The 57,671-nt window shown below is 60.9% G+C and carries 48 protein-coding genes and 1 riboswitch (1 of these 49 running past the window's edge); of the genes, 36 read left to right on the top strand and 12 right to left on the bottom strand.

Annotated features, from left to right (window positions below; all coding sequences use genetic code 11):
- From ABF859_RS10125 to ABF859_RS10110, 4 genes are all read left to right on the top strand, one after another.
- On the top strand, positions 1-205 hold the 3' portion of the coding sequence (locus ABF859_RS10125) for a hypothetical protein (protein ID WP_415527655.1). The gene continues 128 nt to the left of window position 1, outside the view; only the last 205 of its 333 coding nucleotides appear in the window; its start codon lies beyond the left edge, outside the window; it ends in the stop codon at positions 203-205.
- Positions 206-260: 55 nt separating this feature from the next.
- Positions 261-641: a VOC family protein gene (locus tag ABF859_RS10120; protein WP_415527654.1), complete on the top strand. Its 381-nt coding sequence runs from the start codon at positions 261-263 to the stop codon at positions 639-641.
- 91 nt (positions 642-732) lie between these two features.
- Positions 733-1,743, top strand: a complete 1,011-nt coding sequence (locus ABF859_RS10115; RefSeq protein WP_415527653.1) for an MYG1 family protein — start codon at positions 733-735, stop codon at positions 1,741-1,743.
- Positions 1,744-1,899: 156 nt separating this feature from the next.
- Entirely contained in the window at positions 1,900-3,495 is a 1,596-nt protein-coding gene (locus tag ABF859_RS10110) for a phospholipase C (RefSeq protein ID WP_415527729.1), read from the top strand.
- A gap of 54 nt (positions 3,496-3,549) precedes the next feature.
- On the opposite strand, the gene ABF859_RS10105 is transcribed toward ABF859_RS10110, so the two are convergent.
- Complete coding sequence (locus ABF859_RS10105; protein ID WP_415527652.1) at positions 3,550-4,416, bottom strand: DNA/RNA non-specific endonuclease; 867 nt, start codon at positions 4,414-4,416, stop codon at positions 3,550-3,552.
- A 295-nt stretch (positions 4,417-4,711) separates the two neighbouring features.
- Here ABF859_RS10105 and ABF859_RS10100 point away from each other — a divergent pair, with 295 nt between their 5' ends.
- The gene (locus ABF859_RS10100; protein WP_415527651.1) at positions 4,712-6,058 is read left to right on the top strand and encodes a superinfection immunity protein; all 1,347 of its coding nucleotides are present in this window, start codon (positions 4,712-4,714) and stop codon (positions 6,056-6,058) included.
- Between the two features lie 7 nt (positions 6,059-6,065).
- Here the strand turns inward: ABF859_RS10100 and ABF859_RS10095 are convergent, their stop codons facing one another.
- Positions 6,066-7,406, bottom strand: coding sequence for a voltage-gated chloride channel family protein (locus tag ABF859_RS10095; protein ID WP_415527650.1), 1,341 nt, complete (start codon positions 7,404-7,406; stop codon positions 6,066-6,068).
- Between the two features lie 34 nt (positions 7,407-7,440).
- Positions 7,441-7,519: riboswitch (Fluoride riboswitch) on the bottom strand.
- Between the two features lie 169 nt (positions 7,520-7,688).
- Between ABF859_RS10095 and ABF859_RS10090 the strand changes: the two genes are divergently transcribed.
- The 4 genes from ABF859_RS10090 (at position 7,689) to ABF859_RS10075 (ending at position 15,747) form a co-directional block, all read left to right on the top strand.
- Positions 7,689-10,325: a M1 family metallopeptidase gene (locus tag ABF859_RS10090; RefSeq protein ID WP_415527649.1), complete on the top strand. Its 2,637-nt coding sequence runs from the start codon at positions 7,689-7,691 to the stop codon at positions 10,323-10,325.
- 117 nt (positions 10,326-10,442) lie between these two features.
- Positions 10,443-12,083 (top strand): ABC-F family ATP-binding cassette domain-containing protein, encoded by a 1,641-nt coding sequence (locus ABF859_RS10085; protein WP_415527648.1) that lies wholly within the window; start codon positions 10,443-10,445, stop codon positions 12,081-12,083.
- Between the two features lie 343 nt (positions 12,084-12,426).
- A complete protein-coding gene (locus ABF859_RS10080) occupies positions 12,427-14,316 on the top strand; it encodes a hypothetical protein (RefSeq protein ID WP_415527646.1) in 1,890 nt (629 codons plus the stop codon).
- A gap of 138 nt (positions 14,317-14,454) precedes the next feature.
- Positions 14,455-15,747, top strand: coding sequence for an MFS transporter (locus ABF859_RS10075; protein WP_415527645.1), 1,293 nt, complete (start codon positions 14,455-14,457; stop codon positions 15,745-15,747).
- 91 nt (positions 15,748-15,838) lie between these two features.
- Here the strand turns inward: ABF859_RS10075 and ABF859_RS10070 are convergent, their stop codons facing one another.
- Together ABF859_RS10070 and ABF859_RS10065 are read right to left on the bottom strand one after the other, a co-directional pair.
- Positions 15,839-16,450, bottom strand: coding sequence for a YceI family protein (locus tag ABF859_RS10070; RefSeq protein WP_415527644.1), 612 nt, complete (start codon positions 16,448-16,450; stop codon positions 15,839-15,841).
- Between the two features lie 37 nt (positions 16,451-16,487).
- Positions 16,488-17,303: a DODA-type extradiol aromatic ring-opening family dioxygenase gene (locus tag ABF859_RS10065; protein WP_415527643.1), complete on the bottom strand. Its 816-nt coding sequence runs from the start codon at positions 17,301-17,303 to the stop codon at positions 16,488-16,490.
- 106 nt (positions 17,304-17,409) lie between these two features.
- Between ABF859_RS10065 and ABF859_RS10060 the strand changes: the two genes are divergently transcribed.
- The gene (locus tag ABF859_RS10060; RefSeq protein ID WP_415527642.1) at positions 17,410-18,321 is read left to right on the top strand and encodes a LysR substrate-binding domain-containing protein; all 912 of its coding nucleotides are present in this window, start codon (positions 17,410-17,412) and stop codon (positions 18,319-18,321) included.
- 28 nt (positions 18,322-18,349) lie between these two features.
- Here ABF859_RS10060 and ABF859_RS10055 read toward each other — a convergent pair whose 3' ends face one another.
- From ABF859_RS10055 to ABF859_RS10045, 3 genes are all read right to left on the bottom strand, one after another.
- The gene (locus ABF859_RS10055) at positions 18,350-19,978 is read right to left on the bottom strand and encodes a M28 family metallopeptidase (RefSeq protein ID WP_415527727.1); all 1,629 of its coding nucleotides are present in this window, start codon (positions 19,976-19,978) and stop codon (positions 18,350-18,352) included.
- Between the two features lie 47 nt (positions 19,979-20,025).
- Positions 20,026-21,594, bottom strand: a complete 1,569-nt coding sequence (locus ABF859_RS10050; RefSeq protein WP_415527641.1) for a hypothetical protein — start codon at positions 21,592-21,594, stop codon at positions 20,026-20,028.
- Positions 21,595-21,675: 81 nt separating this feature from the next.
- Complete coding sequence (locus ABF859_RS10045) at positions 21,676-23,802, bottom strand: M3 family metallopeptidase (protein WP_415527726.1); 2,127 nt, start codon at positions 23,800-23,802, stop codon at positions 21,676-21,678.
- A gap of 215 nt (positions 23,803-24,017) precedes the next feature.
- Here ABF859_RS10045 and ABF859_RS10040 point away from each other — a divergent pair, with 215 nt between their 5' ends.
- The 4 genes from ABF859_RS10040 (at position 24,018) to ABF859_RS10025 (ending at position 26,402) form a co-directional block, all read left to right on the top strand.
- A complete protein-coding gene (locus tag ABF859_RS10040; RefSeq protein WP_415527640.1) occupies positions 24,018-24,365 on the top strand; it encodes a hypothetical protein in 348 nt (115 codons plus the stop codon).
- A gap of 81 nt (positions 24,366-24,446) precedes the next feature.
- Positions 24,447-24,947, top strand: a complete 501-nt coding sequence (locus ABF859_RS10035; RefSeq protein ID WP_415527639.1) for a hypothetical protein — start codon at positions 24,447-24,449, stop codon at positions 24,945-24,947.
- A gap of 79 nt (positions 24,948-25,026) precedes the next feature.
- Positions 25,027-25,776, top strand: coding sequence for a hypothetical protein (locus ABF859_RS10030; RefSeq protein ID WP_415527638.1), 750 nt, complete (start codon positions 25,027-25,029; stop codon positions 25,774-25,776).
- The gene (locus tag ABF859_RS10025) at positions 25,773-26,402 is read left to right on the top strand and encodes a hypothetical protein (RefSeq protein WP_415527637.1); all 630 of its coding nucleotides are present in this window, start codon (positions 25,773-25,775) and stop codon (positions 26,400-26,402) included. Before ABF859_RS10030 ends, ABF859_RS10025 begins: the two co-directional genes overlap by 4 nt.
- Before the next feature lie 13 nt (positions 26,403-26,415).
- On the opposite strand, the gene ABF859_RS10020 is transcribed toward ABF859_RS10025, so the two are convergent.
- On the bottom strand, positions 26,416-27,600 hold the full coding sequence (locus ABF859_RS10020) for a serine hydrolase domain-containing protein (protein ID WP_415527636.1): 1,185 nt from the start codon (positions 27,598-27,600) through the stop codon (positions 26,416-26,418).
- Positions 27,601-27,768: 168 nt separating this feature from the next.
- Here ABF859_RS10020 and ABF859_RS10015 point away from each other — a divergent pair, with 168 nt between their 5' ends.
- Positions 27,769-29,859 carry a DUF6311 domain-containing protein gene (locus ABF859_RS10015; RefSeq protein ID WP_415527635.1) on the top strand — a complete coding sequence of 697 codons (2,091 nt, stop codon included), beginning with the start codon at positions 27,769-27,771 and terminating at the stop codon, positions 29,857-29,859.
- A gap of 44 nt (positions 29,860-29,903) precedes the next feature.
- On the opposite strand, the gene ABF859_RS10010 is transcribed toward ABF859_RS10015, so the two are convergent.
- On the bottom strand, positions 29,904-30,830 hold the full coding sequence (locus ABF859_RS10010; protein ID WP_415527633.1) for a glycosyltransferase family 2 protein: 927 nt from the start codon (positions 30,828-30,830) through the stop codon (positions 29,904-29,906).
- A gap of 299 nt (positions 30,831-31,129) precedes the next feature.
- Here ABF859_RS10010 and ABF859_RS10005 point away from each other — a divergent pair, with 299 nt between their 5' ends.
- The 12 genes from ABF859_RS10005 to ABF859_RS09950 all read left to right on the top strand — a co-directional run bounded on the left by ABF859_RS10005 (position 31,130) and on the right by ABF859_RS09950 (position 45,074).
- The gene (locus ABF859_RS10005) at positions 31,130-32,293 is read left to right on the top strand and encodes an MlaE family ABC transporter permease (RefSeq protein WP_415527632.1); all 1,164 of its coding nucleotides are present in this window, start codon (positions 31,130-31,132) and stop codon (positions 32,291-32,293) included.
- Between the two features lie 5 nt (positions 32,294-32,298).
- Entirely contained in the window at positions 32,299-33,066 is a 768-nt protein-coding gene (locus ABF859_RS10000) for an ABC transporter ATP-binding protein (RefSeq protein WP_415527631.1), read from the top strand.
- Positions 33,066-34,025 (top strand): MlaD family protein, encoded by a 960-nt coding sequence (locus tag ABF859_RS09995; RefSeq protein WP_415527630.1) that lies wholly within the window; start codon positions 33,066-33,068, stop codon positions 34,023-34,025. The genes ABF859_RS10000 and ABF859_RS09995 overlap by 1 nt, the downstream gene beginning before the upstream one ends.
- Complete coding sequence (locus tag ABF859_RS09990) at positions 34,022-34,660, top strand: membrane integrity-associated transporter subunit PqiC (protein ID WP_415527629.1); 639 nt, start codon at positions 34,022-34,024, stop codon at positions 34,658-34,660. The genes ABF859_RS09995 and ABF859_RS09990 overlap by 4 nt, the downstream gene beginning before the upstream one ends.
- Before the next feature lie 83 nt (positions 34,661-34,743).
- Positions 34,744-36,240 carry an ABC transporter substrate-binding protein gene (locus ABF859_RS09985; RefSeq protein ID WP_415527628.1) on the top strand — a complete coding sequence of 499 codons (1,497 nt, stop codon included), beginning with the start codon at positions 34,744-34,746 and terminating at the stop codon, positions 36,238-36,240.
- Positions 36,241-36,245: 5 nt separating this feature from the next.
- A complete protein-coding gene (locus ABF859_RS09980; protein WP_415527627.1) occupies positions 36,246-37,190 on the top strand; it encodes an ABC transporter permease in 945 nt (314 codons plus the stop codon).
- Complete coding sequence (locus ABF859_RS09975) at positions 37,187-37,996, top strand: ABC transporter permease (protein ID WP_415527626.1); 810 nt, start codon at positions 37,187-37,189, stop codon at positions 37,994-37,996. Before ABF859_RS09980 ends, ABF859_RS09975 begins: the two co-directional genes overlap by 4 nt.
- Positions 37,993-38,811, top strand: a complete 819-nt coding sequence (locus tag ABF859_RS09970) for an ATP-binding cassette domain-containing protein (RefSeq protein ID WP_415527625.1) — start codon at positions 37,993-37,995, stop codon at positions 38,809-38,811. Before ABF859_RS09975 ends, ABF859_RS09970 begins: the two co-directional genes overlap by 4 nt.
- A 77-nt stretch (positions 38,812-38,888) precedes the next feature.
- Positions 38,889-39,572 carry an ATP-binding cassette domain-containing protein gene (locus tag ABF859_RS09965; protein ID WP_415527624.1) on the top strand — a complete coding sequence of 228 codons (684 nt, stop codon included), beginning with the start codon at positions 38,889-38,891 and terminating at the stop codon, positions 39,570-39,572.
- Between the two features lie 13 nt (positions 39,573-39,585).
- A complete protein-coding gene (locus ABF859_RS09960) occupies positions 39,586-40,614 on the top strand; it encodes a P1 family peptidase (protein WP_415527725.1) in 1,029 nt (342 codons plus the stop codon).
- Between the two features lie 90 nt (positions 40,615-40,704).
- Positions 40,705-44,313, top strand: a complete 3,609-nt coding sequence (gene putA / locus ABF859_RS09955; protein ID WP_415527623.1) for a bifunctional proline dehydrogenase/L-glutamate gamma-semialdehyde dehydrogenase PutA — start codon at positions 40,705-40,707, stop codon at positions 44,311-44,313.
- A 68-nt stretch (positions 44,314-44,381) separates the two neighbouring features.
- Entirely contained in the window at positions 44,382-45,074 is a 693-nt protein-coding gene (locus ABF859_RS09950) for a GntR family transcriptional regulator (RefSeq protein ID WP_415527724.1), read from the top strand.
- Positions 45,075-45,077: 3 nt separating this feature from the next.
- On the opposite strand, the gene ABF859_RS09945 is transcribed toward ABF859_RS09950, so the two are convergent.
- Together ABF859_RS09945 and ABF859_RS09940 are read right to left on the bottom strand one after the other, a co-directional pair.
- Complete coding sequence (locus ABF859_RS09945; RefSeq protein WP_415527622.1) at positions 45,078-47,249, bottom strand: FUSC family protein; 2,172 nt, start codon at positions 47,247-47,249, stop codon at positions 45,078-45,080.
- Positions 47,250-47,264: 15 nt separating this feature from the next.
- Entirely contained in the window at positions 47,265-47,747 is a 483-nt protein-coding gene (locus ABF859_RS09940) for a MarR family winged helix-turn-helix transcriptional regulator (protein ID WP_415527621.1), read from the bottom strand.
- A gap of 232 nt (positions 47,748-47,979) precedes the next feature.
- On the opposite strand from ABF859_RS09940, the gene ABF859_RS09935 reads away from it, so the two are divergent.
- From ABF859_RS09935 to ABF859_RS09895, 9 genes are all read left to right on the top strand, one after another.
- A complete protein-coding gene (locus ABF859_RS09935; RefSeq protein WP_041111784.1) occupies positions 47,980-48,174 on the top strand; it encodes a DUF1656 domain-containing protein in 195 nt (64 codons plus the stop codon).
- Between the two features lie 12 nt (positions 48,175-48,186).
- Positions 48,187-49,098 (top strand): HlyD family secretion protein, encoded by a 912-nt coding sequence (locus tag ABF859_RS09930; protein ID WP_011253626.1) that lies wholly within the window; start codon positions 48,187-48,189, stop codon positions 49,096-49,098.
- A 1-nt stretch (position 49,099) separates the two neighbouring features.
- Entirely contained in the window at positions 49,100-50,617 is a 1,518-nt protein-coding gene (locus ABF859_RS09925) for an efflux transporter outer membrane subunit (RefSeq protein ID WP_415527620.1), read from the top strand.
- 36 nt (positions 50,618-50,653) lie between these two features.
- The gene (locus tag ABF859_RS09920) at positions 50,654-51,601 is read left to right on the top strand and encodes an alpha/beta hydrolase (RefSeq protein WP_415527619.1); all 948 of its coding nucleotides are present in this window, start codon (positions 50,654-50,656) and stop codon (positions 51,599-51,601) included.
- Between the two features lie 47 nt (positions 51,602-51,648).
- The gene (locus tag ABF859_RS09915; RefSeq protein ID WP_165919964.1) at positions 51,649-51,807 is read left to right on the top strand and encodes a hypothetical protein; all 159 of its coding nucleotides are present in this window, start codon (positions 51,649-51,651) and stop codon (positions 51,805-51,807) included.
- Positions 51,804-52,724, top strand: a complete 921-nt coding sequence (locus ABF859_RS09910) for a DnaJ C-terminal domain-containing protein (protein WP_415527618.1) — start codon at positions 51,804-51,806, stop codon at positions 52,722-52,724. The genes ABF859_RS09915 and ABF859_RS09910 overlap by 4 nt, the downstream gene beginning before the upstream one ends.
- Positions 52,725-52,728: 4 nt before the next feature.
- Positions 52,729-52,878 (top strand): hypothetical protein, encoded by a 150-nt coding sequence (locus ABF859_RS09905; protein WP_194260487.1) that lies wholly within the window; start codon positions 52,729-52,731, stop codon positions 52,876-52,878.
- A 36-nt stretch (positions 52,879-52,914) separates the two neighbouring features.
- A complete protein-coding gene (locus ABF859_RS09900; RefSeq protein ID WP_415527617.1) occupies positions 52,915-54,414 on the top strand; it encodes a peptide MFS transporter in 1,500 nt (499 codons plus the stop codon).
- Between the two features lie 216 nt (positions 54,415-54,630).
- Entirely contained in the window at positions 54,631-56,193 is a 1,563-nt protein-coding gene (locus tag ABF859_RS09895; protein WP_415527616.1) for a carbohydrate porin, read from the top strand.
- Positions 56,194-56,284: 91 nt separating this feature from the next.
- On the opposite strand, the gene ABF859_RS09890 is transcribed toward ABF859_RS09895, so the two are convergent.
- The coding region (locus tag ABF859_RS09890) for a carbohydrate porin (RefSeq protein ID WP_415527615.1) at positions 56,285-57,671 on the bottom strand (1,387 nt) is incomplete at its 5' end.

Raw genomic sequence — 57,671 nt, 5'->3', positions numbered from 1 at the left:
CCCCTTCGCGACCGCTGCCGGAATCTGTGCCGCCACCGCGCGCCGGGAGAATGGCGGCCATGACCGCCCGCTGGACGTACGCGATGACATGACCCTTCAGGCCATGGCGGAAAATCCGGATTACAACACGACACGGCTTCCGTTTGTGCCGCGGGATTCAAAGGCCCGCATCCCGGGCGGTATCCGCAATATCAATATCGACTGAAAACACAGGCCAGCGCGTCCGCTGCCTCCCATATTCCATGGAGAAATGACTTTTCGTGTTCAGCCATATCATGCTGGGTAGCAACGACATTGCCCGTTCCAAAACATTCTATGACGCCACACTCGGCGTCATCGGTTGTCCGCCTGCCAAACCCGACGCCAAGGGCCGCCTGCCCTATGTTCATTCGGGTGGCTGTCTGATCATCACGAAACCCCTCAACGGCGAGCCCGCCACGGCTGCCAATGGCGCGACGATCGGTTTTGCAATGAACAGCCCCGAACAGGTCAATGCCTGGCACAAAGCCGGTGTGGAGAACGGTGGCGAGGCGATCGAAAATCCGCCTGGTATCCGTCATACGTCGATGGGGGACCTGTATCTCGCCTATCTGCGCGACCCCGACGGCAACAAGCTCTGCGCGATGTACAAGGCCGCCTGAAATCCGCGCCGGCAACAAGGTTGTCTGCCGGCCAGCCCTGCGGCATGAAAGGGGCCAACATATGTCCCTCCTTCCTGTCACAGGTTCCCAGATGTCCGAACATACCCCCATTGGTCTCGAAAACGGCGCAGCGCCGGTCAGGGCGCTCACCCATTCGGGTAATTTCCATGTCGATGAGACCATGGGGTATGTCATTCTCCATTATGCGCTCGCCCCACAGGGTGACCTGCGCGCGCGTGTTCTCGAAGAAAAATCCGCTGACCGCCTGACCTTCATCCGGACCCGCAACCCGGACGTCATCAAGTCAGCCGATATCGTCTTCGATGTCGGTGGCCTCTACGATCCCCCGCAGGGCCGCTACGACCACCACATGAAGGACAAGCCCCTTCGTGAAGACGGTACTCCCTACAGCGCCGCCGGGCTTCTGTGGAAAGATTATGGCCGCGCCGCCATCCGCAACATCCTCTCCACGCCGGTTGACGACGCCACCGTGGACCTGATCTGGCAGAGTCTCGACAAGTCCCTGATCCTTCCGATCGATCAGGATGACAACGGGGTGGTCAAGATGGGCAAGCTCTCGCTGGCGGACATCGTTTCGGCCTGCAGCCCGCCATGGGATACCGCAGAACTCTACGGACGGCAGGAAGCCCGCGCCCGGGAATCCCTCGGCTTCGCAAACGCAGCAACAGCCGTAGCCTCACACCTGATCAATGTGGTGGACCGTGTCCGTGCCAGCCTCAAGGCCACGAACCGCGTTCTCGCGGCCTATGAAAGCGCCGCAGACAAGCGCATCCTCGTCATGGAAACGGGCATGCCCACCGAGAAGGTCATTTTCGAGCATGACCTGCCCGTCGTCTATGTCGTTTCTCCCGCAGGCCCGGAGCAGTGGAACGTCAAGGCTGTCCCGCCTGTCCGCGGCGATTTCGGGCAGCGCGTTTCCCTGCCGGAAGCCTGGGGCGGTCTGGAGCGGGAAAAGCTGGCGGTGGTTTCCGGCGTTTCCGACGCTGTTTTTGCTCATCCCGCCCGGTTCATCTGTGGCGCGGGCAGCCGTGGGGGCGCCCTCCGCATGGCTCAACTGGCTCTGGAAATTGCCGGGGTCTAAGGCTCGAGCCTGATTTTCAGACACGTTTCTTTACCGGAATGCAGGATTGCCGCTACAGCAAAGGCATTCCGGTTTTCAACTGCGGATCTGCTCGTCATGACGAACTTCCCCCTGCGTATTCCTGCCGTGGCCCTCGGTCTGTGTCTGCTTTGGCCGATGGCATCCCGGGCGGCAGATCAGACGGCAGCACCCCGGATCCCGACCAGAACACCCATCAAACATGTGGTCGTGATCTATCAGGAAAACGTCTCGTTCGATCATTACTTCGCAACCTATCCGAACGCCGCCAACATCTCCGGTGAGCCGGTCTTTCATCCGGCCTCCGACACGCCGCGTGTGGATACACTCGCGACAGCAGATCTTCTGCGCCACAACCCGAATACCATTCGCGCCAATGGCCGGGACGCCTCCCTGCCCTTCCGGCTCGACCGCACTCAGGCTGCCACCGCCGACCAGAACCACGGCTATACGGCCGAACAGCGCGCCTATGACCATGGCAGGGCGGATCTGTTTCCCCGCTATACCGGCCGCGCGCTGCCCGGCGGCGTCGGCGCTTTCGGGACCAGAGGGGAAGTCATGGGGTATTTCGACGGCAACACCGTCACCGCCCTGTGGCGCTATGCGCAGCGTTTCGCCATGAGCGATGCGACCTATACGGATACCTATGGACCGTCCACGCCCGGCGCGCTGGAAGTGGTGTCCGGACAGACCAACGGAATGCAGATCAGGACCACGACCCAGAAACCCGCGACCCTGAAGGCCACGTCGCCCTATGTCGGGGACGGACAGGGTGGCTGGACCATGATCAACGACATCGACCCCGCAGATGACGTGTGCTCCACGCCCAATAATCAGGTCCGGATGACCAGTCCGAATATCGGAGACCTGCTCAACCGGCACGGTGTAAGCTGGGGCGGATTCATGGGCGGCTTCGATCTTTCGGCGCACAACCCCGACGGCTCGACCGGCTGCCAGCGTCAGACCATGTCCGCAATCGTCGGTCAGACGGTGACGGATTACATCCCCCATCACAACTGGTTCCAGTACTACGCAAGCACCGCGAACCCGACCCATGCCCGCCCCTCTTCGACAGCCGCCATCGGGCACACCCTGCGCCCTGACAACGGCCAGCCCGATCCCGCCAATCACGAATACGACCTGCACGACTTCTACACCGCGGCAAAAGCCGGAAAGATGCCTGCCGTTTCCTTCGTGAAAATGCCGGCATTACAGGATGCTCATGCCGGCTATTCGGACCCACTGGACGAGCAGCGTGGCATCGTCACACTCGTGAACTTCATCCAGACCCGACCGGAATGGCGCGATACCGCCATTTTCATCGCCTATGACGACTCCGATGGCTGGTACGACCACGCTTTCACTCCGCCGCGTCACGGTTCCGCTGATCCGCAGGTCGATCAGCTTGATGGGCCAGGGCATTGCGGAACAGCGGCGCGGCCGGAGGGCGTTCAGGGTGGCCCCGTGAATGGCCGCTGCGGACCGGGCACGCGGATTCCCCTTCTGGTGCTCTCTCCCTGGGTCCGCACGAACTATGTCAGCCACGTCTTCCTGACCCAGTCGTCCATCCCCCGTTTCATCGAGGACAACTGGCTTCAGGGTGAGAGAATGGGCAAGGGCTCTTTCGACGCTGACGCCAGTTCCCTCGAAGACCTGTTCGATTTCACCCGCAAGCCCAGAATGCAGCCCCTGTTTCTGGATGCCGATACCGGCGAGACGCGCCCCGGCCCCTGACAGTTTCGGCCGGGACAGGACGATCCCTTTCCCCCCGGCCGCGACCCGCGCTTCTTACTGAACCAGCGCCTTCACCAGCGCCCGAAGCGCTTTCTGGGCTGCCTTCGATCCCCATTCCCGCAATAGTTCCCGCGCCTGGGGCTGTTTCGAAAGGGATGCAGGTGTCTCCCGGATCGGCGGCATGGCGCTGACATGATCCTTCAGGGAAGCGGGAACTGCGGGAAAGGGATCAATATTCACGAGCTGGGTCAGGAGCGCCACGCTGGTGATCTTGCAGGTCGGGCGTCGCGTATTCAGACAAACATACGCTCCCGTCCCGTTGGCTGCCGGATCATAGATCGCCTTCCAGGTCACCGCAGGAACCGGAATGCGCCCCCTGCCGATGGTCCGGATCTGATCCGGATCGTAGCCGGGTCCGGTCACGACAAAGATCTCGCCCTCCTGCCGGGCCCATCCCCTGACCGCGCTTTCAACGCCTTCCCAGGCCCCCCTGTTCAGCTCCGCCGTCTGCGGTACGATATTGGAGAGCAGGAACGACTGCTGCTGCGCCTGCACGCCCGGCTCATCACCGCTCGGCGTCATGTGTCCGCGATCGTAACCCGAGGTCCTGTAATCTTCGAGTGAGGCCTGCATGCTGGCGGGAAGACGCGTATCCGCAAGGAAACTCCCCTGACGACGTGTCCGGTCCGCAATTTCCAGATTTTCTTCCGTCAGATCCTCGGCTGACCACAGGGGCCCTTTGATGGCTTCCGAAGCGAGAACGGCATAATTTGCATTGCAGAGCTGGACCGTTCCGATCCGGGCTGTCTCCCGCAGGACCGCAGGCGGCACGCCCCCTGCAAACATGTCCGGACACGAGGCGGCCCGCACCGGCAGTGTGCAGACAAACAGGCAGACCGGAAGATACAGAAAATATTTCAACAACGCCTCGCATATCCGGTTCCGCAGGATCCCTCCACGGCTGATGCCGGTGTTAGTGGATCATGGCATCCCGCACAACCAACTGATTTTTCAAGTCCTTTCCTTCCAGACTCATCAGAGCCACGGCCTGTTCCTCTCCCTGCGCCTTCCTCCCGATATCGTGGAGGGCGTACCCGGTTTCACACATGAAAACCGCTCCTCCCTGATTGGCGTTAGTTCCGCAAAACAGGATATGAATGATCCTGGAAAACATATGATCCCGCATAACGGGAAGCGGAGGCCGGCCATCATTACGATGAAAGATCTGACAGGCGTGATGCTTCTGGCGATCACCGCCACATGCCTTGCAACGGGTTTCGCCACAGCCCGCCCTGTTGAGCCCATTGCCCATGTGGAAATAGGCAACCGCTCTCACGCCGTCCTCTCCGCACGGGGCATCGTCGCCGCACTGGATATCAGGCGCACGACGCAATGCCGTATCCCGATTGTCTGGACTGACGCCGATACGAGCCCCGCCTCGCCCTGCAGCATGGCTTTCCTGACGCTCCGCGCACCCGGCAATACACATTCCCATCCCGCTTCCTTTCCGCTGGCTCCCTATGGCACCGAAGACGACGGACTGGTGCAACTGAGAATGTCACTCCGTCACCTGGATGCATCGTCGAAATTTCCGCAGGTCATGGTTTCCGCTTACACAGGCGGCGCCCATTGCTGTTCGCTTACATCCATTTTCGATCTGCGCCCCGACGGGCAATGGGCGCATCTTGAACTGGGAGCGCTGGATGGAGATGGTGAACCGGATGTTGTGGACATTGCCCGGAATGGCCAGGAAGAAATCCTGACGGTTGATCAGTCCTTTCTCTATGCCTTTGCTTCTCACGCCGGATCGGAAGCACCCGTCGTAATCTCGCGATACCATGATGGCGTGCTTGAAAACGTTACCCGCGATCCGGCCTACCGGAACTATCTGAAGAACGATCTCGCTGACAGGCGGCGTAACTGGATCCATGCCGGACGCTTCGAACCTAACGGCTTCCTTGCTTATGAAGTCGCAACCAAGGCCAATCTGGGCGAGTTTGCCGAAGGCTGGCGCGACATGCTGGCGCATGCACAGTCCACGAAAGAGTCCGGGTTCGGCCTGTCTGCCTGTGACCTGAAACCCGCATCGGAAAAACAGAACGGTCATGGCTGTTCCGCACAGGAGAAGGCGTTACTACCTTTCCCAACGGCTCTTTCCGCCTTCCTCGTACAGAACGGCTACATAACCCCCGAACAGGCTGCGTCCGTCACGGATACACCTAAGCTGGCGTCAGCAGGACCGCAGTCCGCGCCACCGCCTTCCGTTCCCGAACCGGCGCACGGGAGCAACCCACCGCCCCCGTCAGCTTCCGCAACGGCCAGGCCGCCCCAGACGGACCAGGCTGTCTCGTCTTCGGGACTTCTCGCGAAATCCGGAGGGCTGTTTCCGGTTCTGGCAGGGCTTGGACTGGTGCTGTACCTCGTCCCGCTCCTGATCGCCTACCGGCGCAATACGCCCAATCAGCACAGGGTCGCGCTGATCACGATCCTTCTGGGCTGGACAGTCATCGGCTGGATCGCGGCACTCGTCATGGCACTTTCGCAGCCCTCGCGGAAAAGGTAACCGTCGGTCAGTTTCCTTTGCCAGTCTGCGGCATTCTGGCCTGACGCAGCGTCATGCCGCAGATCGCATCCCCGAGCCGGCTTTTGGGCATGCCGATCCGCTGGGACAGGTAAATACCGGTATGGCCGGAACAGACATAGGCCACGAAACAGCCAGTCGCGAAATAGACGAGATCCGCCCCGCCGAACAGTTCAACCCCCATCAGGCTACAGGCCAGCGGCGTATTCGCAGCGCCCGCAAAGACCGCCACGAACCCGACAGCCGCCAGAAGATCGACCGGCACATGGAGGACTGGCGCCAGTACGTTTCCAGTTGCTGCTCCAAGAAAAAACAGGGGCGTGACTTCTCCCCCCTTGAAGCCGGTCGCAAGCACCGTGACCGTAAAGACCAGCTTCCAGAACCAGGACCAGGGATAAATCACGGGGCCGAAGAAACTGACGATCGACGCCCCCCCCGGTTCCGGCGGAAAGACGCCCAGCCCCAGATAATCCCGGTTACCCACCAGCGCGACCAGCAGGATGGTCAGGATGCCGCCGATGGCCGGGCGCAACCACGACGTGCGGCAGATCCTTTTCATGATGGCGGCCAGACGATGCACGCCCTCGGCAAAAATCCGGCTCATCAGACCAAAGGCCACCGCGGCTACTGCAACCCGTACAACCAGTCCGGGCTCAACATGCGAGACCGAACCATCCGCGTTCAGGGTGCCCTGAAACACGAGCGGATAGGACGCATGATGAATCCCCCACGCACGACAGGACCAGTCCGCAATGATGGATGACAGGGCAGCCGGAACAAGGAACCGGTAGTCGATCCGCCCCAGCGTCAGAACTTCCAGCGCGAACACGGCCCCCGCGATGGGCGTTCCGAACACGGCGCCAAATCCGGCTGCGATACCACAGGTCAGCAGAACACGCGTGTCAGGAGCACGCAGCCTGAACAGCCGGGCCGTGGCACTTGCCAGACTGCCACCAATCTGGATGGCCGTTCCTTCCCGCCCGACAGAAGCCCCGAACAGATGGCTCACAACCGTTGCGATCAGGACGAATGGCGCCATCCGAAGCTGAACACCCGCCCCCGGCTCATGGATTTCATCCACGATCAGGTTCGCACCGGCCTCGATATCCCGTCCGAACCAGAAATAGCACAGCCCCACCGCCATTCCGGCGACCGGAAGGCCCAACAGCAGAGCCGGATGATCGATCCGGAAGGATGTTGCACGTTCCAGAAGCCAGAGGAACAGGGCACACGCACTGCCGATGCAGACTGACAGCAGGACAAGAATGCCACTCAGCCACAACAATTCGATAATACGGGAAAACATGGACTGATTCTGAACTTCACGCATGACTGACGCACCTCTCCTGTCTTGTCCCGATGGACATCTGACAGGAATCATCAGCTTCCGGATGAAGCGGTTCGACCGGGATCGGCCAGGCAGAATCCATTGCCCGTGAACCAGAAAAAAGCCCCGCCCTCGCCGATCTGTCAAGAGATGGCTCCAACAGAGATGACAAGGTTTTTAGGGACGGACACTTTCCCGCATGACAGGCCTATGCCACCGTCACTGTAACAGAAACGAACGGCCTGTTCCGTTCCTCCCTCCGACTGATTCAAGGAATTGCGTTTCATGCGCCGCCTTCTGGTTCTGACGACCCTGCTTGCAGGCCTGCCCCTCACGCTTCCCGCCCATGCCGAAGGAACTTTCTCCTTTGCCAATACGCCGGGTCAGCTTCCAAAAACCGTTGTGCCGACGGACTATATCATCGACCTGACAACGGACATGGAGCACCTGACGCTTCAGGGCGATGAAATCATCCGGGTTGAGGTCCAGAGCCCGACGGCGGACATCACGCTCAATCAGGCAGGCCTCAAACTCGCCAGCGCGCTTCTGGACAACTCCCAGAAGGCTGTCATCCGTCAGGATGACGCGGCAGAAACGGTCACCCTGCATTTTCCTGCACCTGTGTCCCCCGGCATGCACACACTGGCCATCAAGTATTCCGGCCCGATCCTGAAAACGCCGAACGGCATTTATGTTGACGACTACACGGACCCCAAGGGCAAGCCCCAGCGGATGCTGGTCACGCAGTTCGAAGTGGCGGATGCGCGCCGGATGTTCCCGGGCTGGGACGAACCGGCCTTCAAGGCAACGTATCAGCTGAACGTGACGCTGCCGTTCGAATACGCGGCTGTCAGCAACATGCCGATCATCGGCACGACGCAGCAGGACGAAAAGACAAAGCGCGTCTCCTTCAGCCCGACCCCGCGCATGTCGAGCTACCTGCTCGCGCTGGTGGCCGGTGACATGGCCTCTGTTGACGGCAAGGCGGACGGAACGCCAATCCGCGTCTTCGCGCCGAGCGGTCTCGAGAGCCAGGGGACCTATGCACTGGGCGCCGCGGAGAAGATCCTGCCCTATTACAACGACTATTTCGGCATCAAGTACCCGCTGCCGAAGATGGACATGCTGGCCATCCCCGGCAACTATCAGGCCGGCGCGATGGAGAACTGGGGCGCGCTGACCTATATCGACAACGTTCTGCTGTTCGATCCCAAGAACAGCACGCCGCGCACCCGCGAACTGATCTATGAAGTCGTCGCGCATGAAATGGCGCATCAGTGGTCCGGCGATCTGGTGACCATGGGCTGGTGGGACAATATCTGGCTGAACGAAGGCTTTGCTTCGTGGATGGAAATCAAGGCGACCGACAAGATGAATCCCGACTGGGACATCTGGCCGCGTCAGCACGAAACCCGCGAAGGCACGATGGCCACGGACGCCCTGTCCACGACCCATCCGATCCAGCAGGTCATCCACAATGTGAGCGAAGCCAATTCCGCGTTTGACGGGATCAGCTACGGCAAGGGCGAACTGGTGATCCGCATGATGGAAGGCTGGCTCGGCGAAGATCATTTCCGTGATGGTATGCGCGCCTACATGAAAGCCCATGCCTTCGGTAACGCGACCAGTCAGGATCTGTGGAATGCGCTGTCCGGCGCTTCTGGGCAGGATGTCGGCAAGGTCGCCCGCAGCTTCACCGAACAGCCCGGTATCCCGCAGGTCAATGTAGCGGCCGTCTGCAAAAATGGTCAGACAACCTACACCCTGACGCAGAGCCGCTTCACGATCCACGATCCGAACGCAAAATCCCTGACCTGGAACATTCCGGTTGTCGCGGGCGGCCCCGGACTTGAAACCAGGAAGCTGGTGCTTGGTACGGAACCCGCCACCTTCACCCTGCCGCGCTGCAATGCGCCCCTCAAGCTCGATCTGGGCGAGAGCGGATATTACCGCGTGCAATATGACGACGTAGCCTTCGCCCCGATCGCCGCATCGATCTCAAAATTTGCTCCCGTGGACCGCGCCAACCTCCTCGGCGACCAGTTCGCGCAGTTCCGGTCCGGGCATGGCGCGCTGTCCTCCTATTTCGACCTCGTGGACCGGCTGACCGCCGCACATGAGACCGACATTGCTACGCTCGAGGAAATCATCGGCAAGCTGGAAACGCTTGATTTCTACGAAATCGGCAGCCCGGATCGCCCTGCATTCCAGGCCTATGCCCGCAGCCGCCTTGCCCCGGTCCTGAAGCGTCTGGGCTGGGACCAGAAGCCGCATGAAAGCGTGCTGGACACAATGCTGCGTCCGTCCGTCATCTCAGCACTCGGGGACTTCAACGATCCGGCCGTACTGGCTGAAGCAAAGCGCCGTTTCGCGGCCTGGCTGAAAAACCCGGCGTCCCTGCGTCCCGATCTGGTCGGTACGGTCTCGGCCCTTGCGATGAAACATGCCGATGCCGCGACATACGACATCATGGCAAAGAAGGTCCGTGACACCCAGGCGACCGAACTCAAACTCCGCCTGTTCCAGGCCCTCGCCAACGCTTCCGACCCGGACCTGATCCGACGCAATGTGGAACTGGCCTATAGCGGCGCCATTCCGAACGGCCGTATTTCCATGGCACTGTCACAGGTCGCCTCTGCCAGCGAAAACCCGGACCTCGTCTGGAAGCTGGTCCGCCAGCATGAAGCGGAAATCCGTACGCATCTTGCTCCGTGGTCGCAGGACGGTTTCCTCCCCGCCATCGCAGGACATTCCAACAATCCGGATATTCTGGCCGAGTTGCAGAAGGATCCCTCTTCCAGCAAGACGACCGGTGCGAAGATTGCCACGGCCCATGCCCTCAACACTGTTGCCGCCCGTCAGGAAGCGGTGCAGGCGAGCCAGAGCCAGATCCACGACTGGCTTGCGGACCACGCCCACTGATACGCTCACACTAACACCCGCACGAGGCGGAAAAGATCCGCCTCGTCCCTGTCCGGGGCGGTCAAACTGTTATAGGGATGGCGCTCCCGTTTTACCGCCACCGGACCATCCTGCCCCATGCTTCAGATCGAAAACCTTGTCTTCAACGCCTGGGGACGACAGTTCTTCAATCGTGCAAGCGCCAATCTGCCCAACCCTTCCAAGGTGTCTCTGGTCGGCCGGAACGGCGTCGGGAAATCCACGCTCTTCAAACTGATCAAGGGCGAGCTTCAGCCGGATTCCGGTGAGATCTCCATCCCCCGCGGAGCCCGCGTGGCGACCGTGGATCAGGAGCATCCTGCTACTCCCATCAGCCTGATCGACACAATCCTTGCAGCCGACACCGAACGCGCTGCCCTCATGGCAGAGCTGGAAACGGCCGATCCGGAGCGGATGGGCGACATCTGGATGCGCCTGATCGAGATCGACGCCGACAGCGCCCCCTCCCGCGCGGCGGAAATCCTCAATGGTCTGGGCTTCTCCACAGCCGATCTCGATCGCCCGATGGCCGAGTTTTCCGGCGGCTGGCGGATGCGCGTAGCGCTCGCCGCGGCCCTGTTTGCCGAGCCCGACCTGCTGCTGCTCGATGAGCCGACGAACTATCTCGATCTTGAAGGCGCCCTGTGGCTGGAAGCACGCCTTGCCCGCTATCCGCATTCCGCGCTCATCATCAGCCATGACCGCGAACTGCTGAACAATTCCGTCGATTTCACGCTGCACGTCACGGAAGGGAAGCTGGAACTCTACACCGGCGGCTACGACGATTTCGAGCGCCAGCGCGCCGAGAAGATCCGCCTTCAGAGCGCCACCCGCGCCAAACAGGAAGCCGAGCGCGCCCATCTTCAGTCCTTCGTGGACCGCTTCAAGGCCTCTGCCGCCAAGGCCGCGCAGGCCCAAAGCCGCGTCAAGCGTCTGGCCAAGCTGGCCCCGATCGAGACCACGATCGAGGCTTCGGTCTCACCCTTCCTGCTCCCCTCACCCGCCCGTCCTCTTGCTCCCCCCCTGATCCGGCTGGAAAATGTCGAAGTCGGCTATGGCGACGATCCGGCGATCCTGCGCGATCTGAACCTCAGGCTGGATGTGGACGACCGTATCGGCCTGCTGGGCGTCAACGGCGCCGGCAAGTCCACCTTCGCGAAAATGATCGCAGGCGCTCTCGACGTCCGCTCTGGGGAAGTCTCGCGCTCCCCCCGCATCGAGGTCGGCTGGTTCCACCAGCACCAGATCGAGGCGCTCGACCCCGAACAGACCCCGCTCGACATCATGCGAGAAGCCCGTCCGACGGACAGCGACCAGTCCCACCGCTCCCGTCTGGCACAATTCGGCATTCATTTTGAAAAGCAGGGCACCAAGGTCGAAGCGCTCTCCGGCGGCGAGCGCGCTCGTCTGCTGCTGAACATAGTCGCCATGGCTGCCCCGCATCTGCTGATCCTCGACGAACCGACCAACCATCTGGACATCGACAGCCGCCGCGCCCTGCTGGACGCCCTGAACAGTTACGAAGGCGCCGTCATCCTCATCACCCATGACCGCTCGCTCATGGAACTGGTCGCAGACCGGCTGTGGCTCGCAGCAGACAACCAGATCGTCCCCTTCGATGGCGACATGGATGATTACGCCAGATACGTCATCGAGCGCGCCAAGGGTGGAACATCCGCCCCGTCCCAGAGCGCATCGAAGGAGAAGCGCTCGAAGAACAAGAAAAAGAAGTCCAAATAAGAAAATACCGGCATCATTATTGGATAAGTCTGTATTTGAATAACTGTATTGAGGCATCCTGTACCGGACGTAACCATCGTCGGTTATGAGAGACAGGATGCTGAATATACTTTTATCTGCCGTGAAAAGTTGTTATTCTGATCCATAAATAATGTGTAATTTTCGTTATTTTTGAGATAGATCAACTTTCAAACTTCCGTGAAGGCGTAAGCCTCTCCGAGTGCGGACGGGTTCCAGTGGCATATCGGCGTAGCCTTGCGGAAACTGGCAGAATTCCTTGTGCAGATTTTAGGAAGGGAAAAGTGTGTCTCCTCTCGGTAGCCTGAAAACCGCGGGAAATCCCTTGCCCAGACGCTACAGACTTCTCCTGGGGGCCGTATTCTTCATCGGCTCCCCGGTCACGGCCTTTGCCCAGAGCGCCGATGATCAGGAACTGGCCGCGATCAAGGCCGAGATGCGTCTGCTGGAAGGTCGCCTCCATGCGATCGAGCAGCGCCGACATGCTGTCCCGGCCTCACAAACAGCCCGTTCGACTGCTTCGAAAACGCCGGTTGCCCGCAGGCCTTCCCCGAGAGTCGAGACGGCGCGTACCGGAACCTCACCGCATCCCGCTGCCCGAAACGCCCCTATTTATCCGTCTGCCCCCTCCAGCAGCGGGATCATTCCCGTATCAACAGCGGGCTTCGCTCCTGCCGCTGTTACGGGAGGAGCCGCTGCCACGCCTTCAGTCCCGGCGGCTACAGCGACGCATCAGACACCGCCCCCGCTTTTTCAGTGGCTCGGCAATCAGCACAATGAAGCGCACCGGACTTCCATCGACCTGACATCATCCAGCCCGCTGGCGATTACCCAGACGGAAGTGGATCATCTGCCGCCTATTTTCCAGATCGGCAATCTGACGGTCCGGCTGGGTGGGTTCATTGACTTCTCCAATATCTGGAGAAGCTCGAACATGACCAGTGGGCCTGCGACGGCGTGGAACAATTTCCCCTATGCCAACAGCCCCAATCACGGGCTGAGTGAGGAACGCTTCTCCGCGCAGCTCTCGCGTTTTTCCACGCTTCTGGAAGCCAATCCGACCAGGGCCGTTCGCCTTCAGGCTTATGTCGAAAGCGATTTCGGTGGATCGGGCGGAACGACCAACAGCGTACAGATCAACGGCTATACGCCCCGCCTGCGGCAGGGATATTTCACGTTCACGCAGAAAGACTGGGGACTGCATGTCCTGGTAGGTCAGGCATGGAGCCTGACGACCAACTACGCCAAGGGCGTCATTCCCCGTCAGGAACAGTTGCCCGCCGTTACGGATAACAACCAGATCCCGGGCATCACCTTCACCCGCGTGCCGCAGATCCGTATCGCCAAGGACTGGGACAGGAAATACTGGATCGCACTGTCGATCGAAGATCCTCAGGCGACAGTCGGCTTCTCTGATGCGCTGAGTTCTGGAGGAACCCTGCCCGCCAGTTATGGCCGTCTGGCCGGGCCGCGTGTCTATTACGCCAATAGTGGTGGTGTGCTGCTGAACCCGAACACGCAGTACAGCTACAACCCGGCGCCTGATATCGTGCTCAAGACGGCGGTCGATACGTCCTTCGGCCATTATGAGGTCTTTGGCCTTGCCCGCTGGTTCCGTGGACTGGTTCAGCCAGCCGGAGAAAACCATACCCACAAGAGCACCCAGTTCGGCGGTGGCGTGGGCGCGGGCATGACCGTGCCACTCGGGACCGACAAGCTTCAGTTGACCGGGAACGTGCTCGCTGGGCAGGGTGTCGGGCGCTACGGGCCCAGCCTCATTCCCGATACGACCTTCGATCACAATGGAAATCCGAGCCCGGTTCCGGAAATCATGGGATCGCTCGGGCTGGTCGGGCATCCTGCCCGTTCCGTCCTGCTCTATACCTATGGCGGCGTGGAAAGCGCGGGCCGTCGCACCTATATGGGCGCCGATGGCTTCCAGCATGGCTATGGTGCCACGGATCTGAACCTGTCCGGCTGTGAATACGAATTCGGAACATGTTCCGCCCAGACAAGGACGCTCGCCTCCCTGACCACAGGCGGCTGGTGGCACTTTCTGGACGGCCATTACGGCAGTGTCATGGGAGGACTTCAGTATACCTATATCCGCAAGTTTGCCTTCAAGGGCAATGATGGCGCGGATCATGCCGTCGATCCCACGACGTATGGACATACAGTCTACGTGACCTTCCGTTATTATCCCTTCCAGCAATAAGATTTGGTGAAGTATTCACATTACCTGAAAAATCATTCCGTATTCCCGAAACGGGCAAGCCTCTTTTCAAGACTTTCGCGCCACTCACGGTCATGGCTCCCGGTCTGACAGACCGTCCATGACATACTGGAGAATTTCATGTCTGGCACAACAACGCAGGCGCCGCCCAGGCCCCTGAATCCCTCACCGGCGCAACCGCAGAAACTTCAGCCCCTTTATGTGCTGTCATGGTTCCTGTGTGCCCTGTTCTACTTCTATCAGTACGCCATCCGCTCCGCGCCCGGGATCATGCAGGATGAGCTGACGCAGGCCTGGGGCAACAGCCATCTGGGGCTGATGATTGCCTCCTATTACATCGTCTACGCCCTCATGGCCCTTGCCGTTGGTGTGCTGCTGGACCGGTATGGCGCACATGCCATCATGCCGATGTTCATTGCCATCACAGGCGTTGGATGTCTCATCTTTGGCCAGGGCAGTCTGGTTGCTGGGATTGGCGGCTACATCATTCAGGGCATCGGCGCGATCTGCGCGTTCGTGGGTGCGTCCTACGTGGCCGCACGGTATCTCCCGGCCCGGACGCTGGCGCTTTTCGTCGGTCTGACGCAGTGCATGGGCATGGCCGGGGCCGCTTTCGGTTCCAAGCCGACCCGCATTCTGATCGATCCGCACGGTTCGTTCCATATCCCCTGGCAGTCCGTCTGGCTGGGCTTTGGCGTTATCGGTCTTCTGCTGGCGGTCGCGGTCTTTTTCGTCATGCCGCGCGATACGGGTGACAGCTCTCAGCACCACGGTGATATGTCCGTGGCGAACCTGGTGCGGCCGTTCAAAATCATCTTCTCCAACCCGCAGAGCTGGATCGCCGGACTTGCCGGTGGGCTGCTGTTCGTTCCGACAACGATCGGTGCACTGGGCTGGGGTGCGCTGATGCTGAGCAAGGGCGAACACACGACGATGGGCTTTGCCGCCACGGATGTGTCGATGGTCCCCATCGGATGGGTTATCGGCTGCCCGCTTCTGGGCTGGATTTCCGACAAGATCGGACGCCGCAAGCCTGTCCTGATCGGTGGCGCACTGGTGCTGCTGGCAGCGTCACTCTGCGCGCTCTATGTCCCGGTCGGGGTTCTGCCGCATTACTTCGTGGCGCTGGTCATGGGCATCGCCTCGGGTGCGGCCATGATCCCATTCTCCTCGATGAAGGAGGTCAATCCTCCCGAGGTCAAGGGAACGGCTGCGGGCGTCATGAACTTCCTTGTTTTCGGAACAACGGGGATCATGTCTCCTCTCGTCTCCGCCCTGATGGGCAAGAGCGCACCGGAGACAATGGCACAATTCCATACAGCGTTCCTGCCGCTGGTTATTGGTATCGGGATTGCCATCCTGCTGGGATTCTGCCTCAAGGAAACCGGCTGGAAAGTCCGTAAGACGTCCTGATTTCCGGGCAGGCTGAAAACAGGAAACGGCCCGCTCTTGCGGGCCGTTTTTTTATGCGCCTTTTCAAACGGGCGGTATGAAAAGCAGCCTCTTACTTCGCGGCCGCCTTCTCAAATGCTCCCGCAATTGTCAGCGTCACGTCATCGCCAACATACGGAACATACTTTTTGACCCCGAAATCGCTGCGGTGGATCGTCGCTTCAGCCTGAAAACCGACCGTATAGGCCTTGTCCATCGGGTTGACGCCGGCGCCTACGAAATGGACATGCAGCACCTCCGGATGGGTCACGCCATGAAGCGTCAGATTGCCGGTGACCAGAGCCTCATCCGCGCCCGTGCGGCGGACCTGCGTCGAGACAAAAGTCGCGTCCGGATATTTTGCGACATCAAACCACTCGTTGTTCTTGAGTTCTTCCGTCAGGACCGTGCTGGTGGTCGAAACGCTTGAGACCGGAATGGTCACGTTCAGATGCGAGGCATCCGGATGTCTGGCATCAAGCTGAAGCGTACCGGTGACGCCGGAAAACTGACCGGAATAATAGGTGAAGCCAAAATGCAGCACGGAAAAGCCGATCTGCGTATGGCCGCTCTCGACCGTATAGGCGCCCGACTGCACATCCGCAGGTGCTGCGGCGTAGGCTGCGGAAGACAGGAGTGCGAGAGCGAACGCAGCGCCTGCGCCCTTGAGAAGACGTGTTTTCATTGTTTCATGATCCTTCATGAGATGTGAATTGAAGAAGTCAGCCGAACCGGAAACCGGACAGGGCCTTCCCCATAACGATATCGCTGTAATTGCGATGACCGGCGTCGGTTCCTGCGGCCCCGGCGGCGAACATCAACGGCAGGAGATGTTCCGGCTGCGGATGGCAGTCCCGCGCGAACGGTGCCTGCTCCCAGTCCAGAAGGCTCTTTGTGCGACGATCAGGCGGGGCCTCGACCGCGCCCTGAAGCCAGGTGTCGAAGGCGACTGATCTGGCATCCGACACAGCATCCGGCCGCATCAGATGGCGCATGTTGTGATAGGTCATTCCCGTACCCACCAGCAGGATATTCTGGCTCCGTAAAGGCTCCAGAACCTCCCCGAGTTTCATGACGCCGGCAGCATCCAGAGTTGTGGGCAGGGAAATTTCCACCACCGGGATATTCGCCTCCGGGAATGCAAGCATGAACGGAATGAACACCCCGTGATCCAGACCGCGTCTGGCATCTTCCGTGCTGGCAATCCCTGCATCACGCAGAAGATGAAGGATTTTCCCGGCAACATCAGGCGCCCCCGGAACGGGATACTCAAGCTGATAGGTATGGGGCGGAAAACCGTAATAATCATAGATCAGCGACGGATGGGCCGCCGATCCGATAACCATGTCCTGCGTCTCCCAGTGCCCGGACATGACCACAATGGCGTCTGGACGACGAGGCAGAGCCGTTCCGACAGAACGGAGATAGGCTGCCATATGATCCCACGTTTCCCCCCACTCCATGAAGAAGCACGGGCCACCGCCATGCGGCAGAAAAAGAACGGGTTGCCGCATCTTGTCCTGATCTTTCAGGGTCATCTTCACTGCTTCCCTCTCCGTTCGACAGGGCAGATGTTGCCACCCTCACCCAAAAAGAATAATTCCCTGATTTGGGATATGATCTGGCACTGGGAGTGTGAGATAAATGCTTGATCGCTTCACGGGGATGCAGGTTTTCGCAAGGGTCGTGGCCCAGGGCAGTTTTTCTGGAGCCGCCCGGTCGCTCGGCCTTTCGCAGACGATGGTCACAAAGCACATTGCCGCCCTGGAAAGCCGATTGGGGATCTCGCTGTTCCATCGCAGCACCCGCAGGCTGTCCCTGACTGAACCGGGTCGTCTTTTCCTCATCCGCGGTCAGAAGATTCTGGCGGATCTTGAAGACATGGAGCAGGAAGTCTCCGCTGAAAATCAGGAGCCCCGGGGTATTCTTCGCCTGAACGCCCCGGTTTCGTTCGCCATCAGGCATGTCGGGCCGATCCTCCCCCAATTCAGCCTTCGCCATCCTCTCGTCACGGTTGAACTGGGACTGGATGACCGCAGGATTGATCCGATTACGGAAGGATGGGATCTGACACTGCGCATCGGGCGCATGCCCTCGAGTGCGCTACGCTCCCGTCGACTGGCACAGGTCGATTTCGTGGTCTGCGCGGCACCCTCCTATCTGGAGGAATGTGGCACACCCCATACGGTTGCCGCTCTCCAGAACCATCGCTGTCTGGGCTATACGCTGGGGGATGAGATCAGCAGTGCGCGCTGGAGTTTCGGACTGAACGGCGAACGCACCGTCCCGGTCAGCGGCCCCATGCATGCCAATAACGGGGATGTCCTGCGCGAAGCCGCCATCGCGGGACAGGGCATCATCTATCAGCCGACCTTCATTGTCTCGGAAGAACTGAAATCCGGGAGACTGGTTGCGCTGTCACTGGACATGCCAACGATGACGGGGCCGGAGCTTCATGCCGTCTATGCGCCCACGCCTCATGTGCCGCTCAAGATCCGGGCGATGATCGACTTTCTGGTCGAGCAATACGGGCCGGTTCCGCCCTGGACGCTCTGAGGGAACCGGCACCGGACAAGAAACGTCCTTACTGGACCGTCTCTGGCGCGGTTTTCTGACGGATCGCGGCGAACTCCGAACCGGCATTCCATTGTGGCCAGTCATGTGAGAACGCCACGTCGTGCCCGACTTTCCACACAGCCCAGACGTCCTGTGCCGCGCCCCGGACGTCCCAGTTCGGGCTCCAGGCATCGCAGGCCTGATGGTAACATGCCATGTAAGCGGTCAGCCATTTGCCTCCGGCATCCGTTCCACCTTTCAGAAGATCGAACTTTCCAGCCATGTCCATAACCGCGAGCACCGGCACGCCTGCCCGCGCAAACGGCAGGTGATCCGCGCGGTAGAACGCGCCGCGCTCCGGCATCGCCTCTGGTTGCGTCGTGCGTCCCTGAAGGGCCGCGGCGGCGGCGAACTGCTCCTGAAGCGTGTCCTGCCCTGCCCCGATGATGAAGGCGTTATGGGCGGGGCCAGCCATCTGGAGCACATCCATCGTCAGGTTGGCAGCCGTTTTTTCCAGCGGAGCCAGCGGATGGGCGACGTACCAGCCTGATCCCAGCAGACCGCGCTCCTCGCCCGTCCAGGCGGCGAAACGGATGGTGCGGTCAGGCTTTGGTCCGGCCTTGAAGGCGCGGGCAATTTCGAACAGCGCTGCAATTCCCGAGCCGTCGTCGATCGCGCCACGCCGAATGACGGTGTTCCCCTGCGCGTCCGTGCTTTTGCCGTAAGCATCCCAGTGCGCGCCGAACATGACCGTCTCATCCGGATATTTTGCGCCCGTAATTTTGGCGAGCACGTTCTGGCTTTGCAGACGGCCAAACGTAACCGGAAGATCGGCTGAGAATGTCGTATGCTTCAGCGTGACGGGACGGAAGTCTTCGGAACGCGCCTTGATCCGGAGCGCCTGAAGATTCAGACCGGCCTGCCTGAACAGGGCTGCCGCAGCCTTCCCCTCGAGCCAGCCCTGAACGGGGACAGGATGGCTTTCGCTGGCATCATGTTCAACGTCATAGGCTTCGCCCCCCGGTGCAATGACCGTGCTCCACGGGTAGGACGCACCGGCCGTGTCATGCACGATCAGGGCTGCCACGGCGCCCCGACGGGCGGCTTCCTCGTATTTATAGGTCCAGCGGCCGTAATACGTCATGGTCTTGCCGCCGAAGCGACCGGCGACTGGCTCCTTCGGTGTTGCATCGAAGTCAGGATCGTTGACGAGGAAAATCGCGACCTTCCCTTTGAGATCGACGCCCTTGAAATCGTCCCAGTGCCGCTCCGGCGCATGGACGCCATATCCCACGAAGACCATCGGGGCATCCTTCACGCGCAGCCGGTCTTCGGGCAGCAGCGTCGAGAGATAGATGTCCTGAAGCTGGGTCAGAGGCAGCGACTTACTGCCGGTCCGGGCATTAATGGAGCCATCAGCGGCGGTTCTGGTCCGAAGCATGGGAACGGTCTGCGTCCACCCACCGTTTTCGCCGCCCGGTTCGAGACCCAGAGCCTTGAACTGCGCGATCAGCCAGGGGACCGTGACCTTCTCCCCTTCCGTTCCGGGAGCACGGCCCTCGAACGCATCGGATGCCAGAACCTTCATCGTGTCCGACATACGCGCCGGGTTGATATCCGCGGATGGTGCAGCATGTCCCGCGAGGGGCGCTGCCATCAGGGTCGTAGCGAGGAAAAGACCGCGCCGAAGCGATGTTTTATGTTTCATGGCAGGAGGCCACCTTCTGTTGAAGTTCCAGGGATAGAAGATCGGATTGCCGGCTTTTCAGTCGTGGGGTTCAGACGGTCCCGGCGGATATAAACGCTCTTTTCGATCGGATCGCGCTGATAATCCTGTGCGAGAACCCTGAGAACACAGGGCATGTAATCCGCTGCGCTCCACTGTCCCCAGACACGGTAATCATCGAAATATATGACGGGTGGAAGATCATGCGGCAGATCATGGCAGAGATCTCGCTCATATCCGTCCCAGGGGTGATGCGCATAGTCCGCTTCCCAAGGAAGGTATTCATGATATTTCTTCATGGAAAGACGCCCGGCGTAAATATAGACGTCCGGGTTATAGGGAATGACCAGAATACGCTCCCCGGGGCGGGAATGGCTCTGGATGGCCCGAACAAAACCGACATCCGTATTTTCACGAAGCGGATGGAACCCCGCCTCCTGCTGCTGTCTCCGGGTCATGTCATAGGGGGACGTCGTGGCATGACGCGCTCCCGTGACGTACACGCCGCAAAAGACAGCCGCGACAAGCGTCGCCAGGCGTTCATGAGACTGCATCATCCGCACCCCCATGAGAACGCAGAGCGTCATGGCGCCCATGACGAAGGTTCCGTCCTGAAAGCCGAATGCACCACGCACCTGCGTCATGAGCAGCGCACCTGCGAGCAACAGTACTGACAGTCGATGCCGGGACATTGCAAACAGGAGAAAACTGCCACAGCCGAAACAGATTACAGCCAAAGACTGAATGATGGTGTCAGGCCGGAACGATGGGATGAGACTCTGGAACAGCGGGCGGAGGCCCACGCCGATATAACGGGAATAATAGAACTGGTTTGCAACGAAATGATAGGCGATCATGCCGCCCAGATCGCCATAAAACAGCATCCAGAACAGACAGGCACCGAGCGCAGCCCCGGCTCCCGCCAGAGCCTGAAAGAGGCTGTTCCGGTAGCCCGATCGCCGCACGGTCACGATAGCCAGCCCCAGCAGGATGGCCGTAGGGGCAAAAGAATAGGCGGTCAGAGGCAGAAGGGCGATGCAGGCCCCTCCGCAGCACGCCTGCCAGCGTCCGACGTCATCTTCCAGCAGAACCGGCAGGATCAGAAGGGCCATTACGACCGTGAGGAGATCACCGCCAACCGTCCAGTAGCTGTCCATGTTGAAGGCCTGGACTGTCCACTGCGCAGCCATTGCAGCAAGCCAGACGCCCACTGCGAGCCACCGTGATGACCATTTCCGTAGTGCGGGAGACAGGAATACTGCCACGCCAGCCGCAAATGTGCAGGCGATCGGGACGAGACGCATGAGATAGGCGTGTCGGAAGCCGGAAAACAGGCCTGCGATCCAGGACAGGATAAAAATCAGTGGGCCATGGGCATCAATATAATCGCGATAGAGGACGTCCCCCCTCGCTATGGCCAGCCCACCTAGGATATGGCCGGATTCATCGCCGAAAGAAGGCGTCCCCAGGCCATAGAACGCTTTGACGGCGAAATACAGCACGCCCAGAACTGCAAGGAATGGCCCCGAAAAGGAAAGAAAGGTCATTCTACGCATGGATGTCGGTATTTCTGCCGCCCTGAAAGAAAGGTCTGGAGGGAAAGACCGGGTCTTTCCCTCCATCTGTGATTACTTGGACTGTTCTGAAACAAGACCGCGATGCACGAGCATCGGTGTGATGTCCGGATCCTTGCCGTAGAAGGCGCGGAACATCGGACCGTAATCCATGGTGTGTCCCTTCGAGAGGATCATGTCGCGGAAGCGCTGTCCGTTTTCACGCGTCAGGCCGCCATGATCCTGGAACCAGGAGAACACGTCCTGATCCAGCATTTCCGTCCACAGATAGGCGTAATAGCCGGCAGAATAACCATTGGACCAGATATGCAGGAAGTAGCTGGAACGATAGCGCGGCGGAACGGCTGCGACGTCCAGCCCGGTGCTGTTCAGCGCATCGGTTTCGAACTTGTCCACGTCCTGACGCGGGGCCGTCGCGGGCAGGCTGTGCCACTTCATGTCGAGTTCTGCTGCGGCGACAATCTCACCCAGCGCGTAACCCTGATTGAAGTGCGAGGCCTTGCGGATCTTCTCGACCAGGGCCTTGGGCATCGGAGCACCGGTCTTGTAGTGCCGGGCGTAATGCGACAGGACCTTCGGGTCCAGAGCCCAGTTCTCGTTGAACTGCGACGGAAACTCCACGAAATCGCGCGCAACACTTGTGCCGGACAGCGAGGGATAGGTCTGGTCCGCGAACAGGCCATGCAGGGCATGGCCGAATTCGTGGAACATGGTCGTCACGTCCTCTGACGTGATGAGTTGCGGCTGACCGGGAGCCGCCTTGGTAAAGTTGGCGACGTTGTAGATGACGGGCTTCGTACCAAGCAGTTTGGACTGTCCAACGAAGTTGGACATCCAGGCGCCACCGGACTTGTTGTCGCGCTTGAAGTAATCGAAATACATCAGGCCCAGCGGAGAGCCGTCCTTGTCGTGAACTTCAAAGACCATGACGTCCGGCTGGTAGACGGGGATATCCGTCCTCTGCTGGAAGGTGATCCCGTAAAGCTGGTTGGCGGCAAAAAATACGCCATCCGTCAGGACCGTTTTGAGCTCAAAATACGGCTTGATTTCATCCTGATCGAGATTGTACTTCGCGCGCCTCACCTGGTCGGAATAATGCTCCCAGTCCCAAGGCTTCAGATCGAACTTTCCGCCGTTTCTGCGAATGGCTTTCTGAAGGACCCCGGCTTCGCGCTTTTGTTCCGCAACCGTAGCCGGGACGAGCTGCTGCATGAAGTTTTCCGCAGCTTCCGGCGTCTTGGCCATCTGATCGTACAGCGTATAGGCGGCAAAATTCGGATAGCCGAAGAGCGCGGCCTTCTGCGCACGGAGTTCTGCCAGTTCGGCGATCGTGGCGCGGGTGTCGTTCTCGTCGCCCTTCTCGGCGCGGGTCCAGCTCTGCTCGAACAGGGCCTGGCGGGTTTCGCGGTCTGTCAGCGAGGAGAGAGCAGGCTGCTGCGTTGTGTTCTGAAGGGGGATGACCCACTTCCCAGCCAGTCCACGCTCCTGCGCGGCCTTGGCGGCTGAGGCAATCGCGTTGTCATCCAGACCGGCCAGCGCCTTTTGGCTATCGACGATCAGGGCGCCGTTCTTGGCGCTGGCAATCAGCTTCTGCTCGTACTGCGTTTCAAGATTGGAGAGACGCGTGTTGATCGCGCGCAGCTTCGTCTTGTCCGCTGCAGAGAGCTGTGCACCAGCATGGACGAACTGCTGGTAATAGATGTCGAGAAGCTGGGCCTGTTCGGGCGTCAGGTTGAGCTTCTCACGGCGGTCATAGAGGGACTTCACGCGGGCGAAGAGCTTCGCGTTCAGATAGACTTCATCTTCATGAGCCGTCAGGCGAGGCGCTTCCTGGCTCTGCACCTTGTCCAACACATCGTCCGTATTGGCCTGATAGACGCCATCAAACGTCATCTGAACGCGATTGAGGGTCTGGCCTGCGCGCTCCATGGCACCGATGGTGTTGTCGAAGGTCGGCGCTGCCCGGTTGTTGGCAATTGCCTTGATCTCACGCAGATGCTCGGCCATTCCACGCTCGAAAGCCGGGGCATAGTCGCTGTCCGTGATCTGGTCGAAGCGGGGCGCCTGATAAGGCAGCGTGCTGGCGGAAAAGAGAGGGTTCGTAGAAGCGGCGTGCGCTTCAGCGGAAAGGGAAAATGCTGAAACCGCAAGAACTGCGGCAAGCCTGAAATTGAAAGCCATGAAATCGCCTGTAACACTCATGATGATGGCGAACCGTATGGTGTTCGGGACGTATCGTCAAACGGGCTATTTCCCTTCCTGAAATGCCGGAAAACCAGCCAATTCCCGCTTGACGCCATTTTCTGCTTGGTGCGTGCGAATGCGCCTCCCTAGACCGGCAGGGTGTGTGGACACAGCCGCCTTCCGGGGCGGTTTTTTCATAGCCGGAGACGACAATGGACTGGACATCGCTGTTCCAGACAATCCTGCCCTATCTGCCTGCCCGATACGCAGGGGATATCGTTTCAATCATTACATTTCTGATCGCTGCAGCAGCACTGGCCCTCCGCTTCTGGAAGCCACCTGCCAGCACGTCGAAACTGCTGCCCCTCTTTCGCATCGTGAGTGCCCTGGCTCAGGCGAAAGGCTGGAATACAAGCGCCTATCAGCCTGGCGCAAAGGCCATCATGGTTCCTGTCGGTTCCTCACGCGCGGAAGACGCCGCGAAACTGGGTCTGGATATGGTTTCGACACATCCTAAAGCCGCTGAGGCTCCCCGGCGTACCGGATCGATACCCGGGTAACTGCATAGTCCTTACAAATACAACGTCCTTTTTCATGGCCGCCTTCAGGGCGGCCTTTTTTTATTTCCGGAGCATTCATTGATGCGTAACCGTCTTATTGCCCTCAGCCTTGGCGTCGTTCTTCTTGCCTCCACGAGCGCCTGCACCACCACCGGGAGCACAACCACCTTCAATACACAGGCTCTGAGCAACGACGCCGCAGCCATTGCCTATGCCGTTCAGGCCATCGAAAGCATCCCGGAACTGGAAAGCCACCTGTCGGCTGCCGACAAGGCGAAGTTCGACAGCCTGGTCGCCCAGATCAGGAGCGTCTCGGCACAGGTCGCCGCTAACTCGAACGGCTCCATCACCGTCTCCACCGGCAAGGACTGGGCCAAGTCTCTCGGGACGGATCTTCAGACCCTTCTGGCCATCGCAACGCCGATCGTGAAGGTCTACTCGCCGTCCGCCGCCACCTACATGAGCACCGTGCAGGCCATGATCCCGCTGATCGAAGCTCTCGCGGGCGTCACGGCTACCCCCTTCGCCGTCCAGACGCAGTCCCCGGACCTGATCCGCGCCCGGATCTATCAGGGCGTCTGACGCTCCCTCCCCTCTGTTGCCCAGCAGGAGCGGTTCGTCACGAGCCGCTCCTTTTTTTGTATTTCTGCCGGAGTTGTCCATGTCCCGATGCCTTGGCAAACGTGCGCCCAAGCATGATCTGCGAACCTACCGTCTGGCGCCCATGCTGGCCTCACGCCTTCCCGCTGTTCCCACGCAGAAGGACTGGTCACACGGAGTGCCCTATCAGATGTGGGGCAATGACCGGTATGGCTGCTGTGCGTTCGCGGCCCATGCGGCCCTGACGGCAACATGGACCCATGCCGCACAGGGGCTGGTCGTGCTGTCCACGGACATGGTGCTGAACAATTACGCCGCCGTCACGGGCTTCGATCCGCAGACAGGCGCGCGCGACAATGGAACGATCCTGCTGGACGAGTTGAACTTCTGGCTGCGCGAAGGACTGCACCGTCCGGGGCAGACGCTGGATTACCTGACGGCCTATGGTGCGATTGATCCGCAGGACTGCGACGGGATACGCCGCGGCATCTGTTACCTCGGAGGCGTTCTCGCCGGTGTCCAGGTTCCGCAGGGTTTCATGGATCTTCCGCTGGGTGCGACATGGGACTGGAACGCCATTTCCGACCGCACGCCCGTGGGCGGTCATGCCATCGCACTCGTGGGCTATAATCCCGAAGGACTTTTCTTCAATACCTGGGGCACGCGGACATTCATGCCGTGGGACACATTCACGAAGATTGCCGACGAAGCCTATGGTCTGCTCTCACGCCAGAACTGGATGGGCATTCCCGGAATATCGCCGAATGGTGAAGGATTTGACGCGCTTCTTGCGGAAGTGAGGGGCGTATGAACCTCAGGTTTTTCAGCCAGAGTTCAGGTCTTGCCGTGCTGGCTTTCGTTATTCTGGGTGGATGTTCTGCGGGATCGCCTTCTCCCGTCACGATCAGTGAAGCCATTGATGGCGTCCAGAGGGATCTGACGAGGGCGGGTGTTGTCAGCACCTCCCACGTTCAGGGCTGGACGGTAGAGCAGACGGCAGGGTTCGACACGAATGTCCGCGCCCTGCAATGCAGCCAGCATGTCCCGGACCCGGTCGTAGCCATAATTTCGGGACCGGTCACACTGGCACTCTCCGGAAGCTTCACGTCCTCAGGTAGCTTTTCAGTCGGCAATTCCGGCACGGTGCCTGTTTTCGGTCTACAGGCGGATGCAAGCCGCACCAAAGCCCAGACATTGAATCTGCCCGTCCAGTTCGTGCCCCTTTCTGCCCTGGCAGATGCGGAACTGGCACGGGAAGTCGGATATGCCGGCGCTCTTCTGGCCCAGAGCGATGCAGTCCGTCAGGCTGAAGGTCAGCGGATTACGGATAACCGCGATGCGCTGGCGCAGCATGTACAGAAGCTGATCGGCCAGTTTCCCGGTGGCTGCCCGAACGCCCCTGTCCATCCATTCGTGGGAACACGGCCTGTTCCCTGATACGCAGAGGTCTCTAGACGGGCGCGGAAAGGCCCAGCGCCCGTCCCGCAGCCGTCGCAACATCGTGCCTCAACCGCACGACACTGTTGCCGCCCGAAGGATGAACCCGGTTGGTCAGGATCAGCACATAGCTGTCGCTGTCCGGGTCAATCCACAGGGACGTTCCGGTAAAACCCGTATGACCAAAGGACCGGCGGGAAAATACGTCCCCTCTCGGGGAGGAATAATGGGTGTCGATATCCCAGCCCAGTCCGCGAAGTTCCGTTTTCCCCGCCGGCTGCTGCGGGGTGATCATGAGCATCAGGGTTTCCCGTCGCAGGGGGAAACGGCTGGGACGCCCCTGGAGACGATCCAGAAGCGCCTGGGCATAGACCGACATGTCCCGCGCATCCGAGAACAGCCCTGCATGACCGGCGACGCCCCCCATCCTGCGGGCCGTGGGATCATGAACAACTCCACGCAGCATGGTGCCGTGCTCGTCATACTGGGTCGGGGCAATGAGAGGCCACAGATCCGCTGATGGGCGATAGCCGGATTCAGTCATGCCCAACGGATCGAGAATATTGCGCTGAACATACTGATCGAGCGGCAGACCGCCCAGCTTTTCGACCAGAAGCCCCAGCATGACGTAATTGATGTCACTATAGACAAATTTCTCGCCAGGCGGATTGATGAGGGAGGACGTCATGGCGCGCCTGACACCCTCCGCCCTGCCGCTCCAGGGATCGTCCAGCGGGACATCCAGCGGCAGGCCGGAATAATGGGTCATCAGCAGGCGGACAGTAATGTCACCCTTCCCCTTGCAGGCAAACTCCGGAAAATACTGGCTGATCCGGTCATCGACCCCCAGTTTCCGCTGCTCGACCAATTGCATGACCGCCAGCGCCGTCATGGTCGGCTTGGTGAGGGAGGCCATGTCGAAGCGGGTGTCCCAGCCCAGAGGTTCGGGAGCCGGAACAAGAGCGCGTTTCCCATAGACAAAACGATGTACGATCCGCCCGTCATGGCCGATGGCGACAACCGCGCCTGGAGCCTCACCTTTTCTGACGGCCTGACGGACCAGAGCGTCCACCCCCTCGAACGACGAAGCTGATCGGGCACAGGCGGCAACCTGACTGACGCACATGGCCCCGCCACCGAGCAGGACATGACGCCGCGTGAAGAAACCACTTTCTTTCATGACGGGTATATCTGACATGTTTTCTGCATCTCCCCGCCTCTGATCCTGCAAGAAAAGATTAGCCGTTTTTTTCGAACACGCAACAGAACGCCCTTCGGCAGTCCATCGGTTATGGTTTCCCGGAAGGTTCTCATGTATGACGCCCCTCATCCCCATACCTATGTCCTTCGATGAGAGTGCTACCGTTTGTCTGAAAAACGCCTGACCCTGACACCATTCATGAACAGGCTCACGGCCTACACCCTCTCACTGGCATTCGGTCTTTTTCAGGCATTGCAATGCTTTCCGGTGGCATTGATCCGGGGAAAAATTCCTGCGTATGCCCAGTCCGGAAACGAAGATTTCTTTCAGCATATCATTGGCCAGATCTATTTTCTGCGGCAGGGGTGGCACTGGCCGCTCCTGATGGACCAGCGCCTGGATGCACCAGCGGGCACCAATATTGCCCTGACGGACAGCATTCCTCTGGAAGCACTGCTTCTGAAGATCGTTCATCCACTTTTCCCGGACATGTTGCAGGGAATAACGCTCTATCTGGCGCTGTGCTGGACTCTGCAACCGGTCTGTGCGGTCTTCGCCCTGCGTTCACTGGGCGAAAAACGGCTGCTTCCCGCGCTCGCAGTTGCGGTCTTCAGCGCCTGCTTTCCAACATTTCTCTTCAGACTGGGGCACGCGGCCCTGTGTGGACAATGGATCCTGCTCCTGGCGCTTGGGCTCTATTTCAGAGCCACACAACCCGGCGCAGGGCGCCAGCCGGTATGGATGCTGGCTATTCTGACAGCCCTGACCTTTCTGGTGCATCCCTATCTGATGGTGATGACAGGTGCCATTCTCGGAGCCGTTCCCCTGACGCTTTTCCTGCGGGACAGGAACTGGAAAACCTGTGGCCCAGCCATGATGGCTACCGCCATCTCGGGACTCAGCATCCTCATCCTCGGTTCCGTTCTGGGGTACTGGGGCGGAGCAAGCGGTGGTGGCTACGGGTTCTACTCCATGAACCTCGCCTCTCCGTTCTGGCCCGTACATTCCAGCCTTTTCCCCTCCGTTCCCGGAGCCCTGGCAGAAGCCACTGGAGGGCAGTATGAAGGATACCAGTACCTCGGGGCCGGTGTACTTCTGCTGCTTGGGATGGTTCTGCTCAGCCGCAGGGGCCTTGCGCTTCTGACGCAGCTTCCGAAGCAGCATGCCGGGCTTCTTCTTGCCTGTCTGGCGCTGACAGTCATCGCGGCGTCAAACCGGGTCTATTTCCTCCATGTCCCCGTGCTGTTGACGCATTTCAGAGTGCCGGGCGCCGAACAGATGCGTTCTTCGGGCCGGATGTTCTGGCCGGTCGCATATCTGATGATGCTTGGAGCGGTCTATGGTCTGTGCCGCGCCTGGCCGCGCGCCTGGCCCCTCATCATGCTTGCAGCCATGGCGCTTCAGTGGCGTGATACCGTGGATATCCGCCACGGCGATCACGATGCCGAAATGAATCTCCTCGCCCCGGCATCTCCTGCGGACCAAGCGCTTTTTGCGCTAATGCGGCCTTTCGACAAAATCGAGATCCATCCCCGGCTGGAATGCGACGGCGTTGATGCGCATTATGTCATGCCTTTTATTTACGCTGCGGCCCGGCAGAACGCCGTGGTCAATACGATGTATACGGCACGAACGCCCCCTGAAGCCGCCTGTCAGCCAGTGGCGGAGCAGCCTCATCCCCTGAACCCGCAGACCCTTGTCATCCTGACCGGTTCGGCGCGGCAAATTCACGCCGCTCACTGGACAAGCCTGCAACATGCGCAGTGCGGTGTCAGGGACAAAGCCATATTCTGCGTCCCGGCGGATACTCCGTTGCCAACCGGGCTCTCCCCTGTGCCGGAAGCCCCGACTATCCCGATGAACCAGGATATCATCACGGGCGGTTCGCAACTGAAGAATATGGAAATTCTGGAAAGCGGCTGGTCAGGGTTGGAAGATTGGGGCGTATGGAGTGAAACGCCTGATCCCTCGCTCTATTTTCATCTGCCGACGGATATTCATACGGCCCGCATCGTCCTGCGAATGCACTCCACACCCGGCACAGCCCAAGAGGTGGGAGTTTTCCTGAACGGAACACGGATCGCAGACTGGAATGTTCAGACTGCCGATGCTGATTACGTAGCAGATTTTGCCGTTCCAGCCGATACCAGAACTGCAAGCCTGCGGCTGAAGATCAGCAATCCGGTTCATATCGGACAGGATCCTCGCCTGCTTGGAATCGCACTCCTCAAGCTCAGGGTCCATAAACTGGACTGAGAAACGCGAAGCTGCGCCCTCCAGATGCGAGGGCGCAATCGTGCTCAGTAGGTACGGCGTAGCACGTAAATCGGACGCTGCTTCGTCTCCATGTAGATACGCCCGATATATTCACCCAGCATGCCGATACTGATGATCTGGACGCTGCTGAAAAAGATGATCGCGACGAACAGGGACGTATATCCCGGCACGGGGTTGCCCCAGACGACCGTGCGAAACACGATGAAAAGCGCATAGAGAATGGCGATCAGCGCGCCGACCGTTCCCAGATAGGTCCATAACCGGATTGGAACGGAGGAAAAACTGGTGAAGCCTTCAAGGGCAAAGTTCCACAGCGAATAACCGGAGAATTTCGTCATTCCCGCCGCCCTCGGCGCCCGGACATAATCGATGGTGACCGTCCGGAACCCGACCCATGCAAACAGGCCTTTCATGAACCGCTGACGTTCGGGCAGTCTTTTCAAAGCATTGACCACGCATCGGTCCATCAACCGGAAATCGCCGACATTTTCGGGAATCCGGATGTGCGCGAGTTGATTGTGAAGCGCATAGAACCAGGACGCCGTCTTGCGCTTAAGCATGCTGTCGCTGGAGCGGTCGATCCGTTTTCCCAGCACGACTTCGGCACCATCACGCCAGGACTGCACCATCTGCGGGATGACCTCGGGAGGGTCCTGAAGATCCGCGTCAATAATGATGACCGCATCCCCGCCCGCCGCATCGAGACCGGCTGTCAGCGCCGCTTCCTTGCCGAAATTGCGTGACAGTTCGAGCACTTTGAAACGTCTGTCGCTTTCCGAGAGTCCGATCAGTTCACGCAGAGTGGCATCGCTGCTGCCGTCATCCACACACACGATTTCCCACTCCGTCTCCGGGATACCGTCGAGAACAGGCAGGATGCTCTGTACGAAATGGCTGATAGCGGCTTCTTCGTTATAGAAAGGAACAATCAGGGAAAGCTGGCTGGCCATAAAAATTTTCGGGTTCCAAATCGTGACAGGGCAAGCATACCAGAAATATGTGGACAACGTGCAGCAGTCACTTCAGGAAAAAAACAGAAGCTGTCGAGCATCATGTCTCAGGATCCCCGCTGCCTGCGAGCATTGATCTTTTGCCGCCAGCCGATAAGGTGCCTCTTGCGGAGGGATCAGCAGATTTCCCTCCCGTTTTGCCCGCAACCTTCAGCCAGTTGTATTGAAGTGCCCTTTCCCGCCAGCCTTTCCGCGCTTTTGCAGCATCAGAGGATGTCAGGACCGGAAATGCAGAGTTCATGACAGACCAGACCGAGACCGGCAGGCCCGCCGCACAGCCGGGGAGCAGGACGCCCCAGTGGCATCTCCAGGGAGAACAGGACGCCCCTGTCATGGTTCTGAGCGGGACGTGGCAGGCGCGGACTGGCGATATTCCAGCCTTTCCCAAAGATGGACTGAAAAAGGCTCCGGGCGCTCATCTGTCCTTCCAGACGTCCGATGTTCAGGCCTGGGATACGGGACTGATTGCCTTTCTGTGGGATCTCAAACGTGTTGCCCATGACGCTGGCATCACTCTGGATATGCAGACGCTGCCCGGTCCGGTGCGCCAGCTTCTGGAACTTCTGCCCGAAGCGCCTGACGAGCCTGTCCATCATCAGGGGCACCGCACGCCTTTTCTGGAAGCGGTCGGAGGTCATGCCATCGCCTCCATGACGGAAGTCGGGGTGGTCTCTGAACTGGGGGCTCTTACGGCAAAAGGTGCTGTCCAGACCATTCTCGGCCGCAGCCGGATGCGCATGGTCGATCTTCTGGCCAATACCGCCGATGCTGGTCCCTATGCCCTGCTGATCGTGGGAATCGTCAACTTCCTGATCGGTGCGATCCTGGCATTCGTGGGGGCTGTCGAGCTTCAGAAATTCGCCGCCGGCATCTATGTCGCGAGTCTGGTCGGGATTGCGATGGTGCGCGAAATGGCCGCCGTCATGACCGCCATCATCATGGCCGGGCGAACGGGGGGCGCCTATGCCGCACGCATTTCCACCATGCAGGGCAACGAGGAAATCGACGCCCTGACCGTCTTCGGCATTCCCACTTCGACCTACCTGATCCTGCCGGCCGTCCTGTCGCTCATCATCACGATGCCGTTCCTGTATCTGTATGGATGTCTCATCGGCATGCTGGGCGGATTTGTCGTCGCCATCTCGATGCTCGACATCACGGCGGCGGGATATTTCCATCAGACCGTCACGGCTTTCGGGATCGGCCAGTTCATCTTCGGCTTCATCAAGAGCCTGGTGTTCGGCGCCTTCATCGGCCTGACGAGCTGCCGGATCGGCCTCAAGGCCGGACGCTCGGCCGCCGATGTGGGCATCGCCGCCACACGCGCCGTCGTCGTCGGCATCGTGGGCGTCATCGCGATCGATGCGATCTTTGCCGTCATCGCCGATGTTCTGGGGATCTGACCGCCATGTCTGAACAGACCGTCCTGTCCCTGCGCGATGTCACGCTCTCTTTCGGCCCCAAGGTCATCCAGAAAAACATCTCGCTCGACGTACGCAAGGGAAGCATCTTCGCCGTCATGGGCGGCTCGGGGTGTGGCAAGAGCACGCTTCTCAAGAGCATGATCGGCCTCCTGCGGCCTTCCGCGGGCGAATATCATGTCGGGGACGAGAACTACTGGGCCGGGAGCGAAGCACATCGGACGGATCTGAACCACCGCTTCGGTGTCCTGTTCCAGAGCGGGGCGCTGTGGAGTTCCATGACAATCGGCGAGAACGTCGCCCTACCCCTGCAGATGTTCACGGATCTCAAACCCGGAGTCATACGCAGGCTTGTGGAACTGAAGCTGGGTTTTGTCGGCATGTTGCAGGCGATCGACCTGTATCCTTCGGAAATCAGCGGTGGCATGCGCAAGCGTGCCGGACTGGCACGCGCGCTTGCGCTTGATCCGGACATCCTGTTTTTCGATGAACCGTCCGCCGGCCTCGATCCGATTACATCCGCACGCCTCGATGACCTGATCCTGAACCTGCGGGACGGGCTGGGTGCGACGATCGTCATCGTCAGCCATGAACTGTCGAGCCTGTTCCATATCGCCGATGACGGCATCTTCCTGGATGCCAGAACGAAAACCCCGATCGCTCATGGTTCGCCCCGCGATCTGCGGGACCACTGTACCGACCCACAGGTGCATGCCTTCATGCACCGTGAACGCGATGAAGAAGGAAACACGTGATGAACAGGCAGGCTCTTGTCGGTGCTTTCGTCCTTGGAGGGACGGGCCTGATTGTCGCAGCGTTCGTCCTGTTCGGCAATTTTCATCCCTTCACCCGGGCGGAAAAAGCCGTCCTCGTGTTCCACGGCGCCTCATCGGGTCTGGCAGTCGGCTCTCCCGTCACGTTCCGGGGCGTGCAGGTCGGCGCGGTAGACCGTGTCGTCATCGAATACGATCCGGCGACGAAGGATGCCTATATTCCGGTTTTCGTCACAATACGGCCCGACAACATCGTGCTGACAAACAGTGCTCACCACCATCCCAGCATGCAGGATCTCGTCCATCAGGGACTGCGCGGCGAGATGAACCTCAAGAGCTTCGTGACGGGCACATCCGAAATCGATCTGGATTTTGCGCCCAACACGCCTGCTGTCCTGCACCCCGAGATTGCCCGCATCACGGAAATCCCGACCAGACAGTCCACCATCGCCGCCATGACACAGACCCTTCAGGACCTGCCCCTGAAGCAGATCGGCGAGAACGCCGATGCCACCCTGGCGTCTGTCCGGCAGTTGTCCGACCAACTGGACCGGGAACTGCCGGCACTGGTGCAGAGCATCCGCGAAACCTCCGATCACAGCCGCGATATGGTTGACGCCACACGCAAGATGGTGACGGACCTCGAACCCACATTGACCCGCACGCTTGCGAGCGTGGACCGGCTGGCAAGCGCCGGGAGCAGCCAGCTCGATGCGCGGGGACGTGAGCTTCATGCAGTCCTGCTGAACAGCAATAACGCCGTCCAGCAGGCGGCAAAAAGTCTCGCAAACCTTGAAAACATGACATCTCCGCGTTCAGCCGACCGGGCCAATCTCGAAGCCAGCCTGAGGGACATCGCAGCCGCAGCCTCGGCCCTGCGCGGGTTCGCAACGGATGTGGAACGCAATCCGCAGCTCCTCCTGACGGGACGGCGGCCATGATGAACAGACATTTCCGCCTCCCCCTGATCCATCCGGAGACAGCCCCCGTGACACGGCTCATGACACGATCCGCGATCCCCTGCGCCCTGCTGGCCCTTGCCCTGCTGTCGGGTTGCGCGGCCCCGCCCATGCAATTCTACACGCTCGGGGCGCCGGCGATTGCGCAGGCCGGCGGAGCCCTCCCCGCCACGGCTCCGGTCCTGAATGTTTCGCACGTCACACTGCCGGACTATCTGGATAATCAGGACATTCTCACACGCCGCGGCGACCAGCTTGACCGCAGCCCCAACGGACGCTGGGGAAGCCGTCTGTCGCAGGGCGTGACGGATCTTCTTGCCGCCCATCTGGGGCAGGACTGGCCCGGCTATGTCGTGACGACCCAGCCACTGGCCGAAACACCCAGCCTGCGTCTTGCAGTCAATATCAGCCGGCTGGACCTCGACAGCAGCGGTCAGGGTGCTCTGGCGGCCGACTGGGCCCTGATTCCCGCTGACGAACACCAGCCAGTCCTGCGCAACCGGGGCTCATTCACCGCACAGGGGACGGTGGCCACGGATGGAGGCAAGGTCGCGCTGACCCGGACCCTCGTCGAACAGCTCGCCGCCCGGATCGCAGGCACGCCTCCACACTCCTGAAAAGCGGCCCCTTCCGCTCAGGCGACGAACGCCCTATTTTTCGTGATCCTGCGCCCTGGGGCTGCATGTTCGCGGAGCGCCTGATGAAAACCGTGTCTACCCTCATAACCGTCCTGACGGCCGGTTTTTCGGCATCTCTCTGCCCGGGGCTGTCTCAGGCTGCTGACGTGCGCGATACGCTCTCGATCGGTCTGGCGATCGAACCGCCGGGTCTGGATCCGACACGCGGCTCCAGCGAAGCCATCGGAATGGTGACCTACGGCAACATCTATGAAGGTCTGATGAGACTGGACGAACATGGCGCTCTCCAACCGCTCCTGGCGCGGGACTGGAGCATCACCGCGGACGGCCTGACCTACGACTTCACCCTGCGTGATGGGGTGCGTTTTCACGACGGGACGGCCCTGACCTGTGCGAGCGTGCAGTTTTCCCTGATCCGGGCAGGCGCGGCAGGCAGCACCAACCCCCACAGAACCGTCTTCAGCCGGATCGCCGATATCTCCTGCCCCGACAGCCTGCACGTCAGGATCCGGCTCCAGCATCCTTACGGCAGCTTTCTCTACCAGCTCGCATGGAACGACGCGGCCATTCTCTCGCCCGCTTCCGTGGACCAGAACATCAGCCACCCCGTCGGCACCGGCCCCTTCGTTTTTGGTGAGTGGCGCCGGGGCGATCACCTGACCCTGAACCGGAACCCCGATTACTGGGGTCACAGCCCTGCCCTGAGATCGGTAACGTTCCGCTTCATGCCCGACCCGCTCTCGGCCAGCAACGCCCTTCTGGCCGGAGAACTGGATGCCTACCCGTCCTTTCCGTCGCGGGAAATCCTGAGCCGCTTTGCCGGAAACACGAAGCTTGAAGTCGTCCGCGGCAGTTTTCCCTTCAAGGCCATCCTTGCGCTCAACAACGCACGACGCCCGTTCAACGATATCCGTGTCCGGCAGGCGATTGCCCAAGCCATTGACCGCAAGGCCCTGATCCAGGCCGTAGCGGAAGGAGACGCAACCCTTCTGCAATCCCATATGGCTCCCGATGACCCCGATTACGTTTCCCTGCCCGACCGATACCCTTACGATCCGGATCATGCGCGCGCCCTGCTGAAAGACGCGGGCATCGCCCCCGGCACGCATCTGACGCTGGCCTTTCCGCCGATCGGCTATGCCCGCGACAGCAGCGAACTGATTGCCGCCTATCTGGAGCAGGTCGGGTTGATCGTGACGCTCCAGCCTCTGGAATGGCCGGCATGGCTCGGTCAGGTTTACGGACAGGGCGCATTTGACATGACCGTCATTGCCCATACCGAGCCGCACGACATTGCGATCTATGACCGCACGCCCGTCTATTTCCATTATCACAGCCCGGTCTTTCACGAGCTTCTGGAACAGTATGAAGCAACGGCCGACACCGCCCGGCGGCATCGACTCTCCGGACAGATGCAGGAGCAGCTCGCAACGGATGAGCCGAATGTGTTCCTGTTCTCGATCCCCCGCGAGACCGTCATGAACCGGCACCTCAGGGGCCTGTGGACCAGCCAGCCCATTGCGGGCTGCCCGGTTGCCGGCGTGTTCTGGGACCAGTGAGGGGAATGGTTGTCCTGCGCATGCTCTTCGACCGGCTGGTGCTGCTAACTGTTGCAAGCCTTGTCATCTTCGCGGCCATGAACCTGCTGCCCGGCGATCCGGCATTGGTCATGCTCGGGCTGGATGCAAGCCCCGAAAGTCTTGCCGCCCTGCACCATCAACTGGGACTGGATACATCCCTGCCCGAACGATATGCACACTGGATCTGTGGATTTGTTCGTGGAGATCTGGGCAGGAGCTCCATCTATGATGTCCCGGTCAGCAGCCTGATCTCCGAGCGTCTGCAAAGCAGTCTTCCCCTGATCCTGCTGGCCATGCTGCTGTCCCTCGGCGCAGGCATCCCGATCGGAGCAATCGCAGCCGCAAATCGCAGAAAAGTGCTCGATACGGGCCTGATGGGGATGGTCCAGCTTTTCAAATCGGTTCCGGATTTCTGGCTGGCGATGATGATGACGTTCCTGTTCTCCCTGAGCCTGCACTGGCTGCCCTCCAGCGGTTTCCCCGGATGGCAGGAGGGCTTCTTCCCGGCCATCCGGGCTCTTGTCCTGCCCGCGACAGCCCTCGCGATCCCCCAGGCCGCCATTACCGCCCGTTTCATGCGTTCCTCCCTGATCGAGACACTGGCTCAGGATTTCATCCGCACGGCACGTGCGCAGGGCTACAGCAGACAGGCCATCCTGTGGCGCATTGCACTGCCGAACGCCCTGATCCCGGTCCTGACCCTGGCCGCAATCCAGTTTCCGGTTCTCGTGACGGGAACCATCATCGCCGAGAGCGTCTTCAGCCTTCCCGGTTGCGGAAAACTGCTGCTGGACGCCGTCAATCAGCGGGATATCCCCGTCGTGCAGAACCTCGTCATGCTGATCGTAACCACCGTGATGGTCCTTAATGCCCTCATGGCGGTGCTGGTCCAGTGGCTGGATCCGCGCCTGGGGGAAGAACGCTCGTGAAGACGCACCGGAACCTGTGGGCCGGGAGCGCTCTGCTCGGGATCGTACTGCTTCCCGCGACCATCATCGCGCTGCTCGACGGCGGTCGTGCCCCGGCCATCGACGTCATGCACCGTTATGCCATGCCCTCCCTGCTGCACCCGTTCGGAACCGATCCTTTCGGCCGGGATCTCATGATCCATGTGCTCACGGGAGCCTTCAACAGCGTGATGATCGCAGCGACGGCTGTGGGCCTCGCCACGGTTCTGGGAACGATACTGGGCCTGATCGCGGCAGGCCGCCCCGCCAGAATCATCATGGGGCTGGCCGATCTGGGACTGGCTTTCCCACCCGTTCTGATCGCCGCCATGCTCGTCACCGCCCTTGGCGCCTCCGCAACCGGGGAAATCCTCGCCATTGCCCTGTTTGGTCTCCCCGCCCAGATCAGGATCACCCGGCAGGCCGCCCGCTCCATCCTGATCCAGGACTATATCGCCGCGTCCCGACTGGCAGGGCGCGGCGCATTCAGCATCATGCGCCGGCATGTCCTGCCCAACATCCTGCCGCTCCTGACGGTACAGGCAACATCCTCGCTGGCCCTGGCGCTCCTCTCGGATGCGGGGCTCTCCTATCTCGGTCTGGGGGCCCCACCACCGCGACCGGATCTGGGACGGGCGCTGGCCTCCTACCAGATCCATGTTTTCGATCATCCCATGCTGGTCGCCGTTCCGGGACTGACGATCATGCTGCTCGTGCTGGGCTTCAACATGTTCGGTGATGGACTGCGGGATTTTCTGGATGCTCCGCACGAGGAGCCTGCTCCATGAGCGCCCTGCTCCATGTCAGGAATCTGGAAGTCCAAAGCCCCGCCCGGCCGATCCTCCATACCCTGTCTTTCACGCTTGAGCCGGGAAAGATCCTTGCGGTAACCGGTGAGTCCGGCTCGGGGAAATCCACGCTGGCCCTCGCCCTGATGGGGCTGCTGCCATCCGGATTTCAGGCGCATGGAAATATCCACCTTGAAGGTCAGGACCTTCTGGCACTCTCCGAAGCGGAATGGTGCCAGATCCGCGGAAAAAGACTGGGCATGGTGTTTCAGGAACCCATGACGGCCCTTAACCCGACCCGCCGTATCGGCGCGCAGATCGCCGATACATTCCACCTCCACACGACATGGTCCAGCCGCCGGATCCGTGCGGAAACGCGCACCCTCATGGAACAGGCCGACCTGTTGGACGCAGGCGTAAGCGAACGCGCCTATCCGCATCAGCTTTCTGGCGGACAGAGACAGCGCGTACTGCTGGCCATGGCGCTGGCCTGCCAGCCCACGCTCCTGATTGCGGATGAGTTCACCACCGCCCTCGACGCCCGCACCCAGGCCGCGATGATGGCGCTTGTCACCCGCCGATGCGAAGCGCAGGGCATGGCCGTCCTGCTGATCTCCCACGACCTCGGGCTGGTGCGCCATCACGCGGATCATGTCCTGGTCATGAAAGAAGGAACCTGTGTGGAACAGGGGCCGACCGCATCCGTGTTCGACGCTCCCGTCCATCCCTATACGCAGGCCCTTCTGGCGATGTCCCTGCACGGCGCGGCCCGCGTACCCCTCACGCCCCTTCCCGTCTTCACGGCTCCGGCATGACCCCGATCCTTCAGGCACGCAATGTGACTTACGGAGGATCCGGACGGCACGGTTTCCCGTTCAGGAAGCGCGAGAAAGTGCCAATCCTGAAAAACGTCAGCCTCGACCTGCCCGCAGGCCGGACGCTCGGGATTATCGGAGCTTCCGGAAGCGGAAAATCAACCCTGTGTCGTCTTCTGAGCGGGCTTGTCCCGCCCGATGACGGTCAGATCCTGTATCAGGGGCAGGATCTCGCAACGGCCCCCACGCAGGTCCGCAGGAAGATACGCCCCGCAATCCAGATGATCTTTCAGGATCCTTACGGCGCGCTTGATCCGCGGCAGACCGTTCGGGACATCGTGGGCGAACCCCTTGATGACGCCCCGGATCGCGACGCACGCATTCTGAAAGCGCTCGAAGACGTTGGTCTGTCCGCCGATATGGCCAACCGCTACCCGAAAGCCTTTTCCGGCGGTCAGAGACAGCGGATCGCCATCGCCCGCGCCCTGATCACGCGCCCTTCCGTCATCATCGCCGATGAAGCGGTTTCGGCCCTGGACGTCTCCACGCAGGCCATCGTCCTGAACCTCCTGCTGGATCTCCAGAAACGGCATGGGCTGGCATATGTTTTCGTCAGTCACGATCTGGCGGTTATCCGCCATCTGTCGCACCATATCGCCGTTCTGGATCAGGGCCGGATCGTGGAATCCGGTCCGGCGTCTGACCTTCTGGCCGCCCCGACCCAGCCCGCCACGAAGGCGCTGCTTGACAACACCTACTGACTGGCGAGACGTCATGACCTGTCTGAACCTTCTTACCGACATTCCCGGCATCCGCGTCGGCCATTGTCAGGACCTCACACTGCGGACGGGTGTGACAGCCATTCTGTTCGACCGGCCCGTCGTCGCCTCCGGCAGCTTTCCCGGCGGCGCACCGGCCCTGCGGGAAACCGCGCTGCTGGAGCCGGAAAACATGGTCGGGCACATCCATGCGGTCGTGCTGTCAGGCGGCTCGACCTATGGGCTCGACGCCACGACCGGGGTGCAGGCATTCCTGCGCGAACAGTTTGGCAATGCGCCTCTCCCGCCGGGCACCATCCGCGTGCCGATCGTCGTGCAGGCCAGTCTGTACGATCTGCCTGCAGGCGGTCAGACGACATGGGGACGATACTCTCCCTATGCGGAAATGGGGCATCAGGCCGCGACAGAGGCCCGGAATGCTGCCTTCGAACTGGGGACGGCTGGTGCCGGAACCGGGGCCACAACGGCAACCCTGCGCGGAGGACTGGGCTCCGCCAGCACCATGACACCGGCCGGGCATCGCGTGGCTGCACTGGTCGCCGTCAATGCGGTCGGAACGGCCACGATCGGCGACACCCCCCATTTCTGGAGCGCGCCTTTTGAACAGGATGACGAATTCGGTGGCCTGGGGATGCCCGCACATCTGACAGCGGAAGACCTGCGCCTGCGCTCCAAATGGGCGTCCGTTACGGGCACCACGATCGGCCTCGTCGCCACGGATGCAACCCTGACCAAGACGCAGGCCAGACGTCTTGCGATTCTGGCTCAGGATGGCGTGGCGCGGGGGGTGTTTCCCGCGCATCTTCCATTGGACGGGGACGCCATGATCGGCGTCTCGACCCATGCAAAACCTGCCCCAGCCGGTCAGGAATGGACGGAAATCCTGCATGCCGCCGCGCAGGTCACGGCCCGCGCCATCGCCCGGGGCGTGTACGAGGCGACCCCTCTTCCCGGTGGCACGCCTCTGCCCACCTGGCACGAGCGTTTCGGCAGGGCGAACGAGGCGGTTTCAGGAACGATATAAAAATAATCTGAAGCCCATTTTCATATATTTTATTCTGGATCGTATATGATTATAGGACTCAGACCGAGTGTCGCGTTCGAGGCTGAGTCCATGTCATTTTTTATGCCGTCCTATCCTGTCCGCTCTCCCCTCCGTCAGGCCATCGCCGCAAATCTGCGCCGACCCGAAGCGGAGTGTATCCTTCCCCTGATCGAACAGGCCACGCTGACGGAGCAGGAACAGCAGAACACGTTCGAGGTCGCACGCCATTTGACACGCGCCCTGCGCACCCAGCGCCGTCCGGGGGGTGTCGAGGCTCTGGTGCAGGAGTTTTCGCTCTCTTCCGCGGAAGGCGTGGCGTTGATGTGTCTGGCCGAGGCGCTGCTACGCATCCCCGATGCCGCGACACGGGATGCCCTGATCCGCGACCGGATCGGCACGGGGGACTGGCTCTCCCATATGGGCGGAAAGAAGTCCGTTTTCGTAAACGCGGCCTCCTGGGGACTGATGCTGACCGGCAGGCTGACCAACGACACGGATGAAGGACTGGCCGCCACGCTGTTCCGGCTTGTCGGACGTGGAGGGCAGCCGCTGGTCCGCCGGGCGCTCGACATCGCCATGCGCATGATGGGTGAGCAGTTCGTGATCGGCGAGACGATCGAGGAAGCCCGCAGGGTCAGTACGGAACCCGAAGACCGTGGCTTCAAGTATTCCTACGACATGCTCGGCGAAGCGGCGATGACGGCGGCCGATGCGATGCGCTATCGCCGGGACTACGAGCGCGCGATCGACGTGATCGGCCAGACCGCACCCGGCACGAATGTCTATGAAAAAGCCGGCATTTCCATCAAGCTCTCGGCGCTGCACCCGCGCTATGCCTTCGCCCAGCGCGAACGCGTCCTTGAGGAACTTGGCCAGACCCTGCGGGATCTCGTCATCCGGGCCCGTCGCTATGACATCGGCATCAATATCGACGCCGAAGAAAGCGAGCGTCTGGATCTGTCGCTCGACCTGATCGAAGCCCTGTGTCTCTGTCCGGAGCTTGATGGCTGGAACGGTATCGGGATCGTCGTGCAGGCTTATGGACGCCGGGCTCCAGAGGTTCTGGACTATCTGATCGACCTCGGGCGCCGCAGCGGACACCGCCTCATGATCCGCCTCGTCAAGGGCGCGTACTGGGACAGTGAAATCAAGAAGGCACAGGTCGATGCCCAGACGGATTTCCCGGTCTACACGCGCAAATGCTACACGGATGTCAGCTACATCGCCTGCGCGAAGAAGCTCCTTGCCGCCCGGGACGCCGTTTTCCCGCAGTTCGCCACCCATAACGCCCGCACGCTGGCCACGATCTATACGTTGGCGGGTCTGAACTTCCAGGTCGGCGACTACGAATTCCAGTGCCTGCACGGCATGGGTGAGACGCTCTACAACGAAGTCGTCGGTCCGCAGAAACTCAACCGCCCTTGCCGGGTCTACGCCCCGGTCGGCTCGCATGAAACGCTGCTGGCCTATCTGGTGCGCCGCCTGCTGGAAAACGGCGCCAACTCGTCCTTCGTCAACCAGATCGGCGATGAGAGCCTGCCCATCGAGACCCTGATCGCCGATCCGGTCGCGCTGGCAAAAGCCGTTCAGCCCCCGGGAGCCTCCCATCCGGCCATCGCGCTGCCGAAGGATCTGTTCGCGCCCGAACGCCTCAATTCACGCGGACTGGACCTGACGGACGAACATACCGTCACCGCTCTGGCCGAAGCCGTCTGCGTCTCTGCGGAACAGACTCTCGAAGACGTGTCCTGCTCCGGCGAAACGGCGGACATCCGCAATCCCTCCGATCATTCCGACCGGATCGGCAGCGTCTGTTTCGGAAGCACAGAAGATATCCGCAAGGCGATTGATGCCGCCGAAAGTGCGGCGCCTGCATGGGCCGCGCTGTCCGCCGACGAGCGGAGCGCAAAGCTCGACCGGGCAGCAGACCTGCTGGAAGAGCACCAGAAAGACCTGATGGCCCTGCTGGTCCGCGAAGCGGGCAAGTCCTACGCCAATGCGCTCTCCGAAGTCCGCGAGGCCGTGGATTTCCTGCGGTATTACGCCGTTCAGGCCCGGGAAACAACGCAGGCAGGCAGTAGCAGGCCACTGGGCGTCGTCGCCTGCATCAGCCCGTGGAACTTCCCGCTTGCCATTTTCCTGGGACAGGTCGCGGTCGCACTGGCGGCCGGCAACACGGTCGTTGCCAAACCAGCCGAGGAAACGCCGTTCATTGCCCTGCGCGCCGTCGCCCTGCTGCGCGAAGCGGGTGTTCCGGAAAATGCTCTCCGCCTCGTTCCCGGCGCAGGCGAAACCGGGGCGGCACTCGTGGCCGATCCGCGCATTGCTGGTGTGATGTTCACGGGTTCCACGGCAGTCGCGGGTCTGATTGCCAACACACTGGCAGGACGTACTGGAGCAGACGGACAGCCTGTTCCGTTCGTCGCGGAAACAGGTGGCCAGAACGCCATGATCGTGGACAGTTCCGCCCTGACCGAACAGGTGGTCGCGGATGTTCTGGTCTCGGCCTTCGACAGTGCCGGCCAGCGCTGCTCCGCCCTGCGCGTCCTGTGCGTACAGAAAGACTGTGCCGACCGCGTCCTGACCATGCTCCGTGGGGCTGTGGAAGAACTGCGCGTGGGCAATCCGGCGGAACTGCACACGGATGTTGGCCCGGTCATTTCCGCCGAAGCCCGGTCGGGTATCCAGGCCTATATTGACGAAGCCCGCGCGCAGAACAGATCCGTCTGGTCCCTCCCCCTGCCGGAAAGCGTTTCGAACGGAACATTCATCGCCCCGACGATCATCGAAATCGACAGTCTGGCGGATCTCAAGGGCGAAGTCTTCGGACCGGTCCTTCATGTCCTGAGCTTTGAATCCAGCAGATTCGAAGCCCTGATCAACGCGATCAACCAGTCCGGCTATGGCCTGACCTTCGGTCTGCACACCCGGATCGAGAGCCGCATGGCGCATGTCACCTCACGCATCGAAGCGGGAAATCTGTACGTCAACCGCAACATGGTCGGCGCTGTTGTGGGCAGTCAGCCCTTTGGTGGCGAAAAACTGTCCGGTACGGGGCCGAAAGCCGGTGGTCCGCTGATCCTGCGTCGCCTGATGAGCACGGCACCGGCCCATACGGGCTGGGAAAGCCAGGAACTGCCGGAGGCCGCCAGACTGTTCCTGTCCTGGCTGATGCGGACGAGCTTCCCGCTCTACCAGAAGGTCGTGGAGGGCATGCAGCACGGCATGTGCGGCACGACACGCGCATTGCCGGGCCCCGTTGGCGAGACCAATCTGTATCAGCTTCTCCCGCGTGGCGCCGTGCTGTGCGTGGCCAGCGACCGGGAGACCATGCTCCGCGCCGTGGGCCTCGCTTTGAGCGGCGGGAACACGGCGTTCATTCAGGGGCCGAACGTGGCCTCGGACTGGGTCTCCGACCTTCCCGATGCACTGGCGCTGCATATCCGCCGCACGCAGGGTGGGCGCGTTGCCGGATGCCGGACGATCCTGGCGTCTCCGGAAGAACGACAGATGGCGGAGCAGGCCCGCATCGCCCTGTCGCGTTCAGGCATGGTCGTGCAGCTTTACATGCTTGACGCGGAAAGTCCGATCCGGCCTGAATGGGTGCTTCAGGAGAAGGTTGTCAGCACGAACACGACAGCCGCGGGCGGCAATGCCAGCCTGATGACCATCGGATAAGCCGCTGTCCGGCGTGGCTGTCCGGACCTGTCATGATAAGAGGATCCCCCCAACTGACGGACCATGCCATGCACGATGCCGAACCGCTCTTCACTCCCGTTGATACGAAAAGCGGCTCGGCCTCGCTCGAAATCGCCGAATCCCTGCGCCATGCCATAACGAACGGCGTGCTGACCGACGGTCAGCCGATGCGGCAATCGGAGCTTGCCCGCAATTTCGGCGTTTCGACCATTCCGGTCCGCGAAGCACTCAAACAGCTTGAAGCAGAGGGCCTGATTGCCTTCCTGCCTCATCGCGGCGCCGTGGTCACGGGGCTGAGCGAGGCCGATATCCTGGAATATTCGGACATCCGCGCCTCGCTGGAAAGCATGGCGGCAGGGCTCGCCATGACCGCCCTGACTCGTGTCGATCTGGCACGGATCGAGGATGCCTATGACGCCTTTGTCAGCGGGACAGGCGGAACGCACGGCATGGAGCAGTCCGGCCGTCTGAACTGGGAGTTCCATGGCGCCATCTATGCTGCGGCACGGCGGCCAAGACTTTTCGGCATGATCCATGACCTTCACTCGCGTCTGGATCGCTATATCCGCGCCCATCTGGAACTGCCGGGCCGCAAGGCCGCGACGGACGCAGAGCATTTCCAGATCCTTCAGGCCTGCCGCGAACGCGATGGCGACGCGCTCGGACGACTGACAAGGCAGCATATTCTGGAAGCCGCCTCCCTGTCTCTGGACGTCATCCGCAGCCGCGCAGCATCCTGACCGTCATCGTGCCGGATTGACCGCAACAAGGGTCGCGGGTCCCGTTTCGTCGAACCACAGATGCAGCGGGCCATCTGCATGGAAAAATCCCGGAATGCTGTCGAGGATATGGGCAATCTGTTCCAGGCAGGACACCAGCCGGACACGGAACAGCCCTTCCTCGCCCGAACAGTCGCCCGCTCCGATCAGCCGGGCGGCATGGATGAGGGAGGCCGCTGTCCGGGTGGGATCGCGGGGGAGTTCCCTGAAAGACGCAAGGGCCGCATTCAGGGCCTCGGTCTGGGCCCGATCCAGACCGGCGGGCTCCACTGCTTTCCGGAGACGGATCAGCAGGCGCCCGAGCGACAGGGCGGCGAACGCACCATCAGCGTATCCCTGACGGTCGATCGGAGACGTCACGAGAGACAGCCGCATCAGCAGGCTGGATACCTTCTGGATCTGCGTCCCTTCCCACGCCATCCAGGACGGCACTTTCGCCGTCGGCTGGGCGGACAGGCTCTGGAGACTGCGGCTCAGGGAAATGACGAGCCGTGAGGCATACAGGCGCTGATCGGCCGGCATGATTACCCGGAACACCAGCACCAGCAGCGCGCAGCCCATTAGAATGGCCAGCCAGGTGTTGATGAGGGCGATATCGTTGGCAACCATCTCATTCGTCACCATCAACTGCATGGCCAGAAAGACCGTATAGCCAAAGGCCCCCACTCCGTAGCGCGGATGGAACTGGAGCCACACCCCCGGAAGCATGCAGGCACAGACTGACAGCCAGAGCATCGGGTAGCCATCAATGCGGGGAAGCGCCACAATATGGCACAGCCAGCAGGCCGGAACCGACAGTGCCGTCCCGATCGCCATCGGCAGACTGGCCCGGGCCGCCGATGGCGCCGTGGACAGCAGGCTCGACGCCGCGACCACATACATGATCATCATCGGCCCGGTCGGGAAATAGGTGATGTACCAGATCATGCAGGCCAGAAAGGCGATCAGCATCCCGCGCAGACCGTTATAGATTGCCGACATCCATTCCAGATAAGGCAGCACCCGAACCCGGACATGCGGCCCCTTCGGGCTGGACAGATCCCGGACCGTCTCGCGAAGCTGAAGGAGAATATCACGGACATTATCGACAGACGCCTGGACCGCCGGTGATGTCGCGTCGCGTTCCAGGAACTCCAGTCGCTCCAGCGCGTGGTCCAGACAGCCCAGAACGCTTTCGGGCCGGTCAATCCAGCCCGGAGCTTCCGTCAGGGCCAGAAGCTGGTTCAGTGTGTCACGGATTTCACGATGAACGGGTGCGGACAGGGGATTTGCCGCCCCCAGATTGCGCCAGTACGGATGATAGGACGCAACCAGCCCCGTCATGCGGCTGACAGCCAGCCGGTATCCCCGCACACCGGCATGAATGTCCGGATTGTCCGTCGCCGCGTATTCGATGGCCGGGCCCAGACGGCCGAGTTGCCCAAGAAGCCGCTGCCTTCCGTCATAAAGGGTCTGCGGCAGCGTCCGGAAGGCGCCCTCCACCGCAAGCGGTTCTGCCGTCAGGTTTTCCTGCGTCCCCGAGCGGTTCATCAGCCCTTCATGAAACACCAGCGCGTGTCGGAGGGTCTCGCGGAACGCGCTGGACAGGGCATCCACCGTGCCCTGCCGTCGCCGGGGGGACGTCACCATGAAAACCGCTGCCGTCACCACGATCCCGAGCGCCACATCCGACACGCGCATCATGGCGGACATGAAGATGTTCTCGGGATGGGTAAACGCCGGCACGGCCACGATGATGATCGTGTAACCGGCCAGAACCGCCGCATAGGCCCGGAAATACCGCAGGCAGGTGGCCGTCATGCAGGCCAGCCCCACGAAGGCCGAAAGCACCATGAAATAGAGGACGGCCGACTGCACGAACATGGCCATGACAGCCGTACTCAACGCCGCGCCAATCACCGTCCCGGTCATGCGCCATACACTTTTGGAGACCAGCGCGCCCACAGTCGGATTGGCCACGATCAGGACGGTCGTGACCGTACTCATCGGGGATTCCAACTGGATCATGAACGCCAGAAAGAGCGCAATGCCGATGGCAAGGAACACCCGTGCCGTAAAAGCCGCCGTCGAGACGAAATTGCGCCAGCGCACACTGTCGCGGTCAAAAGAAAACAACTGACGGAGAGGATTGCGCATGGCAGGTCCGAAAAATCAGGAGGAAGAAAAACCGGACAGGGAGAGCTTCCCTTCCATCATGCCAAGCTGACTCCGGAGCATGTCCGCCGCATCTGCGGGAAGCCCCTCGGTCAGCCTGGCCTCCATTTCGGCCGCGATCCGATGGAACTGACGGCACCGTTCACGTCCGGCGGTCGTCAGGACAAGAAGATTGGAACGCCGGTCCTGAGGGTCCGGCTCCCGTGAAATCAGACCCTCTGACTGCAGATGATCCAGAACGCGCACGAGAGCGGAACTGTCCACCCCCATGACGGAGGCCAGATTGCTCTGCTTCATCCCGTTTCCCATCACCATGAGGTAGGCCATGGGTCGCATGGTCGCGAGTGTCATGCTCTCGGGCCGCAGAAGTCGGTCCAGTTGCGCGCGCCACAGACTCGACAGACGCAGGACATGAAAGGTCAGCCCCATGTCATGAAAACTGCTGTCCCGAAGGATGGACGGATCGTACTGGACAGCCATTTTCCGGTGATACCTCATCTGTTGACATGGCAATAGGTTATATGACACCATTAAAAATGGAAACAGATCAAGTTGACATTTTCGTCAGGAAGTTCAGTTTTTGATCTATATCGCCCACGGACTTCTCTCTGTGACGAGGGAGTCGCGATGGACGAGCGAGGAGCGTTGTGGACGAATTGTCTTACAGTCTGGCGGTTTGCCGTCTGGTGGTTGACGGTGGGGTCGGTCCCTGATGCTGGCTGAAGTTGACCTGTTTGGCGTTTTCGTTGCTCCGCTTTCCATTTATGCTGTTGCGGCGGTCTTTGTGACGCTCCTGCTGCGAAGCATCCTGTGGCGCACGGGTGCGCTGGGATGGTTCTGGCACGTCGCCCTCTTTGAAATAGCGCTCTATGTCTGTGTTCTCTGTCTACTCATCCTTTACGTATAGGAGGGGTCGGCAATGAACTGGACCCGCAGCGTGATCCGTGTCCTGCTGACCCTCATCGTCCTGGCGCTGGCCATCGGGCTTGGGCGCACGATGTGGGACATCTATGTCCTCGCCCCCTGGACCCGTGACGGCCGTGTGCGCGTCTATGTCGTGGATGCAGCCCCCGAAGTCTCGGGCACGGTGGTGGCCGTGCCGGTGGTGGACAACCAGTTCGTTCACAAGGGCGATCCCCTCTTCGTGCTCGATCCGGTGCGCTTCCGCCTCGATATCGACGCCGCCCGCGCCCGGGTGGCCGGGGCCGAGGAAGACCTGAAGCTCCGCACATCCGACGCCAAGCGCCGCATGGGGCTGGGCGGCATCGTCTCGGCGGAAGAGCAGGAAGACTTCAACTCCAATGTCGAAACCCAGCGCGCCAAGGTCAACGCGGCCAAGGCCGAGTTGAACACCGCCCTGCTGAACCTGCAGCGCTCGACGGTCTATTCCCCGGTGGACGGCTACATCACCAACCTGAACCTGCGGGTGGGTGACTATGCCCATGCCGGCGTGTCGGGGCTCGCGGTGATCGATGCGCACAGCTACTGGATCAACGGCTACTTCGAAGAAACCAAGATGCACGGCGTGCATGTGGGGGACGAGGCCCGGATCAAGCTGATGGGCTACAAGCAGATCATCATGGCGCATGTCGTCAGCATCGGCCGCGGCATCAACGACCAGAACGGCGTGTCCGACAAGCTGGGCCTGCCGGACGTCAACCCGATCTTCACCTGGGTGCGTCTGGCGCAGCGTATTCCGGTGCGTCTGGAGTTTGACAACGTGCCGCCGGAAATCACGCTGGCGGCCGGCATGACGGCCACCGTGACGATCGGGCGTGAGACGCCGGGCGCGCGCGGACGTCTGACCACCTGGCTGCAGAACCACCTCTGACATGTCACGCACTTCTTTCACCCGGGCCATGGCCCTTGCTCTGGGCACCTGCCTGTCGTTGACGGCGTGCACGGTGGGGCCGAATTTCAAGCCGGACCGGATCAAGGTGCCCGACGCCTTCGTCGAGCAGCCCCGGCCCGCGACGGCCGATGCGCTGGCGCAGTCAGCCGAGGACATGAAGGAGTGGTGGGCGCAGTTCCACGACCCCATGCTCAACGAGCTGGTGGAGCAGGCGATCAAGGGCAATTACGACCTGCAGATCGCCTCGCAGCACATCATCGCCGAGCGCGCCGTCCGCCGTCAGGCGCAGTCGGCCTGGTATCCGCAGCTCGATGTGGCCGCCGGCGGTGGCGATGACCGCTACTCCATCAACGTGGACAACTGGCCCCTGCGTCCGGGCAATCCGGCCAACCGCCCCGAGGCCTCGGTCCTGACCTATGGCGCGCGGGCGAGCTGGGAAGTCGATCTGTTCGGGCATATTTCCCGGCAGGTGGAAGAGCGCAAGCGGATCGTCGAGGAATCGATCGAGAACCGCCGTGGCGTTCTGCTGGCACTGCTGGCCGAGATGGCGACGGATTATGTGACACTGCGCTCGGTGCAGGAACGTCTGACCGTCACCGAGCGTGCCATCGACGTGGCCATGCGCTCGCGCGAACTGACCGAAAAGCTCTACACCCATGGTCTGGGCAACACGCTGGCCGTGGCGCAGGCGCAGACGGAAGAGCATCTCGAACGCTCGCGTCTGGCGCCCCTGCACGAGCAGGAAGAGCGGCTGATGCATGCCATCGCCGTCCTCGTCGGCGACATGCCGGGCCAGCTTGAGGAAGAGCTGGAAAAGCGCCGTCCGATCCCGGATCTGCCGCGCTTCCCGGACAGCCTGCCGTCGATCGTTCTCGCCAACCGGCCCGACATCCGCGTGGCCGAGGCCGAATACGCCGCCGATACGGCGCGCGTGGGCATTGCGGTCTCGAACCTCTATCCGAAATTCATGATCCCGCTGACATTCAATCCGAACGCCTCGGCCGCCTATCAGGCCTTCCAGGCGGGCGGCATGGCGTGGAGCTTCATGATGATGGCGACGCTGCCGGTCATCCATGGTGGTCGCTACACCGCCGCGATCGCGCAGGCCCGGGCCGAGGCCGAGGGCAGCCGCCTGAACTACCGCAAGACGGTGCTCAAGGCGTTTGCGGATGTCGAGGACGCGATGGGCGACTGGCGGCACAATGCCGAACTGGTCGAGGAGTTGAACCAGGCTGCGGTCGATGCCGGCCTCGCCCGCGACCGGGCGCAGAAGCTGTTCGTGGCCGGTCTGACCGGGTACCTGAACGTGCTGACGACCGAACAGACCGCCCTGTCCGCCGAGGACCAGGCCGTCGTCGGCCGCCTCGCCCGCGTCCGCAACGCCGTCGCGCTGTACATCGCCCTCGGCGCCGGATGGCAGGGCAAAGCCCTCACCGACACCAGACTCCCCGTCGAAGTCAAACAGCAGAACGCCTTCGTCAGAGCATTTACAAGGTAAGGCTGTGACGTTGGACACCTGAACAGGAGACGCAGAATGAAGCCGGCAGTGTTTCGGTTCCTTTTGCTCCTGTTGGGGGGCTGCGGACTGTCGTCTCATGCCTTTGCGGCTGAGAGCGTCGCCATTGAAGCGCCCGGCCCTCTGGGGCCGCTGGCAGGAACCTTCGTGAATGCGGGGACCGGTACGCCCGTCGTCCTGATGATTCCGGGCTCCGGGCCGACGGACCGGGATGGAAATTCGGCTTTGGGGCCGAAGCCTGCGACGTTGCGGCAGATTGCGGATGGCCTTGCTTCTCATGGCATTTCTTCTGTCCGGATCGACAAGCGTGGCATGTTCGGCAGCAGGAAAGCAGTAGCGGACGGTAACCACGTCACAATTGCGGATTATGCTGCGGATGTGCGGAACTGGATTGCGGTCATCCGCGCCAGAACCAGTGCGCGCTGTGTGTGGCTTGCAGGACATAGCGAGGGTGGGCTGGTCGCTCTGGCTTCTGCGCAGGGGCAGGCCGGTATCTGTGGACTGATTCTTCTGTCCACCGCAGGTCGACCTCTGGTTGAAGTGCTGCGTGGCCAGCTTCATGCCCTGCCTTCGGCGCAGACGGTATTGCCGCAGATCGACGGGGCGATCGATGCGCTCGAAGCCGGGCATCATGTGGATGTCCAGACACTTCATCCGGGATTGCGCCAGCTGTTTCATCCAGCCGTTCAGGACTACATGATCGATCTTTTCCATCATGACCCTGTGGCTCTGCTCAAGGCTTATCATGGGCCGGTTCTGATCGTTCAGGGGGCGGCGGATCGTCAGGTCAGCGCAACTGAAGACCTGCCCCTGCTGAAGGCGGCTGATCCGAAGGCGCAGGTTGTCCTGATGCCGAATGCAGCCCATCCGCTGGCGGATCTGGACGCGGTTCCGGCTACGGATGGATCGCTTCCGCTGGATGGTGCAGTAGTGTCTGATATTGCAGAGTTTGTTCTGAAACATTGACCCCAGCCCCGTGCGATCACACATCTGGCAATAACGGAGGATCAGAAATGGCAGACGACGGACATCCCGCAGAGGATTATCTTCGCCCGAAGCTGCAGGCCCTGATCTCAGACGGTGTGCGGGCCGGGTTCCCGCAGGATGAAGTCATTGCGGTCCTGATTTCCCTGCTGGATGAGGGACCTGAAGAAGACGGGGAGATGACATGAGCGACCCATATTCGGTACTGGGCGTTTCGAAAACGGCAACGGACAAGGAAATCCGGAGCGCGTATCGGAAGCTGGCCAAGCAGTACCATCCGGATCACAATCCGGACGACAAGAAGGCCGAAGAGCGCTTCAAGTCGGTCGGGCAGGCGTATAATATCATTGGCGACAAGGAAAAGCGCGCGCGCTTTGACCGTGGCGAGATTGATGCCGAAGGTCAGGAGCGCGGGCCGTTCGGCGGTGGCTTTGGGGGTGGTGGATATGGTCCTGGCGGTCCACGGCCGGGCGCGCAGGGTTTTCAGGGCGGTTTCAATCAGGAAGATCTCGGATCTTTCTTTTCGGACATGTTCGGTGGTGGCTTCAGTGGCGATTTTCAGCCGGGTGGCGCAGCCGGGCGACGTGCGTCCAAGGGGTCTGATCGCCGTTATGCGGTGACGATCTCCTTCCAGCAGGCTGTCCTCGGGACGTCTCTTGATCTGACACTGGGCGAGGGAGGGCATACCGAGGTCCGTATCCCGCCAGGGGTGGAAGATGGCCAGACCCTGCGCGTGCGCGGCAAGGGAGCCCCCGGTCGTCCGGGAATGGATGGTCAGCCGGGCGTGCCGGGTGACGCGCTTCTGACAATTACCGTAACGCCCGACAGCCGTTATGTCCGCGAGGGCCGTAATCTGCGGATCACGCAGAATCTGGACCTGAAAACGGCCATTCTGGGCGGCAAGATTGCTGTTCCGACCCCGAAAGGCGATGTTTCGGTCAAGATTCCGAAGCATTCCGACAGCGGCAAGGTCCTGCGTCTGTCCGGGCGGGGGATCGGTGCGGATAAAAAGCATCCGGCCGGCGATCTGCTGGTGACGTTGCAGGTTCATATCGGTACTGTCTCCCCCGAGCTGGAGGCCTTCTTCAGCCAGCAGGAGAGCTGAAGACATGGGGATGGTGCGTCGCGTCCGGTCGAGACTGCCGGAATGGCCGTGGAGTGACATCATCGGCGGGATCGTGGCGCTGATCTTCGTGCTTGTCCTCTGCCTCATCAGCACCCACGCACTGATCCTCGCCGGGGAGTGGCATTTGCCGTAAGGTGCGGCCCGTCTTCTGGTATCTGACGGGTTCTGCATGACCGCTTCTTCTTTTTCTCCCGACGGGGCGTCCGCTCCGGGATTGCGCCGTAAGGCGTTTACTGTCGTTCTGGCGATCGAACTGTGGGAGCGGTTCGGATATTACGGCATGCAGGCCGTCCTGACGCTGTTTATGGTCGAGCAGCTCCGGATGGCTGATGCCGCGGCCAATCTCATGATGGGGGCTTTCGGTGCCCTGACCTATATCACGCCCGTCATTGGTGGCGTCGTCGGTGACCGTGTTCTGGGCGCGCGGCGAACCATGGTCATGGGTGCCCTGTCGCTGACCTGCGGATATGCCTTTCTCGCGGCGGCTCTTCAGTCCCATACGCTGCTTCTGGTGGCGATGGCGCTGATTTCTACCGGGAATGGTCTGTTCAAGCCCAATGCCGGCAATCTGGTCCGCCGGATCTACAAGGGTGATGATGCCGCGCTCGATGCGGCCTTCACGCTGTACTACATGGCCGTCAATGTTGGCTCGACCGTCTCCATGCTGCTTACGCCGTGGCTTCAGATCCATTATGGCGCACCCGTTGCTTTCGCGACCTGTGCTGTCGGGCTCGGGATCGGACTGCTCTATTATGTGCTGCGCTCCAGCTGGCTTGAGCCCACAACGCCGGTTGCGGAAAAGCAGCCAGTGCCACTGTCCCGGTTCGGGCTTGTAGCGGGCGCTCTTGCTGTTCTGACCGTTTTCAATGCCTGGGTTCTGGGCAGCGACACGCTGGCGCGTCTGTGCGTGATTGCGGCGGGCGTGGGTCTGGCAGCGATCTGGGCTGCGCTCTATGTGCGGGCTCCCCGGACCGAGCGTGCGGGGCTGCGTCTGACCTATCTGCTATGTCTGCAGGGGACGATCTATCTCGTTTTCTATCAGCAGATGATGACATCTCTGACGCTTTTCGCCCTGCGCGGTGTTTCCGGTGACTACCGGGTTGCTGGCGTGACACTCTTTCATATGTCGGCGGGTCAGTTTCAGGTTCTCAATTCCGTCTGGATCATGATCCTCAGTCCGGTTCTGGCGTTTCTGTACAACCGGATGGGGCAGCAGCGGAAGCAGACCTCCCATGCCCGCAAGATGCTCGTCGGTTATGCCATGGTGTCGGTCGGTTTTGCGGTGTGGTGGGCTGCGGCGGCGCATGCGAGCGGATTGGTTTCGCCCTGGATCATGGTGGTGGGATACGGATTCCTGTCCCTGGCCGAGCTTCTGACGAACGGGCTGGGGCTGGCGATCGTTGCGCGCTACTCGCCCGCGCGGCTGAGCGGCTTCATGATGGGTGCCCTGTATCTGCTCTGGGGGATTGCCATGTATGTGGGCAGCCTTATTGCCAATCAGGCGGCATTGCCGCCGGAGGTCGTCGCGGGAGGGGCAGGGGCGTCGCTGTATGCGGGTCTCTTCCGGACCCTGTGTGAAGTGGCGGCCGGGGTGGTGGTCATTCTGGCGCTTCTGGAGCCTTTGACTCGACGGTGGGACCGGGAACACACAACTGTGATCGGCGAATAGCCTGAAAAAACTGTAGCGTTAAACTTTTGTAATCCGGGAGAAATCTCCCGATAAAAACTGTCGCCGGTTTTGCTCGGGTGTGGTGCCGAAGACATATTACGAAAACTGACAACTTCATCCCTCTATTCTGGACCGATTCCGGTCTGTATGACATTGGGCCGCCGCCTGACTGAAGATCAGCGGTTGCTACGGTGCCATGGGGAGACAGTTTGGAAGATGGGGACGTTCGGACAGGATTGGACGAAAGCGTTGTTGACGGCCTGTGCCATGACAGCGGTACTTCCCGGCGTCGCATCGGTGGGCCATGCGCAGACGACGCCCGCGGAGATCGTGGACGGACACCAGAAAGCGGCGGCCGCAACCAGTACCGCGACCATGGGCACGCCGCAGATCCGGACGAAGTCCATCACGCCCATACCGCTGCTCGTGAAACCGGCCCCTACGAAAACTGGTGTGAAGACAGCCGCGAATACATCTGATTCGACTGAAAACCGTTTCTTTCCGGCATCCTTTCACGACTGGCTGACCCAGAGCACCATGACCGGTGACTGGGGTGGGTGGCGCACCTGGCTGACGGACAAGGGCATCAACATCGGCGGGCACTATCTTGAGGACAGTGCGGGTAATCCGATGGGTGGCAGGACCAAGGCCGTGCGCTATGCGGACGAATTCGGCATCAATGTCGACTTCAACCTCAAGAAACTGACGGGCCTGAATCTCGGCATGTTCCATACGCTGATCACGGCGCGTCAGGGTCTGGGCATTGGGGCCACCCTGCCGGCAATGGACAGCCCGCAGCAGATTTTCGGCTCGGGTGAAACGGTGCGTCTGACGCGTCTGTCCTGGGAAATGCCCTGGAACAAATACGTCACGACCGAGGTCGGTGAGATCAACACCGAAAACGATTTCGAGCAGTCCTCGGTCTACTGGGGCATGAGCCAGTACTGTCAGTTCGAATCTAACGCGATCTGCGGTATGCCGCAGTCCATCGCCATGAACTCGGGTTATGGCTGGTATCCGACGGCCCATCCGGGGGCATGGGTGAAGTTCTATCCGGCTGGTAACGACCACTATCTGGTTCAGTTCGGCGCGTATTCGGTCGATCCGGTGATCTCGAATACCCATAACGGCTGGAAGCTGAACCTCCATGATGCGACCGGCACCTATCTGCCGTTCCAGCTTGGCTGGCATCAGGGCGGCAAGGATGATTACAGCGGTCCGCTCCAGACCAACATCAAGATCGGTGGCTACTGGGATACGTCCGAAGTCAGCGACGTCTATTCCAAGCTCGGAAGTTTTGGTGTGCCGGCGCAGTATCTGATTTCGGCCCCGAGCGAAAAGGTGCGGGGACGGTTCGGTGGCTGGTTCCAGTTTGACCGGATGCTCCAGCGTGATCAGGGCGATCCGAACCGTGGTACGACGCTGTTCACGTCCTTTACCTGGGGTGATCCGCGGACGTCGGTCGCACCGTATTTCATCACCTGGGGTGTGACCCGCAAGGGCACGTTCCGTGATCGTCCGAACGATACGATCAGCATTGGCATGAAGATGCTGTGGGTGAACCCGAAACTGACGATCTGGGCCCGTCAGATGCAGGCTGGTGGCGCACAGGGCATCAACAAGCCCTCCGGCGAACATGCACTTGAGCTGAACTATGGCTGGCGTCCGACGCCGTGGCTCGTGATCCGGCCGGGTGCGCAGTATATCTGGAGCACGGGTGGCACGAACCGCTACAAGAATCCGCTGCTTCTGGATTTCGAGACGGGTATCACCTTCTGATTTTTCCTGATCGGAAAACCGGGCATGAAAAACGCGCCGCTCCTGCAAGGGAGGGCGCGTTTTTCATATGGGCCAAAGGTGTTCTGAAGCTTCAGAGAACCACGGTGAACTGAACGCCCAGAACTGCTGCGTCGTGGAAGGTCGTCGTGGCACTCGGGCGCTGGATGTACTGGAAGTCGGGCTGGATCGCCATCGCCCGGGCGATATGGGCAGAATAGAACAGTTCGTACACGTTCTCATGGCTCTGCGGACCATAGACCGCGCCCCACTGGTTGTCCTGATAGGGCAGGCCAAGGGCCAGGGACGATTCCTGCTGCAGGGCTGCCGTGTGGCTCATGTTGAAATGCTGGTACATCGCGCCCACCGTATCGAGCGGACGGCCCCATGCGGACCCGGTATCGACCAGACCAGCCCATTCGTGATCGCGCATCGCGACGGTCTTGCCATCGCTGTACATTGCGCCTGCCATGGCGATCAGACCATTCGTGTTGCCGGGGCCATTGCGCATCAGCATCTGGTCGATGATGAGCCAGGCGCTGTTGCGGCCTGCTTCGTAGCGACGCGGCTGACCCGTGGCCTGCCAGGAGTTGCCGTGAATGTCCTCGTACAGGTTCACATAACGTGAATTGTCGTAGGAATAGCCGACAACGTAATGGCCCTGAAGCTGATTGTGGCCGAAGCGCGGGGTCCAGCCGATTTCAACAGGGGTGGAGAACTTGCCGAGGCCCGACTGTGCCCAGGACCAGCCCGAGATGCCGCCATTATAGGCGTGTGGACTGACGGCGAAGAGGCCTGCCATGACATAGGTGTCCATGGTTGGCATTACACGCACCACTGCACCCAGATTGCCCGACGGCCAGTCACGATTGCCTTCGGTATACTTGTTTGGTGCCGGATTGCCGCACATGGCGACGTTCATGAAGTCACAGAACAGCGGGGAGGCAGCGAAGAAGCTTCCGACCGGAATCCAGCCTGCGCTGACGTCGATGCGATTATGGACGAAGGACGCTTCGCCATACATCGCGACCATATGCGCCACCACGTTGCCTCGGGCGCCGTAGATCTGCTGCACGCCAGCAATGGAGTCGCCAAAATTGCGGGAGACGCTCTGGCCGTGACCATTGACGATCAGGGTATGCGTCCAGAAGTTCCGGATGCCAGCCAGTTTGTCCCAGTCAACGTCCAGTTCGATTCCGACCTGTCCGGCGTCGGAGTAAGCACGCTGTTTGCCGCCGGTGAAGTTGCCGGCAAACTCCTCATTGATGGCGGCCATCAGATGGATGCCATGCTTGAGCAGCCAGGGCTGCACGCCACCCCAGTCACCGAGGAAATGCTGGGTGCCCATGGGAGCGGAAAAATAAGGCCCCGGATCACCGGCCGTCTGGCCGAAGCCGGAAACGGTGTTCTGCATGATCGGCGTGTTGCTGCCACCATTGGCCGGCGTTTCGCTGTTCTGAGGGGCAGGGGCAGGGGCAGGG

Source organism: Gluconobacter sp. (assembly GCF_047722525.1).
GTDB lineage: Bacteria > Pseudomonadota > Alphaproteobacteria > Acetobacterales > Acetobacteraceae > Gluconobacter.
Note: the sequence above shows the minus strand (reverse complement) of the source record. Positions and strands in the feature narration are given on the sequence as shown.

What these genes read in the sequence shown, in the direction of transcription:
- ABF859_RS10115 (WP_415527653.1), top strand. Translation starts at nt 733, where the DNA reads ATGTCCGAACATACCCCCATTGGTCTCGAAAACGGCGCAGCGCCGGTC.
- ABF859_RS10110 (WP_415527729.1), top strand. Translation starts at nt 1,900, where the DNA reads ATGGCATCCCGGGCGGCAGATCAGACGGCAGCACCCCGGATCCCGACC.
- ABF859_RS10100 (WP_415527651.1), top strand. Translation starts at nt 4,712, where the DNA reads ATGAAAGATCTGACAGGCGTGATGCTTCTGGCGATCACCGCCACATGC.
- ABF859_RS10095 (WP_415527650.1), bottom strand. Translation starts at nt 7,406, where the DNA reads ATGCGTGAAGTTCAGAATCAGTCCATGTTTTCCCGTATTATCGAATTG.
- ABF859_RS10090 (WP_415527649.1), top strand. Translation starts at nt 7,689, where the DNA reads ATGCGCCGCCTTCTGGTTCTGACGACCCTGCTTGCAGGCCTGCCCCTC.
- ABF859_RS10085 (WP_415527648.1), top strand. Translation starts at nt 10,443, where the DNA reads ATGCTTCAGATCGAAAACCTTGTCTTCAACGCCTGGGGACGACAGTTC.
- ABF859_RS10075 (WP_415527645.1), top strand. Translation starts at nt 14,455, where the DNA reads ATGTCTGGCACAACAACGCAGGCGCCGCCCAGGCCCCTGAATCCCTCA.
- ABF859_RS10070 (WP_415527644.1), bottom strand. Translation starts at nt 16,450, where the DNA reads ATGAAAACACGTCTTCTCAAGGGCGCAGGCGCTGCGTTCGCTCTCGCA.
- ABF859_RS10065 (WP_415527643.1), bottom strand. Translation starts at nt 17,303, where the DNA reads ATGACCCTGAAAGATCAGGACAAGATGCGGCAACCCGTTCTTTTTCTG.
- ABF859_RS10060 (WP_415527642.1), top strand. Translation starts at nt 17,410, where the DNA reads ATGCTTGATCGCTTCACGGGGATGCAGGTTTTCGCAAGGGTCGTGGCC.
- ABF859_RS10055 (WP_415527727.1), bottom strand. Translation starts at nt 19,978, where the DNA reads ATGGCAGCGCCCCTCGCGGGACATGCTGCACCATCCGCGGATATCAAC.
- ABF859_RS10050 (WP_415527641.1), bottom strand. Translation starts at nt 21,594, where the DNA reads ATGACCTTTCTTTCCTTTTCGGGGCCATTCCTTGCAGTTCTGGGCGTG.
- ABF859_RS10045 (WP_415527726.1), bottom strand. Translation starts at nt 23,802, where the DNA reads ATGGCTTTCAATTTCAGGCTTGCCGCAGTTCTTGCGGTTTCAGCATTT.
- ABF859_RS10040 (WP_415527640.1), top strand. Translation starts at nt 24,018, where the DNA reads ATGGACTGGACATCGCTGTTCCAGACAATCCTGCCCTATCTGCCTGCC.
- ABF859_RS10035 (WP_415527639.1), top strand. Translation starts at nt 24,447, where the DNA reads ATGCGTAACCGTCTTATTGCCCTCAGCCTTGGCGTCGTTCTTCTTGCC.
- ABF859_RS10030 (WP_415527638.1), top strand. Translation starts at nt 25,027, where the DNA reads ATGTCCCGATGCCTTGGCAAACGTGCGCCCAAGCATGATCTGCGAACC.
- ABF859_RS10025 (WP_415527637.1), top strand. Translation starts at nt 25,773, where the DNA reads ATGAACCTCAGGTTTTTCAGCCAGAGTTCAGGTCTTGCCGTGCTGGCT.
- ABF859_RS10020 (WP_415527636.1), bottom strand. Translation starts at nt 27,600, where the DNA reads ATGTCAGATATACCCGTCATGAAAGAAAGTGGTTTCTTCACGCGGCGT.
- ABF859_RS10010 (WP_415527633.1), bottom strand. Translation starts at nt 30,830, where the DNA reads ATGGCCAGCCAGCTTTCCCTGATTGTTCCTTTCTATAACGAAGAAGCC.
- ABF859_RS10005 (WP_415527632.1), top strand. Translation starts at nt 31,130, where the DNA reads ATGACAGACCAGACCGAGACCGGCAGGCCCGCCGCACAGCCGGGGAGC.
- ABF859_RS10000 (WP_415527631.1), top strand. Translation starts at nt 32,299, where the DNA reads ATGTCTGAACAGACCGTCCTGTCCCTGCGCGATGTCACGCTCTCTTTC.
- ABF859_RS09995 (WP_415527630.1), top strand. Translation starts at nt 33,066, where the DNA reads ATGAACAGGCAGGCTCTTGTCGGTGCTTTCGTCCTTGGAGGGACGGGC.
- ABF859_RS09990 (WP_415527629.1), top strand. Translation starts at nt 34,022, where the DNA reads ATGATGAACAGACATTTCCGCCTCCCCCTGATCCATCCGGAGACAGCC.
- ABF859_RS09985 (WP_415527628.1), top strand. Translation starts at nt 34,744, where the DNA reads ATGAAAACCGTGTCTACCCTCATAACCGTCCTGACGGCCGGTTTTTCG.
- ABF859_RS09980 (WP_415527627.1), top strand. Translation starts at nt 36,246, where the DNA reads ATGGTTGTCCTGCGCATGCTCTTCGACCGGCTGGTGCTGCTAACTGTT.
- ABF859_RS09970 (WP_415527625.1), top strand. Translation starts at nt 37,993, where the DNA reads ATGAGCGCCCTGCTCCATGTCAGGAATCTGGAAGTCCAAAGCCCCGCC.
- ABF859_RS09960 (WP_415527725.1), top strand. Translation starts at nt 39,586, where the DNA reads ATGACCTGTCTGAACCTTCTTACCGACATTCCCGGCATCCGCGTCGGC.
- putA (WP_415527623.1), top strand. Translation starts at nt 40,705, where the DNA reads ATGTCATTTTTTATGCCGTCCTATCCTGTCCGCTCTCCCCTCCGTCAG.
- ABF859_RS09950 (WP_415527724.1), top strand. Translation starts at nt 44,382, where the DNA reads ATGCACGATGCCGAACCGCTCTTCACTCCCGTTGATACGAAAAGCGGC.
- ABF859_RS09945 (WP_415527622.1), bottom strand. Translation starts at nt 47,249, where the DNA reads ATGCGCAATCCTCTCCGTCAGTTGTTTTCTTTTGACCGCGACAGTGTG.
- ABF859_RS09940 (WP_415527621.1), bottom strand. Translation starts at nt 47,747, where the DNA reads ATGGCTGTCCAGTACGATCCGTCCATCCTTCGGGACAGCAGTTTTCAT.
- ABF859_RS09935 (WP_041111784.1), top strand. Translation starts at nt 47,980, where the DNA reads ATGCTGGCTGAAGTTGACCTGTTTGGCGTTTTCGTTGCTCCGCTTTCC.
- ABF859_RS09930 (WP_011253626.1), top strand. Translation starts at nt 48,187, where the DNA reads ATGAACTGGACCCGCAGCGTGATCCGTGTCCTGCTGACCCTCATCGTC.
- ABF859_RS09925 (WP_415527620.1), top strand. Translation starts at nt 49,100, where the DNA reads ATGTCACGCACTTCTTTCACCCGGGCCATGGCCCTTGCTCTGGGCACC.
- ABF859_RS09920 (WP_415527619.1), top strand. Translation starts at nt 50,654, where the DNA reads ATGAAGCCGGCAGTGTTTCGGTTCCTTTTGCTCCTGTTGGGGGGCTGC.
- ABF859_RS09915 (WP_165919964.1), top strand. Translation starts at nt 51,649, where the DNA reads ATGGCAGACGACGGACATCCCGCAGAGGATTATCTTCGCCCGAAGCTG.
- ABF859_RS09910 (WP_415527618.1), top strand. Translation starts at nt 51,804, where the DNA reads ATGAGCGACCCATATTCGGTACTGGGCGTTTCGAAAACGGCAACGGAC.
- ABF859_RS09905 (WP_194260487.1), top strand. Translation starts at nt 52,729, where the DNA reads ATGGGGATGGTGCGTCGCGTCCGGTCGAGACTGCCGGAATGGCCGTGG.
- ABF859_RS09900 (WP_415527617.1), top strand. Translation starts at nt 52,915, where the DNA reads ATGACCGCTTCTTCTTTTTCTCCCGACGGGGCGTCCGCTCCGGGATTG.
- ABF859_RS09895 (WP_415527616.1), top strand. Translation starts at nt 54,631, where the DNA reads ATGGGGACGTTCGGACAGGATTGGACGAAAGCGTTGTTGACGGCCTGT.